Annotated in this window: 47 protein-coding genes and 1 pseudogene; 11 read left to right on the plus strand and 37 right to left on the minus strand. The window is 72.2% G+C overall.

What is annotated here, in order from left to right; translation table 11 throughout:
* Nucleotides 1-285 precede the first annotated feature (285 nt).
* The 3 genes from ABZV00_RS02735 (at nt 286) to ABZV00_RS02745 (ending at nt 2562) form a co-directional block, all read left to right on the plus strand.
* On the plus strand, nt 286-1032 hold the full coding sequence (locus ABZV00_RS02735) for an NTP transferase domain-containing protein (protein ID WP_355601225.1): 747 nt from the start codon (nt 286-288) through the stop codon (nt 1030-1032).
* Nucleotides 1029-1295 (plus strand): DUF6457 domain-containing protein, encoded by a 267-nt coding sequence (locus tag ABZV00_RS02740; RefSeq protein ID WP_355601227.1) that lies wholly within the window; start codon nt 1029-1031, stop codon nt 1293-1295. The genes ABZV00_RS02735 and ABZV00_RS02740 overlap by 4 nt, the downstream gene beginning before the upstream one ends.
* 160 nt (nt 1296-1455) lie before the next feature.
* Entirely contained in the window at nt 1456-2562 is a 1107-nt protein-coding gene (locus tag ABZV00_RS02745) for a hypothetical protein (protein ID WP_328421903.1), read from the plus strand.
* A gap of 7 nt (nt 2563-2569) precedes the next feature.
* Here the strand turns inward: ABZV00_RS02745 and ABZV00_RS02750 are convergent, their stop codons facing one another.
* Nucleotides 2570-3526 (minus strand): zinc-binding dehydrogenase, encoded by a 957-nt coding sequence (locus ABZV00_RS02750; protein WP_355601230.1) that lies wholly within the window; start codon nt 3524-3526, stop codon nt 2570-2572.
* A gap of 84 nt (nt 3527-3610) precedes the next feature.
* Nucleotides 3611-4069: an Lrp/AsnC family transcriptional regulator gene (locus tag ABZV00_RS02755; RefSeq protein ID WP_355601232.1), complete on the minus strand. Its 459-nt coding sequence runs from the start codon at nt 4067-4069 to the stop codon at nt 3611-3613.
* Nucleotides 4070-4128: 59 nt separating this feature from the next.
* Between ABZV00_RS02755 and ddaH the strand changes: the two genes are divergently transcribed.
* Nucleotides 4129-4962 carry a dimethylargininase gene (gene ddaH / locus ABZV00_RS02760; protein ID WP_355601234.1) on the plus strand — a complete coding sequence of 278 codons (834 nt, stop codon included), beginning with the start codon at nt 4129-4131 and terminating at the stop codon, nt 4960-4962.
* A gap of 75 nt (nt 4963-5037) precedes the next feature.
* On the opposite strand, the gene ABZV00_RS02765 is transcribed toward ddaH, so the two are convergent.
* Nucleotides 5038-6225, minus strand: coding sequence for an ABC transporter substrate-binding protein (locus ABZV00_RS02765; RefSeq protein ID WP_355601236.1), 1188 nt, complete (start codon nt 6223-6225; stop codon nt 5038-5040).
* A gap of 79 nt (nt 6226-6304) precedes the next feature.
* Entirely contained in the window at nt 6305-7102 is a 798-nt protein-coding gene (locus ABZV00_RS02770; protein ID WP_355601238.1) for an alpha/beta hydrolase, read from the minus strand.
* A gap of 85 nt (nt 7103-7187) precedes the next feature.
* On the opposite strand from ABZV00_RS02770, the gene ABZV00_RS02775 reads away from it, so the two are divergent.
* Nucleotides 7188-7790, plus strand: a complete 603-nt coding sequence (locus ABZV00_RS02775; RefSeq protein ID WP_328421891.1) for a bacterial proteasome activator family protein — start codon at nt 7188-7190, stop codon at nt 7788-7790.
* Nucleotides 7791-7810: 20 nt separating this feature from the next.
* Here the strand turns inward: ABZV00_RS02775 and ABZV00_RS02780 are convergent, their stop codons facing one another.
* The 3 genes from ABZV00_RS02780 to ABZV00_RS02790 all read right to left on the minus strand — a co-directional run bounded on the left by ABZV00_RS02780 (nt 7811) and on the right by ABZV00_RS02790 (nt 10421).
* Nucleotides 7811-8623, minus strand: a complete 813-nt coding sequence (locus ABZV00_RS02780; RefSeq protein WP_328421889.1) for an HAD family hydrolase — start codon at nt 8621-8623, stop codon at nt 7811-7813.
* On the minus strand, nt 8623-9444 hold the full coding sequence (locus tag ABZV00_RS02785; protein ID WP_328421887.1) for an HAD family hydrolase: 822 nt from the start codon (nt 9442-9444) through the stop codon (nt 8623-8625). Before ABZV00_RS02785 ends, ABZV00_RS02780 begins: the two co-directional genes overlap by 1 nt.
* Before the next feature lie 224 nt (nt 9445-9668).
* On the minus strand, nt 9669-10421 hold the full coding sequence (locus ABZV00_RS02790; protein WP_355601241.1) for a hypothetical protein: 753 nt from the start codon (nt 10419-10421) through the stop codon (nt 9669-9671).
* 131 nt (nt 10422-10552) lie between these two features.
* On the opposite strand from ABZV00_RS02790, the gene ABZV00_RS02795 reads away from it, so the two are divergent.
* The 3 genes from ABZV00_RS02795 (at nt 10553) to ABZV00_RS02805 (ending at nt 12309) form a co-directional block, all read left to right on the plus strand.
* Nucleotides 10553-10984 (plus strand): OsmC family protein, encoded by a 432-nt coding sequence (locus ABZV00_RS02795; protein ID WP_328421883.1) that lies wholly within the window; start codon nt 10553-10555, stop codon nt 10982-10984.
* A gap of 136 nt (nt 10985-11120) precedes the next feature.
* On the plus strand, nt 11121-11483 hold the full coding sequence (locus ABZV00_RS02800) for a metallopeptidase family protein (RefSeq protein WP_355601243.1): 363 nt from the start codon (nt 11121-11123) through the stop codon (nt 11481-11483).
* Nucleotides 11484-11586: 103 nt separating this feature from the next.
* Nucleotides 11587-12309: an AIM24 family protein gene (locus tag ABZV00_RS02805; protein ID WP_328421879.1), complete on the plus strand. Its 723-nt coding sequence runs from the start codon at nt 11587-11589 to the stop codon at nt 12307-12309.
* Between the two features lie 49 nt (nt 12310-12358).
* On the opposite strand, the gene pheA is transcribed toward ABZV00_RS02805, so the two are convergent.
* The 5 genes from pheA to ABZV00_RS02830 all read right to left on the minus strand — a co-directional run bounded on the left by pheA (nt 12359) and on the right by ABZV00_RS02830 (nt 15896).
* On the minus strand, nt 12359-13315 hold the full coding sequence (pheA, locus tag ABZV00_RS02810) for a prephenate dehydratase (RefSeq protein WP_355601245.1): 957 nt from the start codon (nt 13313-13315) through the stop codon (nt 12359-12361).
* Between the two features lie 10 nt (nt 13316-13325).
* Entirely contained in the window at nt 13326-13844 is a 519-nt protein-coding gene (locus ABZV00_RS02815; RefSeq protein WP_355601362.1) for a hypothetical protein, read from the minus strand.
* Nucleotides 13845-14057: 213 nt separating this feature from the next.
* The gene (locus tag ABZV00_RS02820) at nt 14058-14447 is read right to left on the minus strand and encodes an ACT domain-containing protein (protein ID WP_328421875.1); all 390 of its coding nucleotides are present in this window, start codon (nt 14445-14447) and stop codon (nt 14058-14060) included.
* Nucleotides 14448-14522: 75 nt separating this feature from the next.
* Nucleotides 14523-14981 carry a hypothetical protein gene (locus ABZV00_RS02825; protein ID WP_355601248.1) on the minus strand — a complete coding sequence of 153 codons (459 nt, stop codon included), beginning with the start codon at nt 14979-14981 and terminating at the stop codon, nt 14523-14525.
* Between the two features lie 174 nt (nt 14982-15155).
* Complete coding sequence (locus tag ABZV00_RS02830; RefSeq protein ID WP_355601250.1) at nt 15156-15896, minus strand: hypothetical protein; 741 nt, start codon at nt 15894-15896, stop codon at nt 15156-15158.
* Between the two features lie 164 nt (nt 15897-16060).
* Between ABZV00_RS02830 and ABZV00_RS02835 the strand changes: the two genes are divergently transcribed.
* A complete protein-coding gene (locus ABZV00_RS02835; protein WP_355601252.1) occupies nt 16061-17278 on the plus strand; it encodes an arginine deiminase in 1218 nt (405 codons plus the stop codon).
* 53 nt (nt 17279-17331) lie between these two features.
* Here ABZV00_RS02835 and ABZV00_RS02840 read toward each other — a convergent pair whose 3' ends face one another.
* The 24 genes and pseudogenes from ABZV00_RS02840 to ABZV00_RS02955 all read right to left on the minus strand — a co-directional run bounded on the left by ABZV00_RS02840 (nt 17332) and on the right by ABZV00_RS02955 (nt 43447).
* Entirely contained in the window at nt 17332-18219 is an 888-nt protein-coding gene (locus ABZV00_RS02840; RefSeq protein WP_355601254.1) for a DUF5926 family protein, read from the minus strand.
* Between the two features lie 61 nt (nt 18220-18280).
* Complete coding sequence (locus ABZV00_RS02845) at nt 18281-18697, minus strand: ATP-binding protein (RefSeq protein WP_355601364.1); 417 nt, start codon at nt 18695-18697, stop codon at nt 18281-18283.
* Nucleotides 18698-18758: 61 nt separating this feature from the next.
* On the minus strand, nt 18759-20213 hold the full coding sequence (locus ABZV00_RS02850) for a PAS domain-containing sensor histidine kinase (protein ID WP_355601256.1): 1455 nt from the start codon (nt 20211-20213) through the stop codon (nt 18759-18761).
* Nucleotides 20214-20268: 55 nt separating this feature from the next.
* Complete coding sequence (locus ABZV00_RS02855; protein ID WP_328421863.1) at nt 20269-21057, minus strand: glycerophosphodiester phosphodiesterase family protein; 789 nt, start codon at nt 21055-21057, stop codon at nt 20269-20271.
* 10 nt (nt 21058-21067) lie between these two features.
* On the minus strand, nt 21068-21403 hold the full coding sequence (locus tag ABZV00_RS02860) for a rhodanese-like domain-containing protein (protein WP_328421861.1): 336 nt from the start codon (nt 21401-21403) through the stop codon (nt 21068-21070).
* 58 nt (nt 21404-21461) lie between these two features.
* On the minus strand, nt 21462-22379 hold the full coding sequence (locus ABZV00_RS02865; RefSeq protein ID WP_355601259.1) for an LCP family protein: 918 nt from the start codon (nt 22377-22379) through the stop codon (nt 21462-21464).
* Nucleotides 22380-22611: 232 nt separating this feature from the next.
* A complete protein-coding gene (locus tag ABZV00_RS02870) occupies nt 22612-23643 on the minus strand; it encodes an LCP family protein (protein ID WP_355601366.1) in 1032 nt (343 codons plus the stop codon).
* A gap of 422 nt (nt 23644-24065) precedes the next feature.
* A complete protein-coding gene (locus tag ABZV00_RS02875; RefSeq protein WP_355601261.1) occupies nt 24066-25301 on the minus strand; it encodes an LCP family protein in 1236 nt (411 codons plus the stop codon).
* A gap of 76 nt (nt 25302-25377) precedes the next feature.
* Nucleotides 25378-26355 (minus strand): NAD-dependent epimerase/dehydratase family protein, encoded by a 978-nt coding sequence (locus ABZV00_RS02880; protein WP_355601263.1) that lies wholly within the window; start codon nt 26353-26355, stop codon nt 25378-25380.
* Between the two features lie 91 nt (nt 26356-26446).
* Nucleotides 26447-28120 carry a cation acetate symporter gene (locus tag ABZV00_RS02885; RefSeq protein ID WP_355601265.1) on the minus strand — a complete coding sequence of 558 codons (1674 nt, stop codon included), beginning with the start codon at nt 28118-28120 and terminating at the stop codon, nt 26447-26449.
* Entirely contained in the window at nt 28098-28463 is a 366-nt protein-coding gene (locus ABZV00_RS02890) for a DUF485 domain-containing protein (RefSeq protein WP_355601267.1), read from the minus strand. Before ABZV00_RS02890 ends, ABZV00_RS02885 begins: the two co-directional genes overlap by 23 nt.
* Before the next feature lie 186 nt (nt 28464-28649).
* A pseudogene (locus tag ABZV00_RS02895) lies at nt 28650-29183 on the minus strand (flavin reductase family protein); the annotation flags it as partial.
* 58 nt (nt 29184-29241) lie between these two features.
* The gene (locus ABZV00_RS02900; RefSeq protein ID WP_355601269.1) at nt 29242-30945 is read right to left on the minus strand and encodes an ABC transporter permease; all 1704 of its coding nucleotides are present in this window, start codon (nt 30943-30945) and stop codon (nt 29242-29244) included.
* A complete protein-coding gene (locus ABZV00_RS02905; RefSeq protein WP_328421843.1) occupies nt 30930-31694 on the minus strand; it encodes an ABC transporter ATP-binding protein in 765 nt (254 codons plus the stop codon). The genes ABZV00_RS02900 and ABZV00_RS02905 overlap by 16 nt, the downstream gene beginning before the upstream one ends.
* Before the next feature lie 83 nt (nt 31695-31777).
* Nucleotides 31778-33418 (minus strand): cation acetate symporter, encoded by a 1641-nt coding sequence (locus ABZV00_RS02910; protein WP_355601271.1) that lies wholly within the window; start codon nt 33416-33418, stop codon nt 31778-31780.
* A gap of 1 nt (nt 33419) precedes the next feature.
* Nucleotides 33420-33833: a hypothetical protein gene (locus tag ABZV00_RS02915; RefSeq protein WP_328421838.1), complete on the minus strand. Its 414-nt coding sequence runs from the start codon at nt 33831-33833 to the stop codon at nt 33420-33422.
* A 44-nt stretch (nt 33834-33877) separates the two neighbouring features.
* Nucleotides 33878-35932: a DUF4173 domain-containing protein gene (locus ABZV00_RS02920; RefSeq protein ID WP_355601273.1), complete on the minus strand. Its 2055-nt coding sequence runs from the start codon at nt 35930-35932 to the stop codon at nt 33878-33880.
* Entirely contained in the window at nt 35929-36978 is a 1050-nt protein-coding gene (locus ABZV00_RS02925; RefSeq protein WP_355601275.1) for a HAMP domain-containing sensor histidine kinase, read from the minus strand. Before ABZV00_RS02925 ends, ABZV00_RS02920 begins: the two co-directional genes overlap by 4 nt.
* Before the next feature lie 29 nt (nt 36979-37007).
* Nucleotides 37008-37685, minus strand: coding sequence for a response regulator transcription factor (locus ABZV00_RS02930; protein ID WP_355601277.1), 678 nt, complete (start codon nt 37683-37685; stop codon nt 37008-37010).
* Nucleotides 37686-37972: 287 nt separating this feature from the next.
* On the minus strand, nt 37973-38635 hold the full coding sequence (locus ABZV00_RS02935; protein ID WP_355601279.1) for a DUF5701 family protein: 663 nt from the start codon (nt 38633-38635) through the stop codon (nt 37973-37975).
* A 65-nt stretch (nt 38636-38700) separates the two neighbouring features.
* Nucleotides 38701-39462 (minus strand): LytTR family DNA-binding domain-containing protein, encoded by a 762-nt coding sequence (locus tag ABZV00_RS02940; RefSeq protein ID WP_203148278.1) that lies wholly within the window; start codon nt 39460-39462, stop codon nt 38701-38703.
* Nucleotides 39463-39485: 23 nt separating this feature from the next.
* Nucleotides 39486-40712, minus strand: coding sequence for a histidine kinase (locus ABZV00_RS02945; RefSeq protein WP_355601281.1), 1227 nt, complete (start codon nt 40710-40712; stop codon nt 39486-39488).
* 38 nt (nt 40713-40750) lie between these two features.
* Nucleotides 40751-42322, minus strand: coding sequence for a sugar transferase (locus ABZV00_RS02950; protein WP_355601368.1), 1572 nt, complete (start codon nt 42320-42322; stop codon nt 40751-40753).
* A 264-nt stretch (nt 42323-42586) separates the two neighbouring features.
* Complete coding sequence (locus ABZV00_RS02955; protein ID WP_355601283.1) at nt 42587-43447, minus strand: DNA-formamidopyrimidine glycosylase family protein; 861 nt, start codon at nt 43445-43447, stop codon at nt 42587-42589.
* 136 nt (nt 43448-43583) lie between these two features.
* Here ABZV00_RS02955 and ABZV00_RS02960 point away from each other — a divergent pair, with 136 nt between their 5' ends.
* On the plus strand, nt 43584-44852 hold the full coding sequence (locus ABZV00_RS02960) for a glycosyltransferase (protein WP_355601285.1): 1269 nt from the start codon (nt 43584-43586) through the stop codon (nt 44850-44852).
* A 101-nt stretch (nt 44853-44953) separates the two neighbouring features.
* Here the strand turns inward: ABZV00_RS02960 and tnpA are convergent, their stop codons facing one another.
* Nucleotides 44954-45385, minus strand: coding sequence for an IS200/IS605 family transposase (gene tnpA, locus ABZV00_RS02965; RefSeq protein WP_355601287.1), 432 nt, complete (start codon nt 45383-45385; stop codon nt 44954-44956).
* A 103-nt stretch (nt 45386-45488) separates the two neighbouring features.
* On the opposite strand from tnpA, the gene ABZV00_RS02970 reads away from it, so the two are divergent.
* Nucleotides 45489-45758: hypothetical protein (locus tag ABZV00_RS02970; RefSeq protein ID WP_355601289.1), on the plus strand; the 270-nt coding region annotated here is incomplete at its 3' end.

The raw sequence follows: 45758 nt of genomic DNA on the forward strand, positions 1-45758 counted from the left end.
GGGCATCGGGCATCGGGCATCGGGCATCGGGCATCGGGCATCGGGCATCGGGCATCGGGCATCGGGCATCGGGCATCGGGCATCGGGCATCGGGCATCGGGCACCGGGCACCGGGCACCGGCCACCGGGCATTCGGCATCGGGCGTCGGAGGCGCTGCTGCACGGCATCCTGCGCCTGCAGGAGAAGATCGCCGCCACCGGCCACCGGCCACCGGCCACCGGCCACCGGGCTCGGGCAGCCGGCACCGGCCACCGGACCGGCGTCGGCACGGCTACCGTGGCCGGGTGGGGACATACGCCGCCGTGGTGCTCGCGGGTGGGGCCGCCCGGCGGATGGGCGGGGTGGACAAGCCCGCGCTCCCGGTCGGCGGCCGGCCGATGCGTGACCGGGTGCTGGCCGCCGTTGCCGATGCCGCGCCGCGGGTACTGGTCGGCCCGGCCGACGCCGTCCCGGACGGGGTGCGGGTCACCCGGGAGGATCCGCCCGGCGGGGGACCGGTCGCCGCGACGGCGGCCGGGCTGGCGCTGCTCGACCCCGGTACGACCCTGGTCGCGCTGCTCGCCGCCGACCTGCCGCTCCTCACCCGCGCCGCGATAGGTGAGCTGCTGACCCACCTCGCCCCGCAAGGCGGCACGGCCCACTTCGCCCCGGCCGGCGGCACGGCCCACGTGGTACCGGCAGGTGGCACGGCCCACCTCGCCCCGGCCGGCGGCACGGCCCACCTCGCCCCGGCAGGCGGCACCAGCCCTCCGGCCCAGGAACCCGACGCCAGCCTGCCTGATGGGGCGTGCTTCGTCGACGCGGACGGGCGGCGGCAGTCGCTCTGCGGGGTGTGGCGGGTCGCCGCGCTGCGGGCCGGGCTGGACCGGCTGGCGGCCGAGCGGGGCGGCACTCTGGCCGGTGCGCCCGTCCGGGCGCTGCTGGCCGACCTCGTCATCCGGGAGGTGCCCTGGTCCGGCGACGGCCCGCCGCCCTGGTTCGACTGCGACACTGACGAGGACGTACGCCGGGCGGAGGAGTGGGCGCGATGACGGTGATGGACGACTGGGTCACGGCGGCCTGCGCCGAGTTGGACCTGGACCCGACCCAGGTGCCCGTGCCGGCGGTGCTGGATCTGGCTCGCGACGTCGCCCACCGGGTGCTGCGGCCGGGGGCGCCGGTTTCCGCGTACCTGCTCGGGCTGGCGGTGGGCCGGGGCGCCGACCCGGCGGACGCCGCGGCCCGGCTCAGCGTACTGGCGGGCAGTTGGCCGGTCGAGTTGGGCGCCGACCCCGCCGATCCGACGGCGTCCTGACCGTCGGGCGTGAGCCGGAGCAGGTGCTTCTCCGCACCCCGGCCGGGCCGCCGTTCGGGGGCGAAAGCACTGCCGCGCGATGCCGTTGTCCGATCTCGGTCCGGGCTGATCGGGCCGTCAGGCGACGTGGGTAGGGTGATCGTGACGGACGGAGGCGATCATGACGGCTGACCACCCCTCGGCGCCGGACGGTGAGCTGCCCGGCGGTACAGCCGAGCCGGCGGAGTCGATCCTGCTCGACGAGCCCAGCACCACAGACCTGCGGGCCAAGGTGACCGAGGCGTGGCGGGAGTTCGCCCGCGCGCTGGCCGTACGACTGCGGGAGCTGCCCGCCGACGCGCACCTTGAGCTGACCCTGGACCCCACCGCCTCCGGGACCGGGGACGCCGTCTACTCGATCAGTGTCGACGTGGACGGCGATGGCTCGTTCTCCGCCCGCGCGGTCGGCAACGCCACGCTGCCGCCGGGCTACCGGCTGGACCGGGCCGCGGTGGCGGACATGATCGCGCTCGGCTGGTCCCCGCCCGGTGTGGTGGCCGGCTCCGGTGGTTCCTTCGGGCTGGACGGTACGACGGCGGAGGCGGCCCGGATCGCCGCGCTGCTCGCCCGGACGCTGCGCGACGTCTACGGTGCCCCGCACCCGGCGTTCCTCGTCTACATCGTGCATGACGCCGAGGGCGAGCCACTGGCCGTGGAGCCGCTGGGCACCGCGCGCAGCGAGTTCGGCCCGGACGCCGACGTCGAGGGGGACCTGGAGGAGGCGCTGGCCGAGGCGGCTGCCTCGCAGGTCGAGCGGGACGACGTGCTCGACCTGGCCGATCGGGTCCGCACCGTGGTCTCCACCATGTTGAAGTCCGACAGCGACCGGTTGCAGGTCGACTCGGACGGGGACATCAACATCCGCGCCGGTTCGGCGATGGTCTTCGTCCGGGTCCGGGACAACCCGCCCCTGGTGGACGTCCTCTCCCCGGTGCTCACCGAGGTCGAACCGACCGAGCGGCTCTACGTCAAGCTCTCCGAGCTGACCAACCGGATGCCGATCGGCCGCCTCTACTGCGCCGACGACACGGTCTGGGCGTCCATCCCGGTCTTCGGCCGCAACTTCCAGGCGACCCACCTGATGCTGGCGGTGCAGGTGATGACCGGGCTCGCCGATGAGTTGGACGACCGGCTGCACGGCGAGTTCGGCGGCAAGCGGTTCTTCAGCGAGGGCGACAAGCCGGTCCGTCGCGACGAGTCCGAGCACCGTACCGGCATGTACCTCTGAGCGCGGTTCAGGAGACGTCCAGCAGGGTCTTGCCGACTGTCGCGCGGGACTCGATGGCGGCGTGCGCGTCGGCGGCACGCTCCAGCGGGAAGCGCTGGCCGATCAGCGGTCGCAGCCGGCCGGCCGCCGCGTCCGCCAGCGCCTGATCGGTGTACGCCCGCATCCGCGCGGGCGGCACGTCCGGCCGGACCAGCGTGATCTGCCGGGCCGTGGCGTCCTCCGCCGACACCGGGGACCACTCGCCGCTGGCCAACCCGAAGCTGACCATGCGGCCACCCGGGGTCAGCAGCTCGAACGCCGTCCGGGCGACCGCCCCGCCGACCCCGTCGAGCACCACGTCGACCCCGCCCACCGCGTCCCGGATCCGGTCGGCCCAGCCCGGCACGCGGTAGTCGACCGCCAGTTCGGCACCCAGCCCGGGCAGCAGGTCCACCTTGCCCGGCCCACCGGCCACACCGATCACCCGCGCTCCGGCCCGGGCTGCGAGCTGCACCAGGAGGCTGCCCACGCCGCCCGCTGCCGCCTCCACCAGCACCCGGTCGCCGGGGTGGACGCCGACCGCGTCGACCAGCATGGTGGCGGTACGTCCGTCGGCCAGCAGCGCCACCGCGGCGTCCAGCGCCAGCCCGGCCGGCACCTCGAAGAGGGCGGACGCGTCCACCGCCGCGCGTTCGGCGTATCCGCCGGAGCCGCCGGTGGCGCTGACCACCCGCCGCCCGGTCAGTGCCGGGTCGACGTCCGGCCCGACGGCGGCGATCACCCCGCCGACACCGTTGCCGGGGATCAGCGGTGGGGTGACCCGGAACGGCCCGGGGCGGCCGGAGCGCAGCTGGGTCTCGATGAAGGTGATGTTCGCGTGCGCGACGTCGATCAGCACCTGGCCGGGGCCGGGTGTCGGGTCGGGTGCCGGGCCGGGTACCAGCGCTTCGGGCCCGCCGAACTCACGTAACCAGACTGCCCGCATGACATCCTCCTCGGCCGTGGTGGGTGGGCGTGGTGCCCACACGCCACGACCATCTCAACTCCTCAACCGGGCTTGAGGTCAAGGTCAACGGGCGGAGGGACCGACGCCGGGGGATTCGACCAGCCGGGAGAGCACGATGGTGCTCCGGGTGGAGGTCACGAACGACTCGGCGCGCAGCCGCTCCAGCGCGGCCTCCAGGTGGGCGATGTCGGCGGCGCGCAGATGCACGAGCGCGTCCGCCTCGCCGGAGACGGTGTACGCGCCGACCACCTCCGGGTGTCGGCGGGCGGCCACGCCGATCTGCGCCGGGGTGGTCCGGCCGGCGCAGAACAGCTCGACGAACGCCTCGGTGGTCCACCCGACGGCGGCCGGATCAACCACGGCCGTGAATCCCCTGATCACGCCGGTGGCGCGTAGCCGGTCGACGCGGCGCTTGACCGCCGGGGCAGAGAGTGACACCCGGGTGCCGATGTCGGCGTACGACGCACGGGCGTCGGCGACGAGCAACGCAATGATCCGCTGGTCTACCGCGTCTATCTGCAACGTTCCGCCTCTTGGAAGCAATGGTTGTGGCTGTTACCAAAGTTCAACGGTACCTACTCTTGGTGACCGTGAACCAGCAGCGAGTCCCGCGAAAGCGGACATATCTCCTGTGCTCGCCCGAGCACTTCGCGGTCGAGTACGCCATCAATCCGTGGATGGACGTGACCACCCCGGTCGACCGGGAGTTGGCCGTCAAGCAGTGGGACCGGCTGCGCGATACGCTGGTCGCCCTCGGCCACGAGGTGCACCTGCTCACCCCCGAGCGGGGCCTGCCCGACATGGTTTACGCCGCCAACGGTGCCTTCATGGTGGACGGCAGCGTGTACGGCGCGCGGTTCAAGCACGAGCAGCGGGCCGCCGAGGCCGCCGCGCACCGTGCCTTCCACGAGTCACAGGGCTGGCGCTTCATCGCCCCGAGTGAGACCAACGAGGGCGAGGGTGACTTCGCGTACGTGCCGGAGGCGCACGGGGGGCTCATCCTGGCCGGGCACGGCTTCCGCACCGAGTTGCCGGCGCATGCCGAGGCGCAGGAGGCGCTGGGCCGGCCCGTGGTGTCGCTGCGCCTGGTCGATCCCCGCTTCTACCACCTGGACGTGGCACTCGCCGCCATCGACGACTCGAACGTCGTCTACTTCCCCGGCGCGTTCTCCGCGGCCAGCCAGCGGGTGCTCACCCAGCTCTTCCCGGACGCGGTGATCGCCGACGACGAAGACGCCATGACGTTCGGGCTCAACCTGGTCAGCGACGGCGCGAACGTGGTGCTCAACAGCGAGGCCACCCGGCTGGCCGGCAAGCTCAAGGCCGCCGGCTACAACCCGGTCCCGGTCGAGTTGGCCGAGCTGAAGAAGGGCGGCGGCAGCGTGAAGTGCTGCATCGCCGAACTGCGGCACTGATCCGAACAACGCCACGTACGTCAGGGGCCGACCTCCCGCCCGGGAAGTCGGCCCCTGATCGCGCTCGGTGGGCGGTCAGCCCAGCGTGGCCAGCTCGTTGATCAGCACGTTCGACATGACCTGACCGTCCCGCTGCACCTCGCGCAGGTACCACTTCTGCTGCGGGGTGCGCGGCTGGTTGAACTGCCAGATGCCGCGTGGGCTGTCGATCTGGCCGATCTTGCCCAGCGCCAGGTTGACCTGCTGCGAGTTGGGTTTCCCGCCGGTCAGCCGGATCGCCTGGTCGAGCACCTGCGCCGCGTCGTACGACGCCATGGCGTAGGTGGTCGGCGTGACCTGGTACTTCTTGCGGTAGGACGAGGCGAAGACCCGGTTGGACGTGTTGTTGAGGTCGGCCGAGTAGTTCAGGGCGGTCTGGATGCCCAGCCCGTCGTTCTTCAGGCTCTCCAGCACGGTGCCCTCGGTGAGGAAGCCGGGTGCGTAGACCGGTCCGGAGTACTCCTCGCGCAACTGCTTGATGAACTCCACGGCGGCCGCACCGGCGAAGAAGCAGAAGACCGCGGTCGGCCTCTTGGCCAGCGCCTTGTTGATGTCCGCGACGTAGGTGGACTTCCTCGGGTCGGGCGTGCCGTCGGTGTAGGTCACCGGGTCGGCGATCCGCGGGTCGGTGGCGCCGAACTCCTGCCGGAAGCCCCGCACCACGTCCGAGCTGCCGACGTTCTCCGGCATGATGATCGCGACGCGGCCGTTCGCCGGCAGCTTGTCACGAAGGTAGCGGCCCAGCGCCCGGCCGGCCTCGTCCAGCACGTAGGACGTCCGCCAGATGTAGAAGACGCTCTGCAGGCTGCTCGGTGAGGCGTTGGAGCCGATCAGCGGGACCCGGGCCTGCTCCACGGTGTCCCGGATGGCGACCATCACCGACGAGTTGACCACCCCGGTGAGCGCCAGCACGCCCTGCTTGAGCAGGTCGTCGACGGCGGCCTTGCCGCTCTTCGCGTCATCGCCCTCGTCGGCGGTCAGCAGGCTCACGGGGTGCCCGCCGAGCCGCTGGTCGTGCAGGTCGAGGAAGAGTTGGAAGCCGTTGGTGATGTCGTCGCCGATGCTCTTGAACCCGCCGGACTGCGGCGTGACCAGACCGATCTTGACCGGGCTCAGGTTGGCGGTCGGGTCGGCCTCGCTGTCGGAGCCGCACCCGGCGGCGAATCCGGTCGTACCGAGCGCGGCCAACAGTTGGAGCGCCCGCCTGCGATTCATCTGCGACACCGAGTTCCTTCCAGGAGCGTTGCAGGGCAGAACACGGCCCCTCCGGCGTTCTACCTGCTCCGCGACGCTGCGTCAATGGCTATTGATCATCGTGTAGGGACCGCAACACATCCAAAACCCGGGGCCAGGCCGGGGACTCTGGGTCTATCAGCCCGAAATGCTCGCATTCCGGCAGCTCAACAAGGGAGATATCGGATCCCGCCGCACGGGCTGCTGTGACAAAGTCCCGGCTCATCACCACCGGCACCTGTTGATCCGCCGAACCATGTAAAACTACTGTCCGTGTTCGGGTCGGCACCAACATCCGTGGATCGGCCGCCGCGTACCGATCCGGGACCTGTGCCGGGCCGCCGCCCAGCAGCGCGGCCACCGCGCCCGAGTCCAGATCCCGCCGGTACGCCTCGGCCAGGTCGGCCACCGGGGCCAGGGCGAGCACCCCGCCCACCGTCGCCGGCGCGGTGGCCGCAACGTACAGCGCCAGCTGGCCGCCGGCGGAGTGACCGATCAGGATCGGCGCTGCCCGGGTCACTCGGTCGGGCAGCGCCTCGGCCGCCAACCCGGGCAGCGCGGCCACCCCGGTCAGCACATCGGTCAACGTCCCCGGCCAACCCCCGCCCGGCTGCCCGGTGCGCCGGTACTCAAGCTGCGCCACCGGGTACCCGCACGCGGCGAGCGCGGCGGCCAGCGGGCCGGTGTGCCGCCGGTCGTACTCGGCCCGCCAGAAGCCACCGTGCACCACGACGACCAGTGGCCGCGCCGGGCCGGCGCCGACGGGAAGCCGGAGGTCGGCCACCTGGTCCGGGTGGTCGCCGTACGCCACGGTCCGGTGCGGCTCCGGTGCGGGCCGGGTCAGCACGGCGCGCGGGTCGGCAGGCATGGCGCGAACCGTAGCGCGCCCCGCCCGGGTGGTTCGGTCCCGGGAGTCGGTCCCGACCGGCATGGGTTGCGCTCGCTGGGTAAAGATGGACCCCATGACCGAAGCGCGCTCCGCTGGACAGAACGACGAGCCCGGCCCCGACGACTCCGGCCACTCCGGCACCGTGGTGGTGGTCGGCCCGGACGGACGGCCGATTGGCACGATGCAGACCGAGGAGGGGCAGGGCGAGGATCCGACCCGCCTGGTCGAACAGCCGGCCAAGGTGATGCGGATCGGCAGCATGATCAAGCAGTTGCTGGAGGAGGTCAAGGCCGCCCCGCTGGATGACGCCAGCCGCAACCGGATGCGCGAGATCCACCAGCGGTCCATCGTCGAGCTCAAGGACGGCCTGGCCCCCGAGCTGCGCGACGAGCTGGAGCGGCTCTCGCTGCCCTTCACCGAGGACAAGGCCCCGAGCGAGAGTGAGCTGCGGATCGCGCACGCCCAGCTCGTCGGCTGGCTGGAGGGCCTGTTCCACGGCATCCAGGCGGCCCTGGTCGCCCAGCAGATGGCCGCCCGGGTCCAACTGGAGCAGATGCGCTCCGGCCGGCAGGCGCTGCCCAGCGGCCCCGGCGGGATCGTGCCTGGGATGCCGGGCATCGGCCAGCCGGCCGGTGGCGAGGGGCACAGCACCGGTCAGTACCTCTGACCTGCCGGGCCCCGGCCCGGTCAGTCCACCCCGAAGATCTTTTCCAGGTACGCCGCCACGCCGTCCTCGGAGTTCGCCGCGGTCACCTCGTCGGCGATCGCCAGGACGGCGCGGTGCGCGTTGGCCACCGCCACACCCCGCCCGGCCCAGGTCAGCATCGGCACGTCGTTGGGCATGTCGCCGAAGGCCAGCACGTCCGCCGCGGCCACGCCGAGCCGGTCGCAGTACCAGTCGAGCCCGGCCGCCTTGGTCACCCCGGCCGCGGAGATCTCCACCAACCCGGAGTTCGACGAGTGCGTCGCCTCGGCCAGCCCCGCCACCGCCACGGCGACCAGTTCGGCGAAGGCGTCCGGGTCCTGTTCGCCGGCCCGCACGAGCAGCTTCACCGCCGGGACGGACAGCAGTTCCTCCGGCGTTCGTACCGGCCGGATCGCCTCGTGGTCGGCGTCCCAGCGCAGCGGGTACCGCTCCTCGTGGCGCATTTCCCGGCTGTCCAGGATCTCCACCGCGAAGGCGATCCCGGGTACCTCGGCCCGCAACCGCTCGGCCACCTCGGCGAGGTGCTGCGGGGCGAGCGGGTCGGCGCGCAGCACCTCGTCGCGTACCGGGTCGTAGACCACGGCGCCGTTGGCGCATACCGCCGGCAGCGGCTCGGCCAGTTGCTCGTACACCAGCTTGAGCCAGCGGACCGGGCGGCCGGTGACCAGCACGACCGGCGTGCCCTGCGCGACGATCCGGGCCAGCACGTCGGCGGTGCGCGCGCTGACCGTGTGGTCGTCGCGGATCAACGTGCCGTCGATGTCGGTGGCGATCAGTCGCGGCGTCTCTTCCATCACCGGGACAGTAGTCGGTCCAGGTACACCGCCACCCCGTCGTCGTCGTTGCGGAGGGTCACCTCGTCGGCGGCGAGGCGGACGGTGGGGTGCGCGTTGGCCACCGCCACCCGGGACCAGCCGGCCCACCCGAACATCGGCAGGTCGTTGGGCATATCACCGAAGACGAGCACGTCGGCCGGGTCGACCCCGAGGGTCTGCGCCACCACGGTCAGCCCGGTCGCCTTGTCGACGCCGGGTGGGCAGATCTCGATGAAGCCGAGCCCGGCCTGGGTGAGCGTGGCGACCTGCGGCGGGACGATCCGACGGGCCACCGCCAGCAGCTCGTCCACGTGGTGGTCGGCCGTCCGGGCGAACGCCTTGATCACGTCGCAGGAGAGGCACTCCGCGCGGCTGCGCGCCTCGAACCTGTCCTGGTACGGCCAGCTCGCGTGGTAGTCGCCCCAGAGCGGGGCGTCGTGCTCGTCGGACGCCTCGACCATGACGGTCAGCGGGCCGACCTCGGCCTCCAGGTCGGCGAGCAGCCGGGCCAGCACCTCGCCGGCCAGCCGCTCGTCACGGAGCACCACCGGGCCGGTCGGGTCGCTCTGGTCGACCACCCGCCCGCCGCCGGCCATCACCAGGAAGTCGGCGGCCCGGATGTCGTTGCGGGTCAGCTCGGTCAGCCGAGGGCCGCGTCCGGTCGCCCCAACCACCGGGATTCCGGCGGCCCGCACCCGGTCGAGCACCCCGTGGGTGTACGCGGAGACGGTCTCGTCGCTGCGGACCAGCGTCCCGTCGAGGTCGGTCGCGATCAGCTTGGGCAGTCCCGGGCGGGTCATCGTTCCTCCTTCGCCCGCCGCCGTCGCAGCCTGCCGTGCGGTACTGGTGCCGAGGCCCGGCGTGACGGCGGGCAGCAACCGTATCTCGCGGAACGGGTCGCAACCATGGCTTCCAGGCGAATCGGGCGCCAACGGCCGGGGCACCGTCGGTGCCCTGGATCGCAGAAACACGCAGTGCGGACGAGACCGCCCAACGGGGCCTCGGGGGCCCGGACCCGTGCTGCTCAGCTCGGGGGTTCGGGGTGGGCGAACGGGACCGCCGAGGTGACCGTCAGGTCGGCCGGCGCGGGACGGCCGTCCTCGTCGATCGGGTCGGGGTCCCGGCGGCGGCGCCAGCCTCGTCCCGTCCCGTCGTCCCCAGCCCGGTCGCCCTCCGCCGGCCCGGCGTCTGGAGCCTCCGGGGCGGCCGGGGCGGCCGGTGCCAGCCGCAGCGCGACACCGAGCAGCACGCAGGCGACGAACGCCATCACCAGGCCGCGCCCGTATTCGGCGCGGAATCCGTCCTGGGACGAGTAGAGGAGGCTCCGCTGAGCCGGGTCGTCGAGCGTCGCCACGGCGGCCACCAGCAGCGCCAGCAGGGCTCCGGCCAGGGTGAGCCCGGCCAACCGGGCGTTCGGCCGGACGGCCGCCGTGCCCCGCAGCGCCAGTGCCACGATGCAGACCAGACCGAGCAACCCCACCAGATAGCCGACCCCGAAACCGCCGACCTCGGACAACCCGGCGGGCACCTCGATCGCAGTGTTCCCGTCGGGCCCGCCATCCGGCACGGTCATCACGAGCCACTCGCCGACCAGCGAGGCGACCCCGGCCACCGCGCCGAGCCCAGCCAGCAGCAGGGGTACCCGCGGGTCACGGGTCAGGCCGGCCAGGGATCGGCCGAACCGACGCCGCGGGGCCGGCTCGACGGCACCCCACTCGATCACGGCAGGGCCGTCGGACCGGTCACCTTGCCGGGGGATCGGCAGCTCCTCGGACATCGGCCATCCTTCCGCCGGTCGCGGGCCTGGGCCGAATCATTTCACAGCCAGCGGATCGTGACGGGAATCGCAGGGCGGGCGTCGGCGCCGGTCGGTCGCCCGGCGGTCGCCTTTCCGCTAGCGTTCGGGTCATGCCAATCCGTACCGCATCCGCACAATGGCAGGGCAACCTCACCGAGGGCTCCGGCACCGTCCGCACCGGCAAGGGCGGCCTGTCGGGCAACTACTCCTTCAAGTCGCGCTTCGAGGAGGGCGAGGGCACCAACCCCGAGGAGCTGATCGCCGCCGCGCACTCCGGCTGCTTCTCGATGGCGTTCTCGAAGGCTCTCGCCGACGCCGGCTCGACGCCCACCTCGGTCGAGACCACGGCCAAGGTCCACCTGGACAAGACCGACGCCGGGATGACCGTGACCCGGATCGACCTGGAGACCGTCGGCCAGGTGCCGGGCATCGACGACGCGGAGTTCCAGAAGCTCGCCGAGGCCGCCAAGGCCAACTGCCCGATCTCCCGCCTGCTCTCGCCGGGCGCCGAGATCACCCTCACCGCCCGCCTGGCCTCCTGAACCGCCCGACCCGTACGCCGTCCGTTCACGGAAGGAGTCGCCGCCCGATCCTCGGGCGGCCGCTCTCTCCGTGAACGCGCGGATCTCGATCGGGGTCGCGGATCGTGACCCGGATCGGCCGGTTCCCTCGGGCACAATGGGTGAGGTGCCAGTCGAGATGAACCGCGAGCGCTTCGAGGAACTGGTCGCCGACGCCCTCGACGAGGTGCCCGGGGAACTGCTCAACCTGATGAACAACGTGGTGATCCTGGTCGAGGACGACCCGCCGCGGGGCGAGCCCGACCTGCTCGGCCTGTACGAGGGGCACGCGCTCACCGACCGGGGCTGGGACTACGCGGGCGTGCTGCCGGACCGGATCTTCATCTACCGTCGCCCGATCCTGCGGATCTGCGACAACGACGAGGACGTCGTCGATGAGGTGGCGGTGACCGTCGTGCACGAGATCGCCCACCACTTCGGCATCGACGACGCGCGGCTGCACGCGCTGGGCTGGGGCTGAGCCCGGCCCGTCCCGGCCGACCCGCCGCTCAGCCGATGCGCCATCTTGCCCGGGTCGCCTACCGTCGGTGCAGCGACCGCGACCCTTTCAGGAGGCACGTTTCATGCGCAGCGAGCTGTTCTCCTCGGAGAATCTCGAGAAGGAGTCCGCACAGGCCGGCATGCGGCTGCAGAACTCCAAGATGTTGAAGATCGAGCTCAACGGCGAGGCGATGGCCCGGGTCGGGTCGATGGTCGCCTACCAGGGGCAGGTGCAGTTCCAGGCGCTGGGCTCCGGCGGGCTCGGCAAGTTCCTCAAGCAGAAGCTCACCGGCGAGGGCGTCCCGCTGATGAAGGTCTCCGGCCAGGGTGACGTCTTCCTCGCCGAGCTGGCCAAGGACGTGCACATCATCGACCTGGAGCCGGGCGACGCCCTCTCCATCAACGGCTCCAGCGTGCTCGCCTTCGACTCGACCCTCCAGTACGACATCAGGATGGTCGGCGGCGCCGGGATGAGCTCCTCGTCCGGCCTGTTCAACTGCGTCTTCAGCGGGTACGGCCGGATCGCCATCACCACCAAGGGCACTCCGGTGGTGCTCAACGTGGACGCTCCGACGTACGTCGACCCGCAGGCCGCGGTCTGCTGGTCGGCCAACCTCCAGACCGGCTACCACCGGGCCGAGCAGCTCGGCCTCGGCACGCTGCTCGGCCGGCGCACCGGCGAGTCGTTCACGATGAGCTTCGCCGGCCAGGGCTTCGTGGTGGTGCAGCCGTCCGAGGAGCCGCCGATCATGGGCAGCGGCGCGCAGCAGCAGGAGGGCGGCCTGCTCGGCGGTCTGCTGAGCTGACCACGTCGGCGTGGGCGCTCCCGGTCTGCGGGGCGCCCACACCGCTCGGTCAGCTCAACTCGCCGGTGCGCAGTCGGGCCAGCCAGGCCGCCGCGTCGGCGTAGTCGGCGTCGGAGAGGCCGGCCGGCGCGGGCACCGGTCGTTCGCCCGCCGCCTCGGCCCACCGGTGCCGGGGGTACGAGCCCAGGAAACGCACGTCGGCACAGACCCGGCGCAGCCCCTGCAACGCCTCGCCCAGCCGTACGTCGGCCACGTGCCCGGTGCAGTCCAGGAAGAAGACGTACCGGCCCAGCGCCTCGCCGGTCGGGCGGGACTCGATCCGGGTGAGGTTGACCCCGCGGACGGCCAGCTCCATCAGCACCGAGAGCAGCGCGCCGACCCGGTCGTGCGCGATGTAGATCGCCAGCGAGGTGAGGTCGTCGCCGGTCGGCGGCGGAGGTGGCCCGGGACGGGAGACCAGCGCGAACCGGGTCACCGCGTCGGGGTGGTCGGCAATCTTGTCGGCGAGCACCGCGAGGCGGTGCCGGGTCGCCCCGATCGGCGCGCAGATCGCGCCGTCGTACTCGCCGGACCCGGCGCCGGCGGCGGCCGCGCCGTTGGAGAGCACGTCGACCACGACCGCGTCGGGCAGATGGTCGCGCAGCCAGCCCCGGCACTGGGTGGACGCCTGCGGATGGGCCGCCACGGTGCGGATCGAGCTCAGCGAGGTGCCCGGTCGGGCGCCGAGCACGAACTCCACCGGCAGGATCACCTCCCGGGTGATCACCAGAGGCTCGCCCTCGGCCATCTCGTCCAGGGTGACGCCGACCGCGCCGCCGATCGAGTTTTCCAGTGGCACCAGCGCGGCGTCGGCGTCGCCGGACCGGACGCAGTCCAGAGCCTCCCCGACACTGCGGGCAGGCGTGCGGCTGCCGCGCTCGGCAGCGGGGACGGTGCGCAGGGCCTGTTCGGCGAAGGTGCCCTCGGGACCGAGGTAGACGAAGCGCGTCGGCGGTGTTCCCGGCATGCCGACCAGCCTACGCACCCGGCCCGACGGCCGGACCGGCGTCGCAGGCGAGCGTCCGGATCCCGGCCGGACCGGCGGCCCGTACCTCGATGGTGCACACGTCGGTGCCAGCGGTGACCAGTTCCGGCGCGTCGGGCCGGCCGCGGGTGACCACCTGAAGCTCCTCGTGCCCGGTCACCTCCAACACCGTGTACTGCCAGTCGGCGGCGCAGAGCGGCCCCGTGCGGACCTTGACCCGGACGTTGTCCGGGAGCACTGCGGCCCGGCCGCGCAGCAGTTGCACCACCCGCTGCCCGGTCGGCCCGTTCCGGCAGGCCGTCGCCACCAGCCCGGCGTCCGGCGTGGCCGTGACCCCGCCGATCGGCGGTCCGGTCGGCGCGGTGGTGGGCACGGTGCTCGGGGTGCCGGTCGGGCCGGGTGCCGTCGAGGCTCCGTTGCCGGTCGGCAGGGCGGCCGGACCGCGCAGCTCGGGCGGGGCGCCGCAGCCGGCCAGCGCCCCGATCGCGAGCAGCGCGAGCGCCACCGGCAGGACGCGGGTCGCGGGTAGCGCACGGGTCACCGCCGGGTGGCGGACAGCCGTCTGCTTACGGGTGGCCGGTGGGACGCGGGTCGTCGCCCGCGGTGGGGCGGACGCGTGGCGGGGCGGGGCGAACGGCACGGGCCGATCCTCGGGACATCGGAAACGTCGTCGTGGCCGGGGTGGCCGAGCCCATCGTAGGGGGAGCGGCCGGCTGGGTGAAGCTCAGCCGAGGACGCGATGCCCGGCGCGCTCCAGCGCGGCGGTGCCCTCGGTCAGGCGGACGGCCGGCACCAGCAGGTAGTCGGTGTCGAAGGTGGAGAACGTGACCACGCTGACCCGGGCCTCGGCGAGCGGGTCGACCAGCGCGGCCAGGGTGCCGGTGCCGGCGAGGTGCGCCGGGCCGGCGACCCGCAGACACCGCCAGGCGGTCTCCACCACGGCCTGCGCCGGGGCCCGGTCAGCCGGGCAGATCACCGAGATCCCGTCGGCGGTCCAGCTCACGGTGACCACATCGGCGTGGCCCAGCCCGCTCGACAGCGCGTACGGCAGGGCGGAGCCGGCGGCCAACCGGCACACGGCGTACTCCCCCGGCAGCAGAGCGATATCGAGCATGAGGGCACCTTACGGCCTCATCGCGGACCCACCCCACTATCGCCACGTGCGGCGAACGACACACTCCGTCGCAGGTCAGACCTCGGAGAAGAAGGTGAGCGAGCCGGCCACGTCTCCGTCGGCGAGCACCGGGGTGGAGATCGCGTCGACGGTCGCGTCGGAGCTGTCGGGCGAGGCCGCCTGCACCCGGAGCAGCCCGCGGGCGAGCCGGCCGGAGGAGAGCGCCAGCAGGGGCGGGATCTTGTCGATCTCGGCCTCGGTCAGCACACCCCGGTTGGCGGTGAAGTCGAGCAGGCGCAGCCCACCGTCGAGCAGCGGTCGCCCGATCAGGCCGTCCGGCTCGCCCAGGCAGAGCAGCTCGCAGCCGGCGGTGGAGATCGCCACCACCCGGGTGTCGGCATCGATCAGCAGGCAGGGCTCATCGGCCCGGCAGACTGTCGAGGACCAGTGGCCGAAGTTGTCGGACTCCGCCTCTGTCGAGGCCCGTGCCGCCGGCACGAACACTTCCGACAGCGAAAGTTCGACGTGGGCCACCGCGCCTCCTATGTACACCGACGGACTGTCCACGCTAGCGGGTCGCCGACGGAACCACCGAGCGCACCGGGCCACCACCGGACCGCGCTGCCGTGAGCCGGGGCGGCCGGTGACGGCGCGGAACCGGGTGGGGTAGACGGGGGGACCGGAAGCCGCGTGGCGTCGCCGGTGACGTTACCGGCGGTGGGCCGCCTTGTCAGCGGCCGTTCGGCCCTCGTCATACCACCGGTAGTCGGCCGTTGGACGGTACGTGCCGTTCAGCCAGGTGCCGGGGTGTTGCGCGACCCGGGACAGCTTCTCGGCGGTGGCCGGGCTGATCCGGCTGCCGCCAGCCACGAGGAGCCGGTCCAACTCCCGGTGGGTGGCCATCAGACAGTCCTTCGGCAGGCCGTAGACGCTGATCACGCCGGAGCCGACGAAGGTCAGCACCGGCGTTACCGGAACGGGCAGCCCCACCGCGTCGGAGAGGGCCTTGCTGGCCCGCTTCGCGTCCCGGCGGGCCTCGGCCACGTACGACGGCCGCTTGCCGTTGATCTGCACGACGTCCCCGGCGACGAGCACCCTGGCCCGGCCGTGGTCGGCGACGGTCACCGCGAACAGGCCGCTCGGCCCGATGGCGAGGAACCCGGCACGCTCGTCCTGGCCGCGATCGAGCAGGACGTCCGCCACGTCGGTGCGGGGCCACTCGATGACGTGCCAGGCCGGCCCGAGGTGGTCGAGTTGGCCGAGCGCCCGCGCTCCGGCCGCCTCCAGTCGACGGGCACCCCGCTCGGCCCGACGACGGCGGGCCCATTCGAGTGGGGTCGGACGGACCGGTTCGAGAGCGCCCGGCGACTCGGCGCGGGGGTGGGGCACCGCGACGGGCGGCAGTGCCCGGGCGGTCGGTACGGCTCGTCGTGCGGGAAAGACAGTCATCGCGACCTCCGGCAAAAGGTCCCTCGAAAGTTATGTCCTCACTACCCTACGTCGTCACTCCCGGTGTTCGGCAAGCCGGAACGCCGGAGTGACTGTGGATGAATGCCATATTCATCCACAGTTCTTTTCTCGGATGCCGCCAAACCCTGCCCTACGCTGCGGGAGTGACCCACTACGTCGACAGCGAAGTCGGCCGGCTCGGCACCGTACTGCTGCACCGGCCCGGCCCGGAACTGGCCCGGCTCACCCCCCGCAACAACGACTCCCTCCTGTTCGACGCGATCCCCTGGGTCGGCCGCGCCCAGGAGGAGCACGACGCGTTCGCCGCCGCACTGCGCGAGCGCGGGGTCGAGGTGCTCTACCTGGCCACCCTGTTGGCCGAGACACTGGCCGTCGCGGACGCCCGAGCCGAACTGACCGAGCAGGTGCTGCGCTCCCGCCGGCTCGGCGACACCCTCCGCGCCCGGGTCGCCGACCACCTCTCCTATCTGGACCCGGCCGCGTTGGCCGACGTGCTCACCGCCGGGCTGGCCCACGAGGAGCTGCGGATCAGCTCGGAGCGGCCGGGTGGGCTGGTCTACACCCTGATGGATCGGCACGACTTCGTCATCGACCCGCTGCCCAACCTGCTGTTCACCCGGGACTCGTCGCTGTGGATCGGCGATCGGGTCGGTGTCACCAGCCTGGCCATGCCGGCGCGCCGTCGGGAGACCACGCTGACCGACGCCATCTACCGCCACCACCCGCGCTTCGCCGGCACCGAGTTCGTCTACCGCCCGCACCTGGAGCACCTGGAGGGCGGGGACGTGCTGCTGCTCGCCCCCGGAGTGCTGGCGGTCGGGGTGGGCGAGCGGACCACACCGGCCGGTGCGGAACGCCTCGGCCGGCAGGTCTTCGCCGCCGGGCTGGCCCACACCATCCTGGTGGTGCCGATCGCCCAGAAGCGCGCCACGATGCACCTGGACACCGTCTGCACGATGGTCGACGTGGACGCCGTGCTGATGTATCCGAACATCGCCAGCGCGCTCTCCGCGTACACCGTCATCGCCGGCGCGGACGGCGAGGACCCGCGGGTGGACGGCCCCGCGCCGTTCCTACGGGCCGCCGCCGACGCGATGGACCTCGACCAGCTCCGGGTCATCGACACCGGGCTGGACCCGGTGACCGCGGAACGCGAGCAGTGGGACGACGGCAACAACACTCTCGCCCTGGCACCCCGGCTCTGCGTCGGCTACGAACGCAACACCGAGACCAACGCCCAGTTGGAGCGGGCCGGCATCGAGTTGATCCCGATCGCAGGCTCGGAGCTGGGCTCCGGCCGGGGTGGCCCGCGCTGCATGTCCTGCCCGATCGTCCGAGACCCGCTGCCCGTCGCCGGGTGAGCGGCCGGGCCGCCCGGGCCGGGTTCCAGCCGGACGGCCGGGCCCTCCCGGGCTCAGCGCAGGGTGAGTTGGCGGCCGAGCAGTCCCTGGCGGGCACGGCGGCCGGCGGCGTCCAGCGGGGCGGTGACGGCGAGCGCCTCCGCGTACCGCTTGGCGAACTGAGCGACCGGGTCCTCCCAGTCGGTCGCCGGAGTCTCCTCCGGCAGGTCCCAGACCGGTACCAGCCGGCCGTGCGCCCGGAACATGCCGGCGAACTTGGTCTGCTCGCCGAGCGTCAGCGTGCCGGCCGCGCCGAGCCGGGCCAGCGCGTCCAGGGCGGCGTCCTCGTCGTCCGGCAGCACCCAGCGCACGTGCGCCTTCTCCGGGACCTGACACCAGTACGCGGCCTTCGCAGCGGTGAGTCGCACCGTCGGGTAGATGGCCGCGTTCGCCCGCTCCAGCGACGCCTGCACGGTCGGGTCGTCCGTGGCGCCGGGGTCGAGCCAGAACTCGAACCCGTCGTGCATGGTGATCTCCAGCGGGCCGTCCACGAGGATGTCCTGCAGCCGGGGGCCGGGGCCGGGCAGCGGCGGCACGGCCACTTGGCCGCCCGGTTCGGTCCGCAGCGCGCACAGCAGCGCCTCGGCCAGATCCCGGGAGACGTCGCCGGACTGCTGGTGGCGTTGCAGGCCGATGAGCACCCGGCCGTCCGGCTTGGTCATCGCCGGGGCGGCCATCGGCAGCACCGTGGCCAGCGTGGCCGGCCGGTCCCCGAACTCCTCGACCAGGGCGGGTGCCAGTCGCAGCGGCGCGGAGGCGGCGGGGACCAGCTCGCGCAGCGCGATCCACTCGGGCTCGTCGACCAGCCCTTCGAACGGTCGCGGCACGAAGATGTCCCGCACCTTGTCCCTGCGGGCGGCGGTGTCGGCGGCGGTGCGCTGGCTCTTTCGACGCTTGCTCACGGCGTCACAGCCTAGAGGCCCGACGGGCTCGTCGTGGGCGGGACCCGCCCCGAGCCGTCGTTCAGCCCGCCCTCACCAGGTCGGGCCGGGTCGTCGGGGTCGGGTCGAACTCGGCCCAGACGCGTTGGCCCAGACCGTCCCGCTCGACGCCCCATCGGGTCGCCAGGCCGGCCACGATGTGCAGCCCTCGCCCGTCCGCCGCGTCGGGGTCGGCCGTCCGGATCCGGGGCCCGGTGCCCGCGCCGCCGTCGGTCACCCGCAGCTGGATCCGCGGGCCGTCGGCCGAGGGCCGCAACCGCCAGGCCACCCGGACCACGCCGCCGGGCAGCGGTCGGGCGTGTCGCACCGCGTTGCCCACCAGCTCGGCGAGCACCGCGATCAGGTCCGCGAGGAGCGTCGGGGGTACGACGTCCGCCAGGTCGCCGGCGAGCCGTTGCCGAGCCAGCCGTGCCCCGGCGGGGTGGTGCGGGACCACCACGCACCATGCCCGATCCCTCGCTGCCCCTGCCACCGTCGCCTCCACGTCGCGCCACCGCTGGTCAACCGCGCGGTAGCCGCACCTCTGCGACCGTACCGCCGCCGGTCCTCGGACGTAGGGATACCCATCCATTCTGTTGTTCAACGATCCGTCGGACGAGATAGAGGCCGAGTCCCGCGCCCGGGTAGCCGCGCCGGTCGCCCGACTCGCCCTGCCAGAACCGGTCGAACGCCCGCTCCACGTGCTCCGGTCGGATGCCGATGCCCCGGTCGCTGACCCGGAACGCCACCAGCTGACCGTCGACCGCCGCGGTGATCTCGATCGGTGAGTCCGGTGCCGAGTACTTGCCGGCGTTGGTCGCCAGCTCGGTGAGAACGGTGGCCAGGCTGGGCCGGTGGCCGAGCGCCTTGGGCAGGTCGGCCGGGAGGCGGAGCACCAACCGGCGGCGCAGCTCCGCCGGCAGGTCGACGACTGCGGAACGCAGCGCCTCGCCGAGGTCGAACGGGGTGGGCGGGTCGTCCCCCGGCCCCACCTCGGCGGCCGAGGAGAGCAGCCGGTCGACCAGCCGGGCCAGCTCGTTGGCGCGCTGCCCGATCACCCGTGCGGCCTGCCGCCGGTCGGTCTCGGTCAACGACTCCCAGTGGTCGGTGAGGGTGTCCGCGTACCCCTTGATCACGGTGACCGGGGTGCGCAGCTCGTGGCTGGTCACCGCGACGAACAGCTCCCGGTCGTGATCCCGGCGCTGCTGGTCGGTGATGTCGCGGAAGGTGACCACGCGCAGTGTGCCCGGACCGGGCAGCTCGCCGGAGGTGATCCGTAGCCAGCGCCCGTCCGGCAGCCGGTGGTCGCGGACCTGGCCCGAGGGCGGCAGCGGGAACGGTAGCGGGCGGCTCAGCGCCTGCTCGGCCTCCCGGCCGGTGACCTGGGCGGCGGCCGGGTTCCAGAGCCGGACGTGCCCGTCGCGGTCGACCACGGCCAGTCCGTCGGCGAGCGCCGCCACCACCGGCCCGTCGCCGTGCACCGGCAGCCCGGTCTGGTCGCCGTACATGTGCCCGACGCAGGAGGCCAGGTAGGCGATCACCCCCTGCTGCTCGGCGCTCGGCTCGTCGTCGCCCGGGTAGAGCGCGTGCAGGCTGCCGACGGTGTGGCCGCCGATCTCCGCCCGGGACACCACCATCTGCCGCAGCCCGCTGCCGGCCAACTCGCCGGCGAGCTTGCCGCTGAGGTGGTCGACCCGGGCATGGCGGACCCGGGGCCCGGAGAGCAGGCAGATGGTGTCCGGATCGTCGGCCGGCAGCGGTCGGCCGAGGGTCCACTCCACCGCACCGGTCGCGGCGATCACCCGGCCACCGGTCGGGCCGAACTCGGCGAACGCCATGCCGGCCGCGCCGAGCGCCGGCTGGGCCACCCGGAGCAGTTGGGTGAGGACCGGCAGGCCGGCGTCCCCAGAGTTGATCATCTCGATCACGACGGTGTGGCCGGCGATGAGAGCGGGGAAATCGATACGCTCCGGCATGTGCCGAGTGTGCCCCGCCGACCCGGGTTTCGGCGCCCCCGCCCGGCCGGTGCCGTCAGCGGTCCAGCCGGGCCAGGGCCTGCGCCGGTCGGTCGGTGATGATCCCGTCCACCCCGGCGGCCAGTACCAGCTCCAGGTCGGCCGGTTCGTTGACCGTCCAGACGTACACCTCGTTGCCGGCCGCGCGCAGCGCGGGCAGCAGTTGCGGCCGGGCCCGGACCAGGCCGATGCCCGGCCCGGCGACGCGGGCACCGAACGGCAGCCGGCCCAGCCGCAGCCAGCGCGGCAGCACCTCCAGCAACAGGACCGTCGGCAGCGTCGGAGCCAGCTCGCGGACCCGCCGCAGCGCCAGCGGGGAGAACGACATGACGGTGACCTGGACCGGGTCGTCCGGCGCCGGATCGGCCAGCCCGTACCGGCGCAGCAAGGCGACCAGCCGCCGCTCCACGTTCGAGCCGTAGCGGGACGGGTGCTTCGTCTCCACCAGCAGCCGGACCGGCCGGCCGGCGGCGAGCACCGCGTCCAGCAGCCGGGCCAGGGTCAGCAGCCGGGTGTGCGACTCGTCCGGCGGAAGGTCACCGCTCGGCGCGCTGCCCGGATGCCACGAGCCGAAGTCCAGCGCCTCCAGCTCGGCGAGGGTACGTGCGCTGACCAGGCCACGGCCGTTGCTGGTGCGGTCCAACCGCCGGTCGTGCACGCAGACCAGATGCCCGTCCCGGGTCAGCCGGACGTCGCACTCCAGGCCGTCCGCGCCCTCGTCGAGGGCGCGGAGGTAGGCGGCGAGAGTGTGCTCCGGAAGGTCGTACGAGGCGCCGCGGTGCGCGAAGACCAGAGGCCCGCCCATCCCCGCGGCCTCAGATGACCTGACCGGGCTGCCCGTTCGCGTCCACCACAGGGCGGCCGACGGCGGCCCACTGGCGCATACCGCCGTCGGCGTTACGCACCTGCTCCCAGCCGTTGTTGACCAGGTAGGCGACGACCTGGGCGGAGCGCCCGCCGGAGCGGCAGATGATCGCCACGTCCCGGTCGGTGGGCACCTCGGCCAGCCGCGCCGGCAGCTCCATCATCGGCAGGTGGTGAGCGGCGGGGGCGTGGCCGGCCGCCCACTCGTCGTCTTCCCGCACGTCGAGCAGGTAGGTGTCGTCGGCGATCTCGGTCACGGGCACGGTGGGAACCTGGGGTCCGAACACAGGAAGCAACACTAGATCCTCGTCGGCCGGATCGGCACCGACCGGGGCGTCTGACCTATCACAACCGGGTCACCCACCGCGGGTTGGCCTGGGCCCAGGTTGGCACCTGAGTGCCGCGTACGGCCTCGAAGAGCCCGTTGCCGTTGTTGTCCAGCACCACGTACGAGACCTCGTCGATGGTCTGCGGCGACGAGGGCACCTGGACGCCGCGCATCCCGTCGGGCGGCAGCGCGCGCAGCGCGAGGAGCAGGTCCTCCAGGGGTACGCCGTTGGTGTCGACGGTCAACGAGCCGCCGACCGCCCGGAGCACCCGGTCCAGCTTGACCGGGTCGCTGCGCAGGTCCGCCTGGCCGGCGCTGTCCAGCATCGCCCGGAGCAGTTGTTGCTGGTGGTGCTGCCGGTCGTAGTCGCCGCCGGGCAGGTCGTAGCGCTGCCGTACGTAGTCCAGCGCCTGCGCTCCGTCCATCTGCTGGCAGCCGGTGGGGAAGACCCGTTTGGTGTGGATCGAGCGGACCTCGGTGTCCACGCACATCTGCACCCCGCCGAGCAGGTCGATCACCTTCCGGAAGCCGGAGAAGTCGATCAGCGCGGCGCCGTCGAACCGGATACCAGTGAGCCGGTTCAGGGTGGCGGAGAGCAGTTGGACGCCGGCCCGCCCGCCGCCGCCGTGCTCGTACGCCGCATTGATCTTGTCCTGACCGCCCCCGAAGCCGTTCGCGGGCGGGATGGCGACCAGCAGGTCACGCGGGATGGATACCAGGTACGCCTCCCGCCGCCCGGCCGGCACGTGCACGATGAGGATGGTGTCCGAGCGTTGGTCCGGCCCGCTGTCGCCGGGCCTCCGGTCGGAGCCGACCAGCAGGTAGTTGAGTGCCCGGTCCAGGTCGGTCCGCTCGGTGCGGGCGTCGGGGTCGAGCAACTGCTCCTTGGCCACCGTGCGGTCGTACCGGTGGCTGAGCGTCTTGAGCCCGACCACGGCGAGGCCGGCCAGCAGGACGAGGGCCAGGCCGACGCCGAGCAGGATCCGCGACCCACGGGCGCGACGCGACCGGGCGGATCGATCCTCGCCGGCCCGCCCCGCTGCGTTCCGCCCCCACCTGGACGTGACCGCCTCCCCGCAGCCGATACGTGAAACCTGCTCACGTCAGGTTACGGGCGGTGACTGGGTGGTCGCCGGAGTTTCGCGACTTCCGGCCGGCTGAGGGCCGTCACTTTCGGGTGGACATCACCTGGGGGTGGTTGAAGACGAATTCTGCGAGCTTGTCCTTCTTGAGAGCCTGGAACATCTCCAACGTCTCGGCGTTCAAGCCCTCACTGCCGTTGCCGTTGCCGTGGAAGGTGCCGCTGTTGGTCTTGAGCATGGTCAGCTCGTTCGCGGTGACGCCGCGCATGGTGAAGATGAGATCCTCGATGTCGGCGCCGCCGGTGTCCAGCACGAACGCCTTGCCGGCCGCCTTGATCAGCTGCTGGAGCTTCGCGGGGTTGGTCAACATGCCGCCGTCGGTGGCCTTCTTGGCCATCGCCTTGATCAGCTGCTGCTGGTTCTGCTGCCGGTCGTAGTCGCCGTTGCGGAGGGTCTTGCGCTGCCGTGCGTAGTCGAGCGCCGCCCAGCCCTCCATCTCCTGGCAACCCTTCTTGTGCACCACGGGCTTCATCGTCTTGCCGGTCTTCTTGGCGTCGGCGTTCCACATGGGCTTACCGTCGACATACTTCATGTGGATCGACGTGACCTCCTCGCCCACGCAGATCCGCACCGTGCCGAGGGCGTCGATGACGCCCTTGAACCCACCGAAGTTGATGATCGCGGCACCGTCGAAGGTGACCCCGGTGAGTCGCTTGATCGTCTGCGCCATCAGTTGGGCTCCACCCTCCCAGCCGCCGCCGTTGCGGGCGCCGATCTGGAACGCGGCGTTGATCTTGTCGGTGCCACCGTTGAAGCCGCTCTTCGGGAACGCCGGGATCTGCGCCTCGGTGTCCCGGGGGATCGAGATCAGGTACGCCTGGTCGTGCGAGGCCGGAATGTGCAGGATGATGATGCTGTCCGAGCGGACATCGTCGGCGGCCCAGCGCTCACGCGCGTCCACGCCGAGCAGCAGCATGTCGATCGGGCCGTCCAGGCTCGCCCCGCCCTCGGCGTCGGACTTGCCGGCCCCGCCCAGCAGGTCGCGCTGTGCGATGTCACCGGTCGCCTGGCCGATCAGCACCTTGCTGCCGACGATGGCGACCCCGCTGCTGAGCATCAGCACGGCGCCGAAGATGACGGTAAGCCGGGCCCAGAGCGGATCCTTGCGCCGGGGCCGTTTCTTCGCCGCACCGCCGCCGCCCGACCGGCCACCGTCGCCGGGCGGGCGACCGCCCGGTCCACCGCCCCCCGGACCAGGCTGCCCAGGTATGGACGAGGAGATCCGGCCGCTGGGCGCGGCGGACGAAGGGCGACGGCTGGCCTGAACCGGCATGCGTGCTCCAGCTCGTGATCAGGAGGGGGGCGGCACCACTGTACGTACATCATTTCGACTTGGCGAGTTCATCCCAGGGCAATCCGGACGCCGATTTCCCGGGGTTGGTCGATCGTCGCCATTCGATGACCCGATCGGGCGGCCGCCGGTCGGGCGGCCAGCCCGGTCGCCGCGGGCCGTACCGCCCAGGTCGGCGGCCGGGTCGGTCAGCCGCCGTTGGTGCCCTTCGGCGGGTTCGCCTTGACCCAGTCCGCCATGGTGTCCGACGACATGGCCCGGTACATCGCCAGCGCCTTCTCCCGGTCGGAGACCACCACCGACTCGCCGTTGATCGTCTCGCTACCCGAGTTCGGGCTGGTCACGAAGGTGAGGTTCTGGCCGCGCAGGTTGCGGAACTGCAGCGCCATGTCCGTCACCGAGAACCCCTCGTCGACCGTGGCGGCCGCGGTCACCGACTGGAGGAAGTCGTTGAGCTTCTTCGGGTTGGCCAGCGTGCCGGTGCTCGCCGCCTTGTCCAGCAGCGCCCGGAGGAACTCCTGCTGGTGCCTCATCCGGGCGAAGTCGCCGTCCGGGAACTGCTTGCGCTGCCGGATCCAGTCCAGCGCCTCCGCGCCGTTCATGTGGTTGGTGCCCTTGGTGAACGTCCGGTACGGCTTGTGGATCGAGGTGATGGTCCTCTCCACCTTCAGGTCGACCCCGCCGACGGCGTCGGTGACCTGCTTGAAGCCGGCGAAGTCGATGGCCATCACGTGGTCGATGCGGACGTCGCTGAAGCACTCCACGGTGCGGACCGCCAGCGGCAGCCCGCCGAACGCGAACGCCGCGTTGATCTTCGCGCGCTGGCCCGAGTCGCAGTCCGCGCCAGCGCTCTCCGGGATCGGCACGTAGAGGTCACGAGGGATGGAGACCAGGTACGCCTTCTGGTGGTCGGCCGGGATGTGCATCACGATGATCGTGTCGGCCCGCCACTGGCTCTTCGCGTCGACCGGCGCGTCCGGGTCCCGGGAGTCGCTGCCGACCAGCAGGATGTTCAGCGCGCCGTCGACGGTCTTGGCCGGCCGACCACCGGTGATCTGCGCGAACGGATCGGTCCGGGCCAGGTCGTTGTTGAGGTTGCGGGCGTACAACCAGGCGCCGATGCCACCGAGCAGGGCCAGCACCAGCACCGCGATGCCGGCCACCAGGCCGATCCGACCCCAGCGTGGCCGTGGGCCGCGCCGGCCCGGCCTGCCGGCGCCACCCGGTCCGCCCGGGCCGCCAGGCCCTCTCGGCCCGTCCGGGCCACCCGGGCGGGGCGGCTCCTCGTCGTACGACGGGTACCAGCGCGCCTCGGTCGGACGGGCGCGCCCGGAGGCGCCCCGGTCGGGGCCGGGCACCGACGCGCGCCCGGCGCTGCGGTGCAGATACGGGTACGGGGCGCCGGCAGACGAGGTCGCTGACATATAACTCAGGGTACGTAGCGCGAGCCACTGCCGCCTTCAGGCGGCGTTCAGCGACCGGCAGCGAGTCGCCGGCTGGTTACCCTAGCCGCGCGCGGAAGTACTCGATCGTGCGTCGCAGGCCGTCTTCGGGCGCCACGGTCGGCTCGTATCCGAGCAGTTCGCGGGCGAGGGTCAGGTCGGGGCGGCGCATCTCCGGGTCGTCGGCGCTTCGAGTGATGTAGGTCACCTCTGAGCTGCTGTCGGAGAGCGACACGATCAACTCAGCCAGTTGCCGCATGGTGAGCTCGTGCTCGGTGCCGCAGTTGACCGGCCCGGTCTCGGTCGAGTCGAGCAGCAGCAGGATGCCCTGGACCAGATCCTCGACGAAACAGATGGAGCGGGTCTGGTTGCCGGTGCCGTGCACGGTGATCGGCTCGCCGCGCAGCGCCTGGGAGATGAAGGTGGGGATGGCCCGACCGTCGTCCGGGCGCATCCGCGGGCCGTACGTGTTGAAGATCCGGACGATCGCCCCGTCGAGCCCGCGGTAGCGGTGGTACGCCATGGTGGCCGCCTCGGAGAAGCGCTTCGCCTCGTCGTAGACGCTGCGTACCCCGATCGGGTTGACGTTGCCCCAGTAGGTCTCGCGCTGCGGGTGCTCCTTCGGATCTCCGTACGCCTCGGAGGTGGAGGCCATCAGGAACCGGGCACCGTCGGCGACCGCGCGCTCCAGCAGGTGCAGGGTGCCCACCGAGCCGACCCGGAGGATCTCCACCGGCAGTTGGGCGAAATCGGTGGGGCTTGCCGGCGAGGCCATGTGCAGGATCGCGTCGAAGCGCTCGGCCAGCGCCGGGTGGTGGGTCGGCAGGCCGTCGGAGATGTCCGCCTCGACCAGGGTGAAGGCTGACCGGTCCAGCAGGTGGGCGACGTTCTCCTTGGAGCCGGTGACGAAGTTGTCCAGCGCCACCACCGTGCAGCCTCGGGCGATCAGGGCGTCCACCAGGTGCGATGGGACGAAACCGGCGCCGCCGGTGACGAGGACGCGATGACCGGAACCGAAGCGCTCAACAACCTTCATGCCGGTCAGCCTACCGATCCCCGGAATTGCGGAAGGGCCCCCTGTTGACGCCTGGCGTCGTACAGGGGGCCCTTCTTCACAGGTGCCGCGGTCAGTGGGCGCCGGCGCCGGTGATGGCGCGTACCTCCAGCTCCGCGTACTTCTCCTCGTCGTGCTCCTTGGAGATGAGCGTGCCGATCCACCCGCAGAGGAAGCCGAACGGAATGGAGATGATGCCCGGGTTGGACAGCGGGAACCACTGCCAGTCGTGATCCGGGAACATCGAGGTGGCCGCGCCGGAGACCACCGGCGAGAAGAACACCAGCAGTACGGCCGAGAGCAGACCACCGTAGATCGCCCAGACCGCGCCGGAGGTGTTGAACCGCCGCCAGAACAGGCTGTAGAGGATCGCCGGCAGGTTGCCCGAGGCGGCGACCGCGAAGGCCAGCGCCACCAGGAACGCCACGTTCAGGTTCTGCGCGTAGATCGACAAGGCGATCGAGACCGCGCCGATCACCAGGGCGGAGATCCGGGCGACCCGTACCTCCTGTCGCTCCGACGCCTCGCCCCTCTTCATGACATTCGCGTAGAAGTCATGCGCCAGGCTGGACGACGATGCCAGGGTCAACCCGGCGACCACCGCCAGGATGGTGGCGAAGGCGACCGCCGCGATGATCGCCAGCAGGGCCGCCCCACCGAGATCGCCGCCGAGGAAGTCGATGCCGAGCGCCTCGGCCAACTGCGGCGCGGCGGTGTTGCCGGCCTTGTCCTGCGCGGTGATCGCCTCGCTCCCGACCAGCGCCGCGGCGCCGAAGCCGAGGGCCAGGGTGAGCAGGTAGAAGGTGCCGATGATGCCGATCGCCCAGAGCACGCTCTTCCGCGCCGCCTTCGCGGTCGGCACGGTGTAGAAGCGGATCAGGATGTGCGGCAGGCCGGCGGTGCCGAGCACCAGGGCGATGCCGAGGGAGAGCAGGTCGACCTTGTTGTAGAAGGTCTGTGTGGCGTTGCCGGCCACCTCGACGCCGTAGCGCAACCCTGGTTCGAGGAACGCGCTGCCCTTGCCGGAGGAGGCGGCGGCGTCACCGAGCAGCGACGACAGGTTGAACTTGTACTTCGCCAGCACCAGCAGGGTCATCACCAGCGCGCCGCCCATCAGCAGGAACGCCTTGACGATCTGCACGTAGGTGGTGCCCTTCATGCCGCCCACGGTGACGTAGATGATCATCAGGGCGCCGACCATGATGATGGTGGCCACCTTGGCGGTGGCCGCGTCCATGCCGAGGAAGGTCGTCCCCGGCCGGATGCCGAGCAGCAGCGCGACCAGCGCGCCGGCACCCACCATCTGAGCCAGCAGGTAGAAGATCGACACCGTGATGGTGGAGACCGCCGCAGCCGTACGCACCGGACGCTGGCGCATCCGGAAGGCCAGCACGTCCGCCATCGTGTAGCGGCCCGAGTTCCGCAGCAGCTCCGCGACCAGCAGCAGGGCTACCAGCCAGGCGACCAGGAAGCCGATCGAGTAGAGGAAGCCGTCGTAGCCGTAGAGCGCGATGATGCCGGCGATGCCGAGGAACGAGGCGGCCGACATGTAGTCGCCACCGATCGCCATGCCGTTCTGGAAACCGGAGAAGGACCGGCCACCCGCGTAGAAGTCGGTCGCCGTCTTGGTCTGCCGGCTGGCCCAGATGGTGATGGCCAGGGTGACCGCCACGAAGACCAGGAAGAGCGTGATGGTCAGGTTGCGGGCGGTGTGGTTGCCCGCCTCAGCCGCGAGGACCATTCTCATGGGTCACCTCCCCGATCTCGGCGCGGATCCGGTCGGCGACCGGGTCGATCTTCCGGTCGGCGTACCGGGAGTAGAGCCAGGCGATCAAGAACGTGGAGACGAACTGGAGCAGGCCGAAGATCAGCGCGACGTTGATGTTGCTGCCGAACAGCTTCGTGCCCATGAAGTCCCGGGCGTACGCGGAGAGAATGACGTAGAGCGCGTACCACAGGAAGAACGCGACGGTCATCGGGAAGACGAAGCCGCGCAGCGCGCGCCGCAGCCCGGCGAACTCGTCCGACCGTTGTACGGCCAGATACTTGTCCGGTTGGGAAGCGGTCGGCGTGGGTGTGTCCGTGGACATCTGTGGATCACCACCTTCACAGGCGTCGGGGGAGTTTCGCGCACCGTAGAGAGCGCGCTCCCTGCCGGGGAAGGGTGAGATCGATGCCGGTCGGCGAGTGCGCCGAGCGGTTGGCTGGCTGCGCCGAGTGACCCAGGTCACTCCGGTGACCGGTGGGTCGACGCGGTCAGCCGCCGGGCCGCCCGGTCAGCCCGGCAGCTCGTGGTAGCGACCGCGGTAGTGCAGCAGCGGGGAGCCATCCTCGGCCAGGTCGACCGCCTCGATCGTGGCCTCCACCAGCAGTGCCCACCCGCATTCCCGGGCGGTGTCCAGCCGGCACCCGGCCCACCCGCCAGCGTCGGAGGGGACCGGCCCGTACGGCGTGTCGAGCCAGGAACCGGTGGCGAAGAGCCCACCCGGGGCGGGGAAGAGGCCGGCGAACCGGTCGGCGAGCTGCCGGTGCGGCGGGCCGAGTGGAGCCACCGCGAACCGGCCGGCCTCCTCGACCGCCGCCCAGAGATCGGATTCCGGGTCGATCAGCCCGAGCAGCCGGTCCGGCTCACCCTCGGCGACGAGAGTGGACGAGACGGTCAGCCCGGCCGGGCCGGGCGCCGTCCAGAGGGTCACCGGCGCGGCGAGCCGACCGCGCAGCCGGCGTACCGGCGATCGCTGCCCGGCCGGCACCGCGAACGGGTCGGTGTGGTGGATCTCGGCACCCGGATCATGATTCACGTGAAACATTGTGACCCCGCCACCCCACGTCGAGCGGGAGAGCCGGCCGTTCCGCCCGGCCTCGTGCTCAGCGGCGCGGCGTGACGGTGGCCAGCAGCTCCGGCTGCCGGCGGTCCAGCACGTCGCCGGCCAGATACGCGCCCAACAACGCCGCGCCCAATCCGTACGCCGCACCGACCGGCAGGGCCAACCAGAGCCACACGTCACCGAGCAGCGCCGCGGCCACCACCATCGGCACCGCGACGACTGCCGAGATGACCATGGCCAGCAGGGTGAGCAGGCCCTTCGCGATACCCGCACCGCTGTTCATCGCGAACGGGTTGCTCGTCTCCGGCAGCGAGTACGCCCCGAGCACCGAGACGAAGCTGTTCACCGCCAGCCCGGCACCGTAGGTGGCGGCCAGGCTGCCGGCCGTCAGGCCGATCCAGCCCGGGCGGCCGAGCACCACCGACAGGACCACCGCGACGACCGCCAGCATCGGCAGCACGTACAGCGAGAAGGCCGTCATCCGGGCGCGCAGCTCCACCCGGCCGGGCACCCCGGCCACCACGTTCACGGCGTACGCGCTGCCGTCGAAGCCGAACTGGTTGGCCAGGGTGACCGAGGCGAGCACGCCGACGAAGAGCATGGAGAGGGTGACCAGGACCGGTGAGCTGTCGGCGGCACTCGTCGTCAGACCCTGCTCGTCCTCGACCGCGAACCCCGCGCCACCAAGGTTGATCATCACCGGCACGAAGATGCCGACCACCGCGATCGTGATCAGGTTGGCCCGGCGTCGGGCGTCCCGCCACCAGTAGCGGGCCTCCCGGGCGACCAGCGCCCCGAACCGGTCACGACGGGCCCAGCCGGCGACCCGGGGAAACAGTTGGGCGACCGCGCCAGCGGTGATGTCGCGCTGGGCGGGGGCCTTACCGGCGCTCACCGCCCCCACCATCGCCGACTCCAGCGACCGCGACCACCAGGCCAGCAGGGCACCGAGCGCCACCACCGTGATCAGCAGCTTGAGCGGAGCGGCCCAGACCCGGCCCTGGGCCACGTCGATGCCGGCGGTCCACGGCGCGCCGAACGGGGTCCAGCCGACCACGGTCGCCACCCCGGTCAGCCGTGTCCAGTCCGTCTCCCGCAGCGCGGCGAGGCCGAAGACCTGCAACGGGCCGAGCAGCGCGGCGACCACCGCCAGCAGCACGGCCGCCAGGTCACGCACGCGGCGGGACCGCAGCATGGTGGCGAAGGCGCTGGTCACCGCCCGGCTGGCGGCCACGCAGAGCAGCAGTCCACCGATCACGCCGAGCACGGCCACCAGACCGGCGGACCAACCACCCAGCGCCCAGGCGGTGAGCACCAGCCCGAACGACGCGATCAGCACCGCCAGCACCGGCACGCTGATCAGAGCCGCGGCGAAGAGGCCGGTGACCAGCGTGCGTCGGGACAGCGGCAGCAGCGCGAACCGGGCCGGGTCCAGCGTCTCGTCCACCCCGAAGAAGACCAGCGGCATGAGCAGCCAGCCGAGCACCAGCAGCCCGCCACCGGCCGCCGCGATCAGCACCGCGTACCGGCCGTTGCCCGTCAAGCCGGGCACCGCGAAGAGGAAGAAGCCAGCGGCGGCGAACCAGAGCCCGACCAGTGCACCGCCGATGAACAGCGCGACCCGCCAGCCCTGCCCGCGGAAGTTGTTGCCCATCACCCGCAGCTTGAGCCGTATGAAGTGCCGGGCGGAGACGGCCCGGACCGGCCCGGCGGGTACGGCGGCGGCGCTCACTGGGAGAGCCACGACAGCTCCTCACCGGTCGCGGTGCGCCCGCCGACCACCTCGACGAAGACCTGTTCCAGCGATCGGTCACCGCGTACCTCGGCAATCGTGCCGACCCGCTTGATGGTGCCTGCGGCGAGGATCGCCACGTGCGAGCAGAGCCGTTCGACGACCTCCATAACGTGACTGGAGAAGACCACCGTGCCGCCGCCGGCCGCGTAGCGGGTGAGGATGTCCCGGATCAGAGCGGCGGAGACCGGGTCGACCGCCTCGAACGGCTCGTCCAGCACCAGCACCCGGGGGCCGTGCAGCAACGCACACGCCAGGCCGATCTTCTTCTTCATGCCCGCCGAGTAGTCCACCACCAGCGTCCGCCCGGCGTCGCCGAGCGCCAGCACGTCCAGCAGCTCCGCGGCCCGCTGGTCGACGACCGTGGGGTCCATTCCGCGCAACAGCCCGTTGTACGCCAGCAGCTCCGCCCCGGTCAGCCGGTCGAACAGCCGCACCCCGTCGGGCATCACGCCGAGCAGCCGCTTGGCGGCGATCGGGTCCCGCCACACGTCGTGGCCGAGCACCCAGGCCAAGCCGGCGTCCGGCCGCAGCAGCCCGACCGCCATCGACAGGGTGGTGGTCTTGCCGGCACCGTTCGGGCCGAGCAGGCCGTAGAAGGAACCGGCGGGAACGTCGAGGTCGACGCCGGCCACCGCGATCGTGCCGTCGAACCGCTTGGCCAGGCCACGCAGTGCGAGCGCGGGTTGCTCACCAGTCATGAGCCGACGCTATCGGTCGATCGCCAGTTCTGGGCTCCGGCGGTGGGTGGACCCGTCGTCATCCCCGAGGCGGACGGTCGTCCTCACAAGCGGAGGGCTTCGGGGGTGTGCAGGCGGAGCATGGTGGCAGCGACGTCGGCGGGGGCCCGTCGACGTGTCGCCATCGACACCGCGACCATCACCGTGAAGGCCAGTGGCACCGTCCAGGCGGCCGGCTGCGCGATGAGCGTGGCCGGCCAGCCGGACAACGGCGGGCCGAGCACGGTGACCAGCACCGCGCCGATCGCCGCGCCACCGCCGACCAGCACCCCGGCGGCGGCGCCCAGGTCGGTCAGCCCGCGCCACCAGATGCCGAGCACCAGCAGCGGGCAGAAGCTCGACGCGGCGACCGCGAAGGCCAGTCCGACCACCTGCGACACGTCCAACCCGGAGACGTTGAGCGCCAGCACCGCTGGCACGCCACCGGCGATCACCGTGGCCAGCCGGAAGCCGCGCACCGAGCCCCGGCCCAGCACGTCCGTCGAGATCACTCCGGCGACGCTGGTCAGCAACCCGGACGAGGTGGACAGGAAGGCCGCGAACGCGCCCGCCGCGACCAGCGCGGCGAGCAACCGCCCGGTCAGCCCGTCGCCGAGGGCCGCGCCGGGCAGCAGCACCACCACCGCGTCGGTCTGCCCACTGACCAGCAACTGCGGGGTGTAGATGCGACCGAGCACCCCGTACAGGGTGGGCAGCAGATAGAAAGCGCCGACCAGGGCCAGCACCACCAGGGTGGTCCGGCGTGCCGCCGCGCCGTCGGGGTTGGTGTAGAAGCGGACCAGCACGTGCGGCAGGCCCATGGTGCCCAGGAAGGTGGCCAGGATCAGCGAGTACGTGGCGAACAGGCCCCGGTCGTCGTCGCCGGCGGTGCTCGGCAGCAACCAGTCGTTGGCGTCGGTGGCCACCCCGGACACCTCCGGCACCGGGTCGCCGGCAGCGAAGGTCAACTCATCGCCGGGGCGTACCTCCCGGATCTCGCCGTCGGGCAGCGTGAGGGTCGCGCGGTGCTCGACCACGACGGTGGTCGCGGCCCGGAACGTCGGCCCGTCGGGCGGGGTCACCGCGGGCCGGCCGTCGGCCTGCCACTGCAACGCCAGGAAGATCACCGGTACGGCGAGCGCGGTCAGCTTGAGCCAGTACTGGAACGCCTGGACGAAGGTGATCGCCCGCATCCCACCGAGTGCCACGTTCGCGGTGACCACGCCGGCCACCAGCAGGGCACCGAGTGGGTACGGGGAGCCGGCCACCGTGGCCAGGGTGAGCCCGGCGCCCTGCAACTGCGGCACCAGGTAGAGCCACCCGATGAAGATCACGAAGGCCGTGGCCAGGATGCGCAGCCGGCGGGAGCCCAGCCGCAGCTCGCAGAAGTCGGGCAGGGTGAACGCGCCGGAACGGCGCAACGGCGCGGCCACGAAGAGCAGCAGGGCCAGGTATCCGGCGGCGAACCCGACCGGATACCAGAGCACGTCCACGCCGTACTTGAGGACCAGGCCGGCGATGCCGAGGAAGCTCGCCGCCGACAGGTACTCCCCGCCGATGGCGGCGGCGTTCCAGGTCGGGCTGATCGCCCGGGAAGCGACCAGGAAATCGGAGGTCGTCCGGGCCAGCCGTAGCCCGTAGAAGCCGATCCCGACGGTGACCAGGGTGACCGCGACGATGGCCGGGACCACGTAGTCGTTGGCCACCTCAGCGCTCCGGCCGCTGCACCAGGTCGGTGAAGTCCTGTTCGTTGCGTTCGGCCAGCCGCACGTACGCCCAGCCCACGCCGATCAGGAACGGGAAGGAGGCCACACCGAGCAGCAGCCAGGGCAGGTTGACGCCGGCGACGGTGGTCCGGCCGAGCGACGGTGCGATGGCGAACAGCCAGGGCAGCCCGCCGAGCCCGATCGCCACCACCAGCGAGAGCCGCAGCGCCAGCGCGAGCTGGGCCCGGACCAGGCCGCGGACCAACGCCTCGCCGACCTGGGTCTGCTGAGCCAGCTCGGCGCGGGTCCGCTCGGCACGAGTGTCCTGCCGGGTGATGTCGGCCAGCACGATCCGGGTCCGCCGGGGCGGCGGTACCGCACCGCCCGACCTGACGTCAGGAAGTTGCTTGGCCACCCCGGCAGTCTCGCCCGCCCTGCGCGATTGTCAAGCGGTCGCGGTCACCAGCGCCGTAGATCGGGACAGTCGGTCACGCTGGCGGTCGCCGGGGTCGGGCCGAGCTCCCGCCGGGCCCGTTCCCGGCCGAGGTTCGCGGCCCAGAGGCCGTCCCGGGGCAACTCGGCGGCGATCTCCCGCAGCGCGCACGACCGCATCGGTTCGGGCAGCCGGTCCAGTGCCGGTACGGCGTCGGCCGAGAGCCGGGAGAGGTAACCGACGTCCAACCGGCCGGTCTCCAGGTACCGGTCGACGTTCCGATCGGCGATCAGCCGGTCCGGGTTGACCACCGCCAGCCCGAGCAGAGCCAGCACCGCCGTGCCGATCACCAGCCGGGGCAGCCAGTCGGCTCGCATCCGTACCACGGCCACCCCGACCAGGACGAAGAGCAGCCCGAGCCAGAGTTCGACGGTCGCCACGACGAGCCGCAGCCGGGTGGCACCGTACGCGTCGGCGTAGACCTGCATCCGGTAGAGCGCGGAGGCGACGACGACCAGACTGAGCGCGGCAAGCGTGCCGAGCAGCACGCGGACCAACAGCCGGTCGGCCCTCGTGGACTGTGGTGCCCGCCGGGCGGCGATCGCGATCACCAGCAGGGTGAGCGCGGTGACGGCGAGCAGTTGCCAGAACCCACCGCGGGCGTACTCGGCGTAGGTGAGCCCGGCCGTCCGCAGCACGTGCCCCGCGCCGCCGAAGAACACCGTCAGCTGGACCGACACGAAGGCGGCGAAGAGGGCGTCGAGCAGCACCAGTGGCAGGGTCCACTCCAGCCGGTGCGCCGGTCGGGTCGGTGCCGCCCGCAGCCCTTCCAGGTTGGGTGGGCGGCTGACCAGGTACGCGCCGCCGAGCAGGCCCAGGCCGATCAGCAGCAGACGGGCCAGCCAGCCGACGACACCGCCCAGTGCGATGTCCGGCAGCAGACCCGCGACCAGGTCGGCGAAGACCGCGTCGGCGGAGGAAAAGAGCAGACCGAACAGTGTCAAGAGCCCGGCCGAGACCGCGAGGCTGGTCAGGAGGCGTCCGACCCCGGGGCCGGCCGGGCGGGTGCGGCGCAGCCCGCGTACCGCCCAGGGGAGCGCCCGTACCGTGGCGGCGGGCGGCAGCGTCGCGGCCACCAGCATCCCGAACGGGCTTCGCCCGCCGGTCACCGCGAGCGTCGCGGTGACCGCGGCGGCGATCAGGCAGAGCGCGAAGAGCCAGCCGGCGGCCCGGACCGAGCCGACCGCGACCAGTGCGACGGCCGCGGCGGCCCAGACGGCCCCCGCCACCCGCCCCGGTGCCCCCGTGGCACCGGGACGGGCGGCCGCCGCCGCAGCTGTCGTGACCGATCCGGAGGTCGTGGGCGGCGCTGCGGTGGTCGATGGCGCGGCTGTCGTGGCCGACCCGGAGGTGGTGAGCGGCGCTGCGGTGGGCGGTGGTGCGGCTGTCGTGGTCGGCCCGGCGGTGGTGGGTGGCCCTGCGGTCACGGTGGCGGGTGCCGTCGGCGACTCGGCGGTGGTGGGCGGCGCTGCGGGTGTCGGGGCAGGCGTGCGGGTCGCGGTCGGGCCGGGGGCCGTGGGCGGAGCGGTCGTGGGTGGTGCGGGGGCCGTGGGTGGTGCTGGTGGCGTGGCGGCGGTGACCGGGGTGGTCGTGGCCGCGTCGGGTGGGGCGGTCGTGGCCCGCGCCGCCGAATCGCCGGAGCTGGTCTGTCGCGGTATTTCCGCCCGCAGCGACGTCCCGGGTCGGATGACGCTGGCGGTGACGAGGGCGACGGTGGCGGCCAGCGCGGCCACCAGCCAGCCGACGCCGGGGCGAACCACCGACAGTGTCGAGGCACCGATCGCCGCGGCCGCCGTCAGCGCGGCCAGGACCACCGGGCGGGCGGCGTCGGACGGCCCCGGCCAACGACGTTCGAGCAGCGAGGGTGGCCGGGGCGTGACCGGCGGTGCGGGCCAGGGTTGGGGCCGGCCGGCCGTTGGCGGGAGCGCCGGGCCGGGGCCGAACCAGGGCTGGCCGGGCCTGCCCGGAACGGGAGGTCGCGGGTCGCCGGCCGGGACGTGGGTGCTGCCAGGGCTGGTCATGCGGCCTCTTCTCGGTATGGCCCGTCGCTGGGGATGGCGACCTGGATGCGACAGCCGGGCTGGGTGCCTCCGGTCTGTTCGGCGGGATCGAGGACCCGGATCTGGCCGCCGTGCAGTTCGACGACCCACCGGGCGATCGCCAGGCCGAGTCCGGTCCCGCCGCCGGCCGCCCGATCGCCACGGGTGAACCGTTCGAACACCCGGGAGCGCTCCGCCGGTGGGATCCCCTGGCCCTCGTCGCTCACCTCGAAGCGAAGCTGGCCGGCGTGTTCCTCTGCGCTCACCCGCACTGTGCCGCCGGGCGGGCTGTGCCGCGCCGCGTTGTCGAGCAGGTTCGCGAACACCTGGTGCAGCCGCCACGGGTCGGCGTGCACGGTCAGCGGCACCGCCAGCTCGCGGAGCCGGAAGCGCACGTCCAGCCCCGCGCCGCAAGCGCTCGCGGTGGCGTGCTCCACCGCCTCGTCGAGGAAGTCACCCACGTCGATGCGGACCCGCCGCAGTGGGACCACCCCGGCATCGAGGCGGGACAGGTCGAGCAGGTCGGCGACGAGGTGTCCGAGTCGCTCGGTCTGGGACAGCGCCGAGCGCAGCGCCGCGGGTTCGGGTGCGGCCACCCCGTCCACCATGTTCTCCAGCACGCCCTGCAACGCGGTGATCGGCGTACGCAACTCGTGCGAGACGTTCGCGATCAGCTCCCGTCGGCGCTGGTCCGAGGCGTGCAGGTCCTCGGCCATCTTGTTGAACGCCTGAGCCAGCTCGCCGACCTCGTCCCGGGAGGTGGCGCGAACGCGGCGGGTGTAGTCACCGCGTGCCATCGCGCCTGCCGCCGCCGTCATCTCCCGCAGCGGCGAGGTCATCCCGTGGGCGAGCACCTGCGAGGTGAGCAGGGCGACGGCGATGGCGGTCGCCGAGGTCACCGGCGGCGGCCAGCCGATGCCGTACGAGAAGTACGCCAGCCCGGCCGCGCCGGAGGCGACCAGCAGCACGCCCAGTTTCAGCTTGATCGAGCGCACCGGATCCAGCGGGCGCGGCAGCAGTTCCAGCACCCGGTCCAGGCGAGCGAGCAGGACGGCGCTCAGGACGACACCTCCAGTGCGTAGCCGACTCCGTGCACGGTGCGGATGAGGTCGGCGCCCAGCTTCCGGCGTAGCGCCTTGACGTGGCTGTCCACCGTGCGGGTGCCGCTCCCCTCGGCCCACCCCCAGACGTCGGCGAGCAGCCGCTCCCGGGGGAGGACCGTGCGGGGCCGCCCGGCGAGGTGGACCAGCAGGTCGAACTCGGTCGGCGTGAGGTGTACGTCCGCGCCGGCCCGACGGACCCGCCGCTCGGCCTCGTTGATCTCAATGTCGCCGAGGTGGATGGCGGGTGGTGCGGGCGCGGCGGCCCGTTCCACCCGGCGCAGCAGGACGTGCACCCGGGCGGCCAGCTCCCGCATCGAGAACGGCTTGGTGAGGTAGTCGTCCGCACCGACCGCGAGCCCCACCAGCAGATCGGTCTCGTCGTCCCGGGCGGTGAGCATCAGCACCGGCACCGGCCGGACGGCCTGGATCCGCCGGCACACCTCCAGGCCGTCGAAGCCGGGCAGCATCACGTCGAGGACGACGAGATCCGGCTGTCCGGTGCGGAACTGCTCGACCGCGCTGGGGCCGTCCGCCGCGATCTCCACCGCGAAGCCCTCGGCGCGGAGTCGGGCGGCGACCGACTCGGCGATGGTTCGTTCGTCCTCGACCACCAGTACCCGGCGTTGCCTCATGGGTCCTGACTGTAGGGAGCCGGCGTGGAGATCGGTGGGTGGCGTTGTGAACAACCTGTGGAGAACGGGTCACGCCTGTGGATAACTCGGTGGACATGCCGGCCGGCCTCCGCGAACACCCGAGGTTCGTTGTGGACGACCGACCGAGCTGTCAGGGTGGGCCGGTGGACGACCTCCAGGATCTTCCCGAGGACGACCAGGTCTACGAGATCTTCGACGGGAGCCTGCTCGTGTCCCCCATGTCCGACCGGACGGCCATCCTCCGTGGACTCGGCGCACCCTGACGGTCAGTCCAGGCCGACGCGCTCCGGCCGGGCCGAGGCGGAGCCGAGCCAGGTGTGCGGGTTGCCGTACCAGCACCAGCCGAGCTTCGGCGCGCCCTGGCTGATCCAGAGCGCTGGCACCCGCTTGTCGCCGCACCGGGAGCCGACCAGTGAGAAGCACCTGTTGCTGGCCAGCGAGGCCGGGTGCAGCGTGATGAAGGCGAGCCCTTCGTCGATGGTGAGCGGCAGCCGGCCCTGGGCGGTCATTCCCTCCATGGCCGTGGCGGGCGGCAGGTTGCGGAACTCCTCGCCCCGGTCGACGTCGAAGAGCAGGTACGCCGGCCCGGCCGGCACCTCCAACTCCTTGATCGGGTCGAAGCGCGGCAGGTCGTCCTCGGCGTAGTGCCGGTCGAGAATGCCGGGCTTGCGCTTTCCGGCCAGGGTGGTGAGCTCCAGCCGGGCCTCCACCCCGACCAGGTCCCGCGTGGTGACCAGCAGGAACGGCACCCGGGCGTCGGTGGGCGCGGGCAGGCCGGCGGCGCCCTCGACCGCCTTGGCCCGCAGCGGTGCGACCAGGTCGCGGAAGGCGGCCTCGGGCAGTTCGGCGAGGGCGGGGTAGCCCAGCTCAACCAGTCGGTCGAGTTGGCGGTCGAACTCGGTCTCGGCGTCGAACGGAGTCTCGGTCACGGCGGCCTCCCGGAAGTCGTACGGACTAGCGTACAACGTACGAGAGCGGCCGTCCCATTCCCGAATCAGCGACTCCAGTCCTGCTTCGCGGCCCTGACCAGCTTGTCCTTCAACTCCCGCGTGTGCCGGCGACTCACCGGCAGCTCGGTCGAGTCGATCACCACCACATAGCCGGAGTTGACCAGCCGCAGCTCCGCGATCAACTTCAACTGCACCAGGTACGACCGGTGCACCCGGACGAAACCGGCGTCGGCCCAGCGCTCCGCCAGCGTGGCCAGCGAGACCCGCACCAGGTGCGACCCCTCCGCAGTGTGCAACCGGGCGTAGTCCCCCTGCGCCTCCACCCACCGCACCGCCGAGCGGGGCAGCATCCGGGTGGTGCCGGCCAACTCGATCGGGATGGTCGGGTCCTCCTCCGCCCGGGCCAGCGCCGCCGGATGTGACGGCACCACCCGCGAGCCGATCACCCGGCGCAGCGACTCGGCGAGCCGCTCGGCACGGACCGGTTTGCGCACGTAGTCGGTGGCCCCCAGGTCGAAGGCATCCACCGCGCCGTCGTCGTACGCGGTGACGAACACGATCGCCGGTGGCCGGGCGAACCGGCGCAGCACCCGGGCCAGCTCCATTCCGTCCAGCCCGGGCATCCGGATGTCCAGGAAGACCACGTCGACGTCACCGTCGCGGAGCAGCCGCAGCGCCTCGGTGGCGTCCCCGGCGGTGTGCAGGCGGGCCACCCGGGGGTCAGCCCGCAGGTGGTACGCCAGCTCGTCGAGCGCCGGCGGCTCGTCGTCCACCGCCAGTACGCGGAGAAATCCGGACGCGTTCACCACTGCCGACCCGGGTCGCTCGCTCACGATCCGGCCCGTACGCCGGGGTGGAACTTCGGCACCCGCATGCTCACCTTGGTGCCCGAGCCCAAGCCGGTCTCCACGACCAGGCCGAACCGGTCCCCGAAGACCGACCGCATTCGCTCGTCGACGTTGGAGAGGCCGACGTGCTGGCCCGGGTCGTCGCCCGGGTCGCCGGTGCTGCGGGCCAGCTCGGCGATGCCGGCGGTCAGCGTGGTCGGATCCATTCCCACCCCGTCGTCCTCCACGGTGATGTGGCATTCGGCGCCCGCGTCCCGGGCCTCGATGCTCACCATGCCCGTGCCCGGCTTGCGGGACAACCCGTGCCGGACCGCGTTCTCCACCAGTGGTTGCAGGCAGAGGAACGGCAGCGTCACCGGCAGCACCTCCGGGGCGATCTGCAGCCGCACCTGTAACCGGTCGCCGAACCGGGCCCGCTCGATGGTCAGGTAGCGGTCGATCGACCGCAGCTCCTCGGCCAGCGTGGTGAACTCCCCGTGCGCCCGGAACGAGTACCGGGTGAACTCCGCGAACTCCAGGATCAGCTCGCGGGCCCGCTCCGGGTCGGTGCGGACGAACGAGCCGATCGCGGTCAGCGCGTTATAGATGAAGTGCGGGCTGATCTGCGCCCGCAGCGCCCGGATCTCGGCCCGTGCCAGCCGCTCCCGCGACGAGTCCAGCTCGGCCAGGGCGAGCTGGTTGCCGGCCCAGTGCGCGGTCTCCAGGGTGGCCTGCACCAGCCCGGGCGCCGGCGGACTGTCGGCGATGGCCACCAGCGCGCCGACCACCCGGCCGTCCGCGCCGTGCAGCGGCGCGACGACCGCCCCCCGGACCGGGCAGTCGACCCGGTCGCAGCTCAGCTCGTGCTCACCGAGCACCGTCGAGCGCCCGGTGTCCATCGCCCGCCGGGCCGCCGTGAGCAGTTGCTCGCCGTGGTGCGCGCCGCGCCCGTCGAGGGCGAGCACCTCGTCGGCGTCGGTGAGCGCCAGCCCGGCCGCGCCGACCAGAGCGCGCAGATGGCGTACGGCCTTCGCCGCGCCCGCCGCGCTCAGCCCCGCCCGCAGTGGCTCGGCCGCCAGCCCGGCGGTGTGCAGCACCTCGTAGGTGGCCCGCTGGGTGGCGGTGGCGATGCCCCGGCGAGCGCGCAGCCGCAGTACGGCCAACAGCGCCGCGGTCAGCGCGGTGACCAGCGAGACGACGCCGACGACGGCGGAAAGGTTGCCACCCACGCAGCGATCCTGGCCCCTCCGGCCCGGCGCGCCAACCCCTAGTACGCGCCCTTGCGCGCGAGCACCACTCCGACGGTGCGCCACAGGATGCTCAGGTCGTACGCCAGCGACCAGTTGTCGACGTAGTAGAGGTCCAGCCGGACGGCCTCGTCCCAGGACAGGTCGGACCGGCCAGAGACCTGCCACAGGCCGGTCATGCCGGGGCGGACCAGCAGTCGGCGGCGTACGTCGCCCAGGAAGTCGCCGTCGTCGGCCGGCAACGGGCGGGGCCCGACCAGCGACATCTCACCCCAGAGCACGTTGATCAGCTGCGGCAGCTCGTCCAGCGACGAGGCCCGCAGGAAGCGGCCCACCGGGAAGACCCGCGGGTCCTCCTTCATCTTGAACATCATGCCGTCGGTCTCGTTCCGGTCGACCAGGCTGGCCAGCCGGTCCTCGGCGTCGACGTACATGGTCCGGAACTTCCACACCCGGAACGTGCGTCCCTCGTGGCCCACCCGGGGTTGGCGGAAGAAGACCGGCCCGGGGTCGGAGATCCGGATCGCCAGGGCGACGGCCAGGAAGAGCGGGACCAGCAGCAGCAGGCCGAGGCCGGCGGCGACCCGGTCCATCAGGTTCTTGGCCAGCAGCGCCGGCCCGGAGAGGGTCGGTTCCTCGACGTACAGCAGGGGCAGGCCCTCGATCGGCCGGATGTGCACCCGGGGGCCGGCGATGTCGGTCAGCTGTGGGGCGACCACCAGGTCGACCCCGGAGCCCTCCAGCTGCCACGCCAGTCGACGCAGCTCGCCCGGCTCGGCGCTGGCCGACCCGCAGACCGCGATGGTGTCCCCGCCGACCTCCCGGACCAGGGCCAGGACGTCCCGGCCGGCGTGCACCGGCACCGGGGTCGGCATCCCCCGGGCCGCCGCGTAGCCGTCGGTGATGTGGATGGCGACCGGCACCAGCCCGGCGGCCGGGCTGCGGGTGACCGCCGCGTAGACCTCCAGGCACTCCGGCAGGGTGCCGACCAGCACCATCCGGTGCGCGGCCTGCCCGGCCCGTCGGCGGATGTAGTGCAGCGCCCAGCGGGCCACGAACCGGCCCCACAGGATGAGCAGCAGCGCCCCGAGCAGGGCCGTGCCGACCGTCCACCGGGACAGCGAGGTCTTGGTGGCGAAGGCGAGGAAGGAGACGCTGGCCGCGACGGTGACCCCGGCCCGGATCACCCGCTTGAACTCGTCGGGCCCGAGCCCCAGATAGCGCCGGTCGTACGCCCGGTTGCTCCAGAGGGTGACCACCCAGCCGAGCGGGAGCAGCAGGTAGGAGACGGTGTGGAACCAGGTCGGGTCCTGCTGGGTGCCGCTGAAACCGGAGGCGGCCTGGTCAAAGAGCTGGATCGCGATCCAGCTGGCGAACGCCGCTGAGGCGAAGTCGAGCAGCAGGAGGATCGCCGTGTAGGGGCGGTGCCAGCGGGAGACACGGCGTCGCGCCCTGGCCCATGCCGACCGCGGGACACCGTTGTGCGACGGCGGCGTCGGCGGCTGGATCTCGAAGCTGTCGACGTGCCGCACGAGTCTGCTCCGGCCTTCGTTGGTTACCGGGCGCTGGAGGCTTGCCGTCACCTCACCCATGTCCTCCCGCATGACACGTGCCGCTCACTCGCAGTGAGGGCCCGGGTCGCCCACCGTCCCAGTCTCCCACGCTGGCTCCGACCGGTCGCTGCCCCGTAGGAGATTGGCGACCGATGGTGCCGGCGGGATCTGGCCGGCTCCGCACCATTTCAGAAGCCGGGGACCGGGCCACTATACCGATGGATGCGCGTGTGGCGAGAACGATGGACCGGAGCTTCGGCTCAGTCGGGCTGATTCCGCTCCGTAGTCGGCGAGTGGAATTACTCACCGTACGAGTCGAGACAACCGTCGGTCAGCGAGCGGCTTGCCGCCGGTCTGGCAGGTCGGGCAGTACTGGAGGCTGGAGTCGGCGAACGACACCTCCCGCACGGTGTCCCCGCACACCGGGCACGGCAGCCCGGTGCGGGCATGCACCTTCAGCCCGGAGCGCTTCTCGCCCTTCAGCTCCGCGGCCCGCTGGCCGAGGGAGCGCTCGACCGCGTCACCGAGCACCTGCCGGGTGGCCGCGTGCAGGGTGGCTAGCTGGTCGTCGGTCAGCCGGTCGGTGATCGCGAACGGGGACAGCTTCGCCGCGTGCAGGATCTCGTCGGAGTACGCGTTGCCGACCCCGGACAGCACCGACTGGTCGGTCAGCACCCCCTTGACCTGCCCACGCCGGCTGCGCAGCCGCTCGGCGAAGGTGGGCAGGTCCGCGGCGAGCGCGTCCGGGCCCAGCTTGGCCACCCCGGGCACCGCCACCGGGTCGGTGACCAGGTACGCGGCGAGCTTCTTCTGCGTGCCGGCCTCGGTGAGGTCGAACCCGGAGCCGTCGTCGAGGCGGACCCGCACCGCGATCGGCCCCTTGCCGGGGCGCAACGGGGTGGTGGCCGGGAACGCCTCCCGGTAGTGCAGCCAGCCTGCCCTGGCCAGGTGGACCAACAGGTGCAGGTCGCCCTCGAACAGCACGTCGAGGAACTTGCCGTGCCGGCGGGCGTCGACCACCGCCCGACCGGCGACCGCGGCCGGTGCCGGGTCGTACGTCTTCAGGGCGCTGATCGCGGCGATCTCCAGCCGGTCGACACGCCACCCCACCGCGCGCTGCCGCAGGTAACCCGCGAGCGCCTCAACCTCCGGTAGTTCGGGCACGACACAACGGTAGCCTTCTTTCCGGTGAGCGCGAGGAATGAGCTTGCGAGTCCCTGCCACGAGCGCGAGGAGTGAGCTTGCGAGCCCCGCAGTCGCGAGCAGGAGCCGGCATGACTGCGAACGAAAGGCGAGCTCTGTGAAAATCGTGGTGGCGCACAACCGGTACCGGGAAGCCCAGCCCTCCGGCGAGAACACGATCGTCGACTCGGAGATCGCTCAGCTCACCGCTGCCGGCGTCGAGGTGCTGCCGTTCATCCGCAGCTCGGACGAGATCCCGTCGATGTCGAAGGCGGCCAAGGCGCTGCTGCCGATCTCGCCGATCTGGGCTCCGCGAGCCCAGCACGACCTGAGCCGGCTGCTCACCGAGCACCGGCCGGACGCGCTGCACCTCCACAACCCGTACCCCCTGCTCTCGCCCTGGGTGGTGCGGACCGCGCACCGGCACGGCGTGCCGGTGGTACAGACGGTGCACAACTACCGGCAGGTCTGCTCCTCGGGGATCTATTTCCGGGACGGCGTGATCTGCCAGGACTGCAAGGGTCGGGCGCTGGGCGTACCGGCGATCAAGCACCGCTGCTACCGCGACTCGGCGGCGCAGAGCGCGCTGATGGCGACCACCCTGGCCGTGCACCGGGGCACCTGGCGGTCGGTGGACCGGTACATCGCGCTCACCACGGCGATCGCCGACCACCTGCGCGAATACGGCATTCCGGACGAGCGGATCGTGGTGAAGCCGAACGCCGTGCCGGACCCGGGTCGGCCGGCGCCACTCGGCGACGGCTTCCTCTACATGGCTCGGCTGAGCCCCGAGAAGGGCGTCGACCTGCTGTTGGATGCCTGGCGTCGGCACCCGGTGGGCGCACTGGGCACCCTGCGGGTGGCCGGGGACGGCGAGCTGCGCCCGCTGGTGGAGGCAGCCGCCGCCGAGCGACCCGACGTGGTCTACCTGGGTCAGCTCGACCGGGCCGGGGTACGGGCGGCGGTCGAGGCGAGCGCGGTGGTGATCGCCGCCTCGATGTGGCACGACGTGCTGCCGACCGTGATCATCGAGGCGTTCGCCAGCGGCCGGCCGGTGCTCGGCACCGCGTTGGGCGGCATTCCGTACCTGGTCGGGGCGGATGCCCCACACGAGCCCTCCGGCACCGGGCCGGCCGAGATCGCCTCCGCCGTCGCCGGGGGCGGCGGGTCGCCAATGCCGGCCGGAATCGGCCTGGGCGAGGCTGGCTGGGTGGTGGCCCCGGAGCCGGCCGCGCTGGCCGCCGCCCTCCCGGTGGCCCGGGCAGGGGCCGCCGGGCTCGCCCCGGCCGCCCGCGCCCGCTACGAGCGGACCTTCCACCCCGACGTGGTCACCAAGCAGCTCATCGACATCTACGTGGGCATGGCCCGCACCGCGCACCACCCCTGACCTCGCCCCGCCCCGCCCGCCGCCTGCCGCCAGGCCCGGCAAGATCGCGCTCAACTGGATTAGCGAGGGATCCTGGTCCTTCAGGGTCGGGAGGAGTCGCGTCATGGGCCGGGACGTTTCTGTTCTTTGATGTAGTCCTTGATCACTTCTAGTGGGGTGCCGCCGCAGGACGCGGCGAAGTACGAAGGGGACCATAGGCGCCCGTGCATGATGTGCCGATTGATCCGGCCGGTGAACTCCTTGCGCAGGTAGTGCGCCGAGACGCCCTTGAGTCGGTTGACCAGCGTGGAGATCGGCAGCTTGGGCGGGTAGTGCACGAGCAGGTGGACGTGGTCGTCCTCGCCGTTGAACTCGCGCAGCTCGGCGCCCAGGTCGGCGCAGACCTGCCGCATGATCTGTTCGCAGTGGGTGAGCATCGTGTCGTTGAGGACGTCCCGCCGATACTTGGTGACGAAGACAAGATGTACGTGCAGGTTGTAGACAACGCTTCTACCTCTGCGAATATTCGGGTCCGGCGTCCATCGTGGTGACATAGATAAGATGATATGGTGTGGGCATGCCTGCGAAAGTCGCGTGGTGCCGCTGGCCGACGTCGATGGCAGCCGAAGCGGACGACGCGGACGACGAGGACGCCTGGTGAAGATTGTCGTGCAGGTCCGGCTGTTCCCGGACGCCGCTGCGCAGGCGGCGTTGCGGGCCACTCTGGACCTGTGCAACGACGCCGCGAACGTCGCTTCCGGGCTGGCGTACCAGCGGCGGGTGTTCGCCAAGCAGTCGTTGCAGCGGCTCACCTACGGCCAGTTGAAGGACATGGGTCTGTCCGCGCAGCCCGCCATCCACGTCGCCCGGAAGGTATCCGGCGCGTACGCCACCCTGAAGGCCAACATTCAGGCCGGCAACCTCGGC

Source organism: Micromonospora sp. NPDC005173 (genome assembly GCF_040608515.1).
Classification (GTDB): Bacteria; Actinomycetota; Actinomycetes; order Mycobacteriales; family Micromonosporaceae; genus Micromonospora.

Bases quoted from the DNA above. Each gene is read 5' to 3' on its own strand.
- ABZV00_RS02740 (WP_355601227.1), top strand. From the start codon at position 1,029: ATGACGGTGATGGACGACTGGGTCACGGCGGCCTGCGCCGAGTTGGAC.
- ABZV00_RS02745 (WP_328421903.1), top strand. From the start codon at position 1,456: ATGACGGCTGACCACCCCTCGGCGCCGGACGGTGAGCTGCCCGGCGGT.
- ABZV00_RS02750 (WP_355601230.1), bottom strand. From the start codon at position 3,526: ATGCGGGCAGTCTGGTTACGTGAGTTCGGCGGGCCCGAAGCGCTGGTA.
- ABZV00_RS02770 (WP_355601238.1), bottom strand. From the start codon at position 7,102: ATGCCTGCCGACCCGCGCGCCGTGCTGACCCGGCCCGCACCGGAGCCG.
- ABZV00_RS02775 (WP_328421891.1), top strand. From the start codon at position 7,188: ATGGACCCCATGACCGAAGCGCGCTCCGCTGGACAGAACGACGAGCCC.
- ABZV00_RS02780 (WP_328421889.1), bottom strand. From the start codon at position 8,623: ATGGAAGAGACGCCGCGACTGATCGCCACCGACATCGACGGCACGTTG.
- ABZV00_RS02785 (WP_328421887.1), bottom strand. From the start codon at position 9,444: ATGACCCGCCCGGGACTGCCCAAGCTGATCGCGACCGACCTCGACGGG.
- ABZV00_RS02790 (WP_355601241.1), bottom strand. From the start codon at position 10,421: ATGTCCGAGGAGCTGCCGATCCCCCGGCAAGGTGACCGGTCCGACGGC.
- ABZV00_RS02795 (WP_328421883.1), top strand. From the start codon at position 10,553: ATGCCAATCCGTACCGCATCCGCACAATGGCAGGGCAACCTCACCGAG.
- ABZV00_RS02800 (WP_355601243.1), top strand. From the start codon at position 11,121: ATGGGTGAGGTGCCAGTCGAGATGAACCGCGAGCGCTTCGAGGAACTG.
- ABZV00_RS02805 (WP_328421879.1), top strand. From the start codon at position 11,587: ATGCGCAGCGAGCTGTTCTCCTCGGAGAATCTCGAGAAGGAGTCCGCA.
- pheA (WP_355601245.1), bottom strand. From the start codon at position 13,315: ATGCCGGGAACACCGCCGACGCGCTTCGTCTACCTCGGTCCCGAGGGC.
- ABZV00_RS02820 (WP_328421875.1), bottom strand. From the start codon at position 14,447: ATGCTCGATATCGCTCTGCTGCCGGGGGAGTACGCCGTGTGCCGGTTG.
- ABZV00_RS02830 (WP_355601250.1), bottom strand. From the start codon at position 15,896: ATGACTGTCTTTCCCGCACGACGAGCCGTACCGACCGCCCGGGCACTG.
- ABZV00_RS02850 (WP_355601256.1), bottom strand. From the start codon at position 20,213: ATGCCGGAGCGTATCGATTTCCCCGCTCTCATCGCCGGCCACACCGTC.
- ABZV00_RS02855 (WP_328421863.1), bottom strand. From the start codon at position 21,057: ATGGGCGGGCCTCTGGTCTTCGCGCACCGCGGCGCCTCGTACGACCTT.
- ABZV00_RS02870 (WP_355601366.1), bottom strand. From the start codon at position 23,643: ATGCTCAGCAGCGGGGTCGCCATCGTCGGCAGCAAGGTGCTGATCGGC.
- ABZV00_RS02875 (WP_355601261.1), bottom strand. From the start codon at position 25,301: ATGTCAGCGACCTCGTCTGCCGGCGCCCCGTACCCGTATCTGCACCGC.
- ABZV00_RS02880 (WP_355601263.1), bottom strand. From the start codon at position 26,355: ATGAAGGTTGTTGAGCGCTTCGGTTCCGGTCATCGCGTCCTCGTCACC.
- ABZV00_RS02885 (WP_355601265.1), bottom strand. From the start codon at position 28,120: ATGAGAATGGTCCTCGCGGCTGAGGCGGGCAACCACACCGCCCGCAAC.
- ABZV00_RS02890 (WP_355601267.1), bottom strand. From the start codon at position 28,463: ATGTCCACGGACACACCCACGCCGACCGCTTCCCAACCGGACAAGTAT.
- ABZV00_RS02905 (WP_328421843.1), bottom strand. From the start codon at position 31,694: ATGACTGGTGAGCAACCCGCGCTCGCACTGCGTGGCCTGGCCAAGCGG.
- ABZV00_RS02920 (WP_355601273.1), bottom strand. From the start codon at position 35,932: ATGACCAGCCCTGGCAGCACCCACGTCCCGGCCGGCGACCCGCGACCT.
- ABZV00_RS02930 (WP_355601277.1), bottom strand. From the start codon at position 37,685: ATGAGGCAACGCCGGGTACTGGTGGTCGAGGACGAACGAACCATCGCC.
- ABZV00_RS02950 (WP_355601368.1), bottom strand. From the start codon at position 42,322: ATGGGTGAGGTGACGGCAAGCCTCCAGCGCCCGGTAACCAACGAAGGC.
- tnpA (WP_355601287.1), bottom strand. From the start codon at position 45,385: ATGTCACCACGATGGACGCCGGACCCGAATATTCGCAGAGGTAGAAGC.